The organism is Rhizobium binae (genome assembly GCF_017357225.1).
Classification (GTDB): Bacteria; Pseudomonadota; Alphaproteobacteria; order Rhizobiales; family Rhizobiaceae; genus Rhizobium; species Rhizobium binae.
On record NZ_CP071604.1, the window covers coordinates 1,579,694 to 1,636,557 of the forward strand.

52 protein-coding genes and 2 pseudogenes (2 of these 54 running past the window's edge) are annotated in these 56,864 nt (G+C 60.6%); 34 read left to right on the forward strand and 20 right to left on the reverse strand.

The features are described from left to right. From J2J99_RS07660 to ppx, 4 genes are all read left to right on the forward strand, one after another. Positions 1 to 915, forward strand: partial view of an AI-2E family transporter gene (locus J2J99_RS07660; RefSeq protein ID WP_168294705.1) — the 3' portion only. It extends 210 nt beyond the left edge of the window; the window shows 915 of its 1,125 coding nt (coding positions 211–1,125); its start codon lies beyond the left edge, outside the window; the stop codon is at positions 913 to 915. Then, entirely contained in the window at positions 908 to 1,621 is a 714-nt protein-coding gene (hdaA, locus tag J2J99_RS07665) for a DnaA regulatory inactivator HdaA (RefSeq protein WP_168294572.1), read from the forward strand. Before J2J99_RS07660 ends, hdaA begins: the two co-directional genes overlap by 8 nt. Positions 1,622 to 1,686: 65 nt before the next feature. Continuing rightward, positions 1,687 to 3,891, forward strand: coding sequence for an RNA degradosome polyphosphate kinase (locus J2J99_RS07670; protein ID WP_168294573.1), 2,205 nt, complete (start codon positions 1,687 to 1,689; stop codon positions 3,889 to 3,891). Positions 3,892 to 3,903: 12 nt separating this feature from the next. Continuing rightward, positions 3,904 to 5,424: an exopolyphosphatase gene (ppx, locus tag J2J99_RS07675; RefSeq protein ID WP_168294574.1), complete on the forward strand. Its 1,521-nt coding sequence runs from the start codon at positions 3,904 to 3,906 to the stop codon at positions 5,422 to 5,424. 158 nt (positions 5,425 to 5,582) lie between these two features. Here ppx and J2J99_RS07680 read toward each other — a convergent pair whose 3' ends face one another. The 4 genes from J2J99_RS07680 to J2J99_RS07695 form a co-directional block, all read right to left on the reverse strand. Then, positions 5,583 to 6,941, reverse strand: coding sequence for an esterase-like activity of phytase family protein (locus tag J2J99_RS07680; RefSeq protein ID WP_168294575.1), 1,359 nt, complete (start codon positions 6,939 to 6,941; stop codon positions 5,583 to 5,585). A 105-nt stretch (positions 6,942 to 7,046) separates the two neighbouring features. Then, a complete protein-coding gene (locus tag J2J99_RS07685) occupies positions 7,047 to 8,108 on the reverse strand; it encodes an adenylate/guanylate cyclase domain-containing protein (protein WP_168294576.1) in 1,062 nt (353 codons plus the stop codon). Positions 8,109 to 8,184: 76 nt separating this feature from the next. After that, positions 8,185 to 9,330, reverse strand: coding sequence for a ribonuclease D (rnd, locus tag J2J99_RS07690; protein WP_168294577.1), 1,146 nt, complete (start codon positions 9,328 to 9,330; stop codon positions 8,185 to 8,187). Between the two features lie 131 nt (positions 9,331 to 9,461). Next, a complete protein-coding gene (locus J2J99_RS07695; protein WP_168294578.1) occupies positions 9,462 to 10,853 on the reverse strand; it encodes a multicopper oxidase family protein in 1,392 nt (463 codons plus the stop codon). A gap of 254 nt (positions 10,854 to 11,107) precedes the next feature. Between J2J99_RS07695 and aspS the strand changes: the two genes are divergently transcribed. Continuing rightward, positions 11,108 to 12,898, forward strand: a complete 1,791-nt coding sequence (aspS, locus tag J2J99_RS07700) for an aspartate--tRNA ligase (protein WP_168294579.1) — start codon at positions 11,108 to 11,110, stop codon at positions 12,896 to 12,898. 66 nt (positions 12,899 to 12,964) lie between these two features. Here aspS and J2J99_RS07705 read toward each other — a convergent pair whose 3' ends face one another. Further along, positions 12,965 to 14,134, reverse strand: coding sequence for a serine hydrolase domain-containing protein (locus J2J99_RS07705; RefSeq protein ID WP_168294580.1), 1,170 nt, complete (start codon positions 14,132 to 14,134; stop codon positions 12,965 to 12,967). 66 nt (positions 14,135 to 14,200) lie between these two features. Between J2J99_RS07705 and J2J99_RS07710 the strand changes: the two genes are divergently transcribed. Continuing rightward, positions 14,201 to 14,842 carry a TetR/AcrR family transcriptional regulator gene (locus J2J99_RS07710; protein WP_207600957.1) on the forward strand — a complete coding sequence of 214 codons (642 nt, stop codon included), beginning with the start codon at positions 14,201 to 14,203 and terminating at the stop codon, positions 14,840 to 14,842. A gap of 87 nt (positions 14,843 to 14,929) precedes the next feature. Here the strand turns inward: J2J99_RS07710 and J2J99_RS07715 are convergent, their stop codons facing one another. Continuing rightward, entirely contained in the window at positions 14,930 to 16,117 is a 1,188-nt protein-coding gene (locus J2J99_RS07715; protein ID WP_168294581.1) for a hypothetical protein, read from the reverse strand. A 236-nt stretch (positions 16,118 to 16,353) separates the two neighbouring features. Between J2J99_RS07715 and parC the strand changes: the two genes are divergently transcribed. Both parC and J2J99_RS07725 read left to right on the forward strand, forming a co-directional pair. Then, on the forward strand, positions 16,354 to 18,609 hold the full coding sequence (gene parC / locus J2J99_RS07720; protein ID WP_168294582.1) for a DNA topoisomerase IV subunit A: 2,256 nt from the start codon (positions 16,354 to 16,356) through the stop codon (positions 18,607 to 18,609). Positions 18,610 to 18,856: 247 nt separating this feature from the next. After that, positions 18,857 to 19,315, forward strand: a complete 459-nt coding sequence (locus tag J2J99_RS07725) for an SRPBCC family protein (RefSeq protein WP_168294583.1) — start codon at positions 18,857 to 18,859, stop codon at positions 19,313 to 19,315. A gap of 102 nt (positions 19,316 to 19,417) precedes the next feature. On the opposite strand, the pseudogene J2J99_RS33910 reads toward J2J99_RS07725, so the two are convergent. The 4 genes and pseudogenes from J2J99_RS33910 to hemB all read right to left on the reverse strand — a co-directional run. Continuing rightward, positions 19,418 to 19,646 (reverse strand): annotated as a pseudogene (locus J2J99_RS33910) (DMT family transporter); the annotation flags it as partial. Positions 19,647 to 19,864: 218 nt separating this feature from the next. Then, positions 19,865 to 20,641 (reverse strand): arginyltransferase, encoded by a 777-nt coding sequence (locus J2J99_RS07730; RefSeq protein WP_168294584.1) that lies wholly within the window; start codon positions 20,639 to 20,641, stop codon positions 19,865 to 19,867. 178 nt (positions 20,642 to 20,819) lie between these two features. Beyond that, a complete protein-coding gene (locus J2J99_RS07735) occupies positions 20,820 to 21,278 on the reverse strand; it encodes an RDD family protein (protein ID WP_168294585.1) in 459 nt (152 codons plus the stop codon). A gap of 72 nt (positions 21,279 to 21,350) precedes the next feature. Continuing rightward, positions 21,351 to 22,364, reverse strand: coding sequence for a porphobilinogen synthase (gene hemB / locus J2J99_RS07740; protein WP_168294586.1), 1,014 nt, complete (start codon positions 22,362 to 22,364; stop codon positions 21,351 to 21,353). Positions 22,365 to 22,494: 130 nt separating this feature from the next. Between hemB and J2J99_RS07745 the strand changes: the two genes are divergently transcribed. The 7 genes from J2J99_RS07745 (at position 22,495) to J2J99_RS07775 (ending at position 29,278) form a co-directional block, all read left to right on the forward strand. Continuing rightward, complete coding sequence (locus J2J99_RS07745; RefSeq protein WP_029531534.1) at positions 22,495 to 22,932, forward strand: DUF6163 family protein; 438 nt, start codon at positions 22,495 to 22,497, stop codon at positions 22,930 to 22,932. A 129-nt stretch (positions 22,933 to 23,061) separates the two neighbouring features. Further along, complete coding sequence (gene ldtR, locus J2J99_RS07750; RefSeq protein ID WP_004673822.1) at positions 23,062 to 23,577, forward strand: transcriptional regulator LdtR; 516 nt, start codon at positions 23,062 to 23,064, stop codon at positions 23,575 to 23,577. Between the two features lie 437 nt (positions 23,578 to 24,014). Then, positions 24,015 to 25,319, forward strand: a complete 1,305-nt coding sequence (locus J2J99_RS07755) for a L,D-transpeptidase family protein (RefSeq protein ID WP_168294587.1) — start codon at positions 24,015 to 24,017, stop codon at positions 25,317 to 25,319. Positions 25,320 to 25,535: 216 nt separating this feature from the next. Then, positions 25,536 to 26,834, forward strand: coding sequence for a serine hydroxymethyltransferase (glyA, locus tag J2J99_RS07760; protein ID WP_096769345.1), 1,299 nt, complete (start codon positions 25,536 to 25,538; stop codon positions 26,832 to 26,834). Positions 26,835 to 26,843: 9 nt separating this feature from the next. After that, the gene (nrdR, locus tag J2J99_RS07765; protein ID WP_003547190.1) at positions 26,844 to 27,320 is read left to right on the forward strand and encodes a transcriptional regulator NrdR; all 477 of its coding nucleotides are present in this window, start codon (positions 26,844 to 26,846) and stop codon (positions 27,318 to 27,320) included. 3 nt (positions 27,321 to 27,323) lie between these two features. Continuing rightward, positions 27,324 to 28,667, forward strand: coding sequence for a bifunctional diaminohydroxyphosphoribosylaminopyrimidine deaminase/5-amino-6-(5-phosphoribosylamino)uracil reductase RibD (gene ribD, locus J2J99_RS07770; protein ID WP_168294588.1), 1,344 nt, complete (start codon positions 27,324 to 27,326; stop codon positions 28,665 to 28,667). Continuing rightward, entirely contained in the window at positions 28,667 to 29,278 is a 612-nt protein-coding gene (locus tag J2J99_RS07775; protein ID WP_168294589.1) for a riboflavin synthase, read from the forward strand. The genes ribD and J2J99_RS07775 overlap by 1 nt, the downstream gene beginning before the upstream one ends. A 52-nt stretch (positions 29,279 to 29,330) precedes the next feature. Here J2J99_RS07775 and rfbA read toward each other — a convergent pair whose 3' ends face one another. From rfbA to J2J99_RS07800, 5 genes are read right to left on the reverse strand one after another with little or no spacing between them, the layout of a single operon-like run. After that, on the reverse strand, positions 29,331 to 30,200 hold the full coding sequence (gene rfbA / locus J2J99_RS07780; RefSeq protein WP_168294590.1) for a glucose-1-phosphate thymidylyltransferase RfbA: 870 nt from the start codon (positions 30,198 to 30,200) through the stop codon (positions 29,331 to 29,333). A 9-nt stretch (positions 30,201 to 30,209) separates the two neighbouring features. Next, on the reverse strand, positions 30,210 to 31,097 hold the full coding sequence (gene rfbD / locus J2J99_RS07785) for a dTDP-4-dehydrorhamnose reductase (RefSeq protein ID WP_168294591.1): 888 nt from the start codon (positions 31,095 to 31,097) through the stop codon (positions 30,210 to 30,212). A gap of 3 nt (positions 31,098 to 31,100) precedes the next feature. Then, positions 31,101 to 32,156 (reverse strand): dTDP-glucose 4,6-dehydratase, encoded by a 1,056-nt coding sequence (gene rfbB / locus J2J99_RS07790; RefSeq protein WP_168294592.1) that lies wholly within the window; start codon positions 32,154 to 32,156, stop codon positions 31,101 to 31,103. 6 nt (positions 32,157 to 32,162) lie between these two features. Further along, positions 32,163 to 32,741, reverse strand: a complete 579-nt coding sequence (gene rfbC / locus J2J99_RS07795; RefSeq protein WP_168294593.1) for a dTDP-4-dehydrorhamnose 3,5-epimerase — start codon at positions 32,739 to 32,741, stop codon at positions 32,163 to 32,165. After that, complete coding sequence (locus J2J99_RS07800; protein ID WP_168294594.1) at positions 32,731 to 34,725, reverse strand: CgeB family protein; 1,995 nt, start codon at positions 34,723 to 34,725, stop codon at positions 32,731 to 32,733. The genes rfbC and J2J99_RS07800 overlap by 11 nt, the downstream gene beginning before the upstream one ends. Before the next feature lie 196 nt (positions 34,726 to 34,921). Between J2J99_RS07800 and J2J99_RS07805 the strand changes: the two genes are divergently transcribed. From J2J99_RS07805 to J2J99_RS07835, 7 genes are read left to right on the forward strand one after another with little or no spacing between them, the layout of a single operon-like run. Continuing rightward, positions 34,922 to 36,028, forward strand: coding sequence for a DegT/DnrJ/EryC1/StrS family aminotransferase (locus J2J99_RS07805; RefSeq protein ID WP_168294595.1), 1,107 nt, complete (start codon positions 34,922 to 34,924; stop codon positions 36,026 to 36,028). An 11-nt stretch (positions 36,029 to 36,039) separates the two neighbouring features. Further along, positions 36,040 to 36,744, forward strand: a complete 705-nt coding sequence (locus J2J99_RS07810) for a WbqC family protein (RefSeq protein ID WP_168294596.1) — start codon at positions 36,040 to 36,042, stop codon at positions 36,742 to 36,744. A gap of 56 nt (positions 36,745 to 36,800) precedes the next feature. Continuing rightward, positions 36,801 to 37,769 carry a glycoside hydrolase family protein gene (locus tag J2J99_RS07815; RefSeq protein ID WP_168294597.1) on the forward strand — a complete coding sequence of 323 codons (969 nt, stop codon included), beginning with the start codon at positions 36,801 to 36,803 and terminating at the stop codon, positions 37,767 to 37,769. Next, positions 37,766 to 38,737, forward strand: coding sequence for a glycoside hydrolase family protein (locus tag J2J99_RS07820; RefSeq protein ID WP_168294598.1), 972 nt, complete (start codon positions 37,766 to 37,768; stop codon positions 38,735 to 38,737). Before J2J99_RS07815 ends, J2J99_RS07820 begins: the two co-directional genes overlap by 4 nt. Further along, the gene (locus J2J99_RS07825; RefSeq protein WP_168294599.1) at positions 38,734 to 39,177 is read left to right on the forward strand and encodes a GNAT family N-acetyltransferase; all 444 of its coding nucleotides are present in this window, start codon (positions 38,734 to 38,736) and stop codon (positions 39,175 to 39,177) included. Before J2J99_RS07820 ends, J2J99_RS07825 begins: the two co-directional genes overlap by 4 nt. A 3-nt stretch (positions 39,178 to 39,180) precedes the next feature. After that, positions 39,181 to 39,933 (forward strand): class I SAM-dependent methyltransferase, encoded by a 753-nt coding sequence (locus J2J99_RS07830; RefSeq protein WP_168294600.1) that lies wholly within the window; start codon positions 39,181 to 39,183, stop codon positions 39,931 to 39,933. Positions 39,934 to 39,977: 44 nt separating this feature from the next. Beyond that, positions 39,978 to 40,856, forward strand: coding sequence for a glycosyltransferase family 2 protein (locus tag J2J99_RS07835; RefSeq protein ID WP_168294601.1), 879 nt, complete (start codon positions 39,978 to 39,980; stop codon positions 40,854 to 40,856). Between the two features lie 92 nt (positions 40,857 to 40,948). On the opposite strand, the gene J2J99_RS07840 is transcribed toward J2J99_RS07835, so the two are convergent. Next, positions 40,949 to 41,464 (reverse strand): GNAT family N-acetyltransferase, encoded by a 516-nt coding sequence (locus J2J99_RS07840; RefSeq protein ID WP_168294602.1) that lies wholly within the window; start codon positions 41,462 to 41,464, stop codon positions 40,949 to 40,951. A gap of 25 nt (positions 41,465 to 41,489) precedes the next feature. Further along, the gene (locus J2J99_RS07845) at positions 41,490 to 41,993 is read right to left on the reverse strand and encodes a cupin domain-containing protein (protein ID WP_168294603.1); all 504 of its coding nucleotides are present in this window, start codon (positions 41,991 to 41,993) and stop codon (positions 41,490 to 41,492) included. 463 nt (positions 41,994 to 42,456) lie between these two features. On the opposite strand from J2J99_RS07845, the gene ribH reads away from it, so the two are divergent. The 3 genes from ribH (at position 42,457) to J2J99_RS07860 (ending at position 45,736) form a co-directional block, all read left to right on the forward strand. Then, positions 42,457 to 42,912, forward strand: coding sequence for a 6,7-dimethyl-8-ribityllumazine synthase (gene ribH / locus J2J99_RS07850; RefSeq protein ID WP_004674116.1), 456 nt, complete (start codon positions 42,457 to 42,459; stop codon positions 42,910 to 42,912). A 3-nt stretch (positions 42,913 to 42,915) separates the two neighbouring features. Continuing rightward, positions 42,916 to 43,398: a transcription antitermination factor NusB gene (nusB, locus tag J2J99_RS07855; protein ID WP_004674117.1), complete on the forward strand. Its 483-nt coding sequence runs from the start codon at positions 42,916 to 42,918 to the stop codon at positions 43,396 to 43,398. A 199-nt stretch (positions 43,399 to 43,597) separates the two neighbouring features. After that, entirely contained in the window at positions 43,598 to 45,736 is a 2,139-nt protein-coding gene (locus tag J2J99_RS07860; protein ID WP_168294604.1) for a sodium-translocating pyrophosphatase, read from the forward strand. 93 nt (positions 45,737 to 45,829) lie between these two features. On the opposite strand, the gene J2J99_RS07865 is transcribed toward J2J99_RS07860, so the two are convergent. After that, the gene (locus J2J99_RS07865) at positions 45,830 to 46,363 is read right to left on the reverse strand and encodes an outer membrane protein assembly factor BamE (protein ID WP_168294605.1); all 534 of its coding nucleotides are present in this window, start codon (positions 46,361 to 46,363) and stop codon (positions 45,830 to 45,832) included. Positions 46,364 to 46,548: 185 nt separating this feature from the next. Here J2J99_RS07865 and J2J99_RS07870 point away from each other — a divergent pair, with 185 nt between their 5' ends. The 6 genes from J2J99_RS07870 to J2J99_RS07895 all read left to right on the forward strand — a co-directional run bounded on the left by J2J99_RS07870 (position 46,549) and on the right by J2J99_RS07895 (position 50,986). After that, positions 46,549 to 47,142, forward strand: a complete 594-nt coding sequence (locus J2J99_RS07870) for a ubiquinol-cytochrome C chaperone family protein (protein WP_168294606.1) — start codon at positions 46,549 to 46,551, stop codon at positions 47,140 to 47,142. A gap of 11 nt (positions 47,143 to 47,153) precedes the next feature. Beyond that, on the forward strand, positions 47,154 to 47,708 hold the full coding sequence (locus J2J99_RS07875) for a YceD family protein (RefSeq protein WP_168294607.1): 555 nt from the start codon (positions 47,154 to 47,156) through the stop codon (positions 47,706 to 47,708). A 99-nt stretch (positions 47,709 to 47,807) separates the two neighbouring features. Further along, positions 47,808 to 48,854 (forward strand): phosphate acyltransferase PlsX, encoded by a 1,047-nt coding sequence (gene plsX / locus J2J99_RS07880; protein WP_168294608.1) that lies wholly within the window; start codon positions 47,808 to 47,810, stop codon positions 48,852 to 48,854. 20 nt (positions 48,855 to 48,874) lie between these two features. Further along, entirely contained in the window at positions 48,875 to 49,846 is a 972-nt protein-coding gene (locus J2J99_RS07885) for a beta-ketoacyl-ACP synthase III (protein ID WP_168294707.1), read from the forward strand. A gap of 106 nt (positions 49,847 to 49,952) precedes the next feature. Next, on the forward strand, positions 49,953 to 50,291 hold the full coding sequence (locus J2J99_RS07890) for an integration host factor subunit alpha (RefSeq protein WP_064707073.1): 339 nt from the start codon (positions 49,953 to 49,955) through the stop codon (positions 50,289 to 50,291). 152 nt (positions 50,292 to 50,443) lie between these two features. Next, positions 50,444 to 50,986 (forward strand): MerR family transcriptional regulator, encoded by a 543-nt coding sequence (locus J2J99_RS07895; protein ID WP_004677457.1) that lies wholly within the window; start codon positions 50,444 to 50,446, stop codon positions 50,984 to 50,986. Between the two features lie 12 nt (positions 50,987 to 50,998). On the opposite strand, the gene J2J99_RS07900 is transcribed toward J2J99_RS07895, so the two are convergent. Beyond that, a complete protein-coding gene (locus J2J99_RS07900; protein WP_168294609.1) occupies positions 50,999 to 51,346 on the reverse strand; it encodes a response regulator in 348 nt (115 codons plus the stop codon). A gap of 371 nt (positions 51,347 to 51,717) precedes the next feature. Between J2J99_RS07900 and J2J99_RS07905 the strand changes: the two genes are divergently transcribed. Continuing rightward, complete coding sequence (locus J2J99_RS07905; protein WP_168294610.1) at positions 51,718 to 53,364, forward strand: response regulator; 1,647 nt, start codon at positions 51,718 to 51,720, stop codon at positions 53,362 to 53,364. A gap of 38 nt (positions 53,365 to 53,402) precedes the next feature. Here the strand turns inward: J2J99_RS07905 and J2J99_RS07910 are convergent, their stop codons facing one another. After that, complete coding sequence (locus tag J2J99_RS07910; RefSeq protein WP_168294611.1) at positions 53,403 to 53,717, reverse strand: DUF1236 domain-containing protein; 315 nt, start codon at positions 53,715 to 53,717, stop codon at positions 53,403 to 53,405. A gap of 321 nt (positions 53,718 to 54,038) precedes the next feature. Here J2J99_RS07910 and bcsN point away from each other — a divergent pair. Together bcsN and bcsA are read left to right on the forward strand one after the other, a co-directional pair. Continuing rightward, positions 54,039 to 55,020, forward strand: a pseudogene (gene bcsN, locus J2J99_RS07915) (cellulose biosynthesis protein BcsN). Positions 55,021 to 55,189: 169 nt separating this feature from the next. Next, on the forward strand, positions 55,190 to 56,864 hold the 5' portion of the coding sequence (bcsA, locus tag J2J99_RS07920; RefSeq protein WP_168294612.1) for a UDP-forming cellulose synthase catalytic subunit. It continues 518 nt past the right edge of the window; the window shows 1,675 of its 2,193 coding nt (coding positions 1–1,675); the start codon lies at positions 55,190 to 55,192; its stop codon lies beyond the right edge, outside the window.

Sequence of the window (56,864 nt, forward strand, 5' to 3'; positions counted from 1 at the left end):
ATCGCCTTCGTCATCACCTTCGCATTGGCGCTGATGATCCTCATTCCGGTGCTGATCAGCCAGTTCAACGATTTCGCCGAGCGCCTGCCCGGTTATATCAGTCAGTTGCAGCAGTTCATAACCCAGACGCAGAATTCGCTGCTGCCGGATTGGGTCAAGAGCCAGGCCGGAACGATCAAGGACAATCTCTCCGGCATCCTCTCCGAAGGCATGGGCTTCCTGACCGGGCTCTTCGCGCAGATCTGGAATTCCGGCAAGGCGATCGTCGACGTCATCTCGCTGCTCGTCGTCACCCCCGTTGTCGCCTTCTATATCCTGCTCGATTGGGACCGCATGGTCTCCAAGGTCGACCAGTGGATCCCGCGCGACTATGTCGGCGATGTCCGCCAGATCGCCAAGGAGATCGACCAGGCGATCGCCGGCTTCGTTCGCGGCCAGGGCTCGCTCTGCCTCATCCTCGGCATCTATTATGCCGCCGGCCTCTCGCTCGTCGGCTTGAATTTCGGCCTTCTGATCGGTCTCTTCGCCGGCATGATCAGCTTCATTCCCTATGTCGGATCGCTGGTCGGCCTCGTTCTCGCCGTCGGCGTGGCGATCGTGCAGTTCTGGCCGGATTATCCCTGGATCGGCCTGGTGCTCGCCGTCTTCTTCAGCGGCCAGTTCCTGGAAGGCAACATTCTGCAGCCGAAGCTCGTCGGCTCCAGCGTCGGCCTGCATCCGGTATGGCTGATGTTTGCGCTTTTTGCCTTCGGCGCGCTCTTCGGTTTTGTCGGGCTTCTGGTCGCGGTGCCGGCTGCCGCCGCCGTCGGCGTCCTTGTTCGCTTCGCGCTTTCGCGCTACCTTCAGAGCGATCTTTATTTTGGCGTGTCGCCGAGTGGCCGCGCTCAAAAGACGAAATCAGTTCCCAATGAATGACGTGAAGAACGCTGATCCGAAGCGTATGGCCGGAGAACAACTGCCGCTGGTCTTTTCGCACGATGCCGCCAGCGGCCGCGACGATCTCCTGATCTCGGAGCGTCTTGCCGCCGCCGTGTCGATCGTCGATGCCTGGCCGGCATGGCCGTCGCCGGTTGTCGTGCTTGCCGGTCCGGTCGGCTCGGGTAAATCGCATCTTGCCCGCATCTGGCGGGAATTGAGCGGTGCCGTCAGCATCCACCCCGAGCTTGGCTCGGATGCCGCCGTCGCCGCTGCAGCCGGCCCGGTGCTGTTCGAGGATGCCGATCGCCTCGGCTTCGACGACAATGCGCTCTTCCACGTCATCAACAGCGTTCGCGAACATGGCACCAGCCTGTTGATGACTAGCCGCCTCTGGCCGATATCCTGGCCGGTTTCGCTGCCCGATCTGCGCTCGCGCCTGAAAGCGGTGACCGTCGTCGAGATCGGAGAACCCGACGAAGCGCTGCTGTCGCAGGTGATCGTCAAGCTCTTCGCCGACCGGCAGCTTTATATAGATGACAAACTCGTGCTCTATATCGTCAACCGCATGGAGCGGTCGCTGAACGCGGCCCAGACGATCGTCGAACGGCTCGACCGGCTGGCCCTGTCGCGGGGCACGAAGATCACCCGGTCTCTTGCCGCCGAAGTATTGAATGAATTGGGAAATTCGGAACCGGCCGATTGACTGTCACAGTTCCGTCGTGAAACTGATATAATTGCCGTCGGCGATTGAAACGGGGTAAGCGGACTATGGACAGCGCAGTCGCAGAACATCAGGAACTCACTCCGGAAATCAACGACAACAAGCCCTCGCTGGAAGATTTGCTGAGCAGCCCCGAACGCTTCATCAACCGCGAATTCTCCTGGCTGCAATTCAATCGCCGCGTCCTCGAAGAGACGCTGAATACTGAGCATCCTCTGCTGGAGCGCGTCCGCTTCCTGTCGATCTCTGCCGCCAACCTCGACGAGTTCTTCATGGTGCGGGTCGCCGGCCTCGAAGGCCAGGTCCGCCAGAACATCGCCATCCGCAGCCCCGACGGCAAGACTCCGGCCGAGCAGCTCGATTCGATCCTGCAGGAGATCGATCATCTGCAGATGGAGCAGCAGGCCTCGCTCGCCGTGCTGCAGCAGTACCTCGCCAAGGAAGACATTCTGATCGTGCGTCCCGGCGCGCTCAGCGATGCCGACCGTCAATGGCTGGCGGCCGAATTCGAGCAGGCGATCTTTCCGGTGCTGACGCCTCTGTCGATCGACCCGGCCCACCCGTTCCCGTTCATTCCCAATCTCGGCTTCTCGATCGGTCTGCAGCTCGTTAGTAAAAGCGGCCGCGAACCGATGACGGCGCTCTTGCGCCTGCCGCCGGCGCTCGATCGCTTCGTCCGCCTGCCGGACGATGCGAACACGATCCGCTACATCACGCTGGAAGATGTCGCCAACATATTCATCCATCGGCTCTACCCGGGTTACGAGGTGCAAGGCTCCGGTACCTTCCGCGTCATCCGCGACAGCGATATCGAAGTCGAGGAAGAGGCCGAGGATCTTGTCCGCTTCTTCGAAACTGCGCTGAAGCGGCGCCGCCGCGGCAAGGTTATCCGCATCGAGACCGACTCGGAGATGCCGGCCTCGCTGCGTCAGTTCGTCGTCCAGGCGCTCAGCATCCCCGAGAACCGCGTCGCTGTCCTGCCGGGACTTCTGGCGTTGAACACACTGTCCGAGATCACCAAGGCGCCCCGTGACGATCTCAGATTTCAGCCCTACAATGCGCGATTTCCCGAGCGCGTTCGCGAACATGCCGGCGACTGCTTCGCAGCCATCCGCGAGAAGGACATGGTCGTCCACCACCCTTATGAGTCTTTCGACGTGGTGGTCCAGTTCCTTCTCCAGGCTGCGCGCGATCCTGACGTTCTGGCGATAAAGCAGACGCTTTACCGCACCTCCAACGACAGCCCGATCGTGCGTGCACTGATCGACGCCGCCGAAGCCGGCAAGTCGGTGACGGCGCTGGTCGAGCTCAAGGCCCGCTTCGACGAGGAGGCGAACATCCGATGGGCGCGCGACCTCGAGCGTGCCGGCGTGCAGGTCGTTTTCGGCTTTATCGAGCTCAAGACCCACGCCAAGATGTCGATGGTCGTCCGCCGCGAGGAGGGCAAACTCAGGACCTATTGCCACTTGGGGACCGGCAACTACCACCCGATCACCGCCAAGATCTATACAGACCTATCCTATTTTACCTGCAATCCCGTCATCGCCCACGACATGGCGAACATCTTCAACTTCATCACCGGCTACGGCGAGCCGGAACAAGGCATGCAGCTCGCCATCTCGCCCTACACGCTGCGCCCGCGCATCCTTCGTCATATCGAGGAGGAAATCCAGCATGCCAAGAGCGGCGCGCCGGCGGCGATCTGGATGAAGATGAACGCTCTCGTCGACCCCGAGATTATCGACGCGCTCTATCGCGCCAGCCATGCCGGCGTGGAGATCGATCTCGTCGTGCGCGGCATCTGCTGCCTGCGTCCGCAGGTGCCCGGCCTCTCTGAGAAGATCCGCGTCAAGTCGATCGTCGGCCGCTTCCTCGAGCACAGCCGGATCTTCTGCTTCGGCAATGGCCACGGCCTGCCGTCGGACAAGGCGCTGGTCTATATCGGCTCGGCCGATATGATGCCGAGAAATCTCGATCGCCGCGTCGAGACGATGGTTCCGTTGACGAATCCGACTGTTCACGAGCAGGTCTTGTCACAGATTATGCTCGGCAACGTGATTGACAATCAACAAAGCTACGAGATATTGCCCGACGGTACGTCGCGCCGCATGGAAGTGCGCAGGGGCGAAGAACCGTTCAATGCGCAGCAGTATTTCATGACCAATCCGAGCCTTTCGGGCCGTGGTGAAGCTCTGAAGTCCAGCGCGCCGAAGCTCATCGCCGGCCTGCTCGAAGGCCGCAACAACAAGTAATACTGGACCTAAATGGTTGAATCTGAAGCCCAGGGGCGCCTTCCGGGGATCGCTCCGGTCTCCGTTGTCGACATCGGATCGAATTCCATTCGTCTCGTCGTCTACGAAGGCCTGTCCCGCTCACCGACCATTCTTTTCAACGAAAAGGTTCTCTGCGGCCTTGGTAAGGGCATAGCCGTTACCGGCAAGATGGATGAGGAGAGCGTCGGCCGGGCTCTGGCGGCGCTGCATCGTTTCAAGGCTCTGTCCGACCAGGCGCGTGCCGCCACTATGTATGTTCTGGCAACGGCGGCCGCCCGCGAGGCGAGCAACGGTCCCGATTTCATCCATCAGGCGGAGACAATTCTCGGCCGCAAGGTTCGCGTGCTGTCGGGCGAGGAGGAGGCGAAATTCGCCTCGCTCGGCATCATCAGCGGCTTCTTCAATCCCGACGGCATTGCCGGCGATCTCGGCGGCGGCTCGCTGGAACTGATCGATATCAAGGGCAAAGAGGTCGGCAAGGGCATCACGCTGCCGCTCGGCGGCCTGCGTCTGTCGGAATATGCCGGGGGCTCGCTTTCCAAGGCCAGAACCTTCGCCCGTAAACAGGTGAAGACGGCAAAGCTCTTGTCGAAGGGCGAGGGGCGCACCTTCTACGCCGTCGGCGGCACCTGGCGAAACATCGCCAAGCTGCACATGGAAATAACCCATTATCCGCTGCACATGATGCAGGGTTATGAGGTATCGCTCGAAGCGATGATGCTGTTCCTCGAACAGGTGGTGACCGCGCGCGATTCGCGCGAGCCGGCACTCCAGGCCGTGTCCAAGCACCGCCGTTCGCTGCTGCCCTTCGGCGCCGTCGCCATGAAGGAAGTGCTGAGCGCGATGAAGCCGTCGATGATTTCATTCTCGGCGCAGGGCGTGCGCGAGGGGTATCTCTATTCGCTGCTGTCCGAGGGTGAGCGCCGGCTCGATCCGCTGCTCGCCGCCGCCGGTGAACTGGCGATCCTGCGTGCCCGTTCGCCCGAACATGCCCGCGAACTGGCGGAATGGACCGGCCGGATGATGCCCTTCTTCGACGTCCAGGAATCCGAAGAGGAAAGTCGTTATCGCCAGGCTGCCTGTCTGCTCGCCGATATCAGCTGGCGCGCCCACCCTGATTATCGCGGCCTGCAGGCGCTGAACGTCATCGCCCACTCTTCCTTTGTCGGCATCAGCCATCCGGGCCGTGCTTTCATCGCGCTCACCAATTATTACCGTTTCGAGGGTCTGCACGACGACGGCGCCACCGGCCCGCTGGCGCAGATCGCCACGCCACCCTTCATCGAGCGCGCCAAGCTGCTCGGCGGCATGCTCCGCGTGGTCTACCTCTTCTCGGCCTCGATGCCCGGCATCGTAAAGAATCTGACCTTCCGCAGATCCTCGAACCCGGATTTCGATCTCGAATTCGTCGTGCCGCCGGAATACCGCGATTTCGCCGGCGAACGCCTGGACGGCCGCCTGCAGCAGCTGTCGAGGCTGACGAACAAGCGGCTGGCGTTCCGGTTCGAGTAGAACGACGCCTTGTCGTCGGCTCTTTGGCCGCGCCATCCCGCCATCCTCCCTCATTCCTGTGACGAGCACAGGAATGAGGGAGGTTGAGGTAGTCCCTTGCGCAAAAAAATCGGCGACGCTGCCCGCATCACCCTCCAGATGTACTCAGGATTTTCTGCTTACTTCGCGTTCAAAAACTCGCCAACTTCAAGCAGGCTGAACTCGTTGTTGTCGGCCTTGTCGACAGCGCGGCCGGCGGAGAAGGGCAGGTTGTTGTCGTTGCCGATGATGATATGCGTGGCGTCGACGCGGTCGACGTTTTCGATGGTCACGAACGGCATGTCGTAGACGCCGTCTCTGGCTCCGGCCTTCTTCTTGTTGTCGGGGTCTTGGATGTTCAGGAGGTCGATATAGCCGATCTTGCGGACGGCCTTGCCAGCATTGGCGTCGTTGAACTCGATCTTGTAGACGCGCTTCAGCTCGGCGGGCGCCTCGAAGCAATCCGGCTTCGGCTGCTTCGGATCGGCGCAGGCCTTGTCCTTGGTGCCGGCGCCGCTGTCACGCTCGATGACGAGGGCGGTCGTCTCGTCGAGCATGTTGAAATCGCCGATCGACACGCCCTTGTCCTCGAACGGATAGAGCCAGCTGCGGCCGGTCCACCTCTTGGCGGCGACGTCGAACTCGATGATGCGGATGGCGGTGTGGCCGTTGGCCGTTTCCATTGTGCCGTCTTCCTTGTAGATGGCGCCTTCGAGCAGGCCGTAGAGCTTCGCGCCATCCTTCGACATGGCGAGGCCTTCGAAGCCGCCGGAGCGCTTCAGATTGAAGACCGGTACCTTCGCGGCCGGATTGCCCGGCAGCTGGATCAGCGGATTGTCGGGTGAAAGCACCGGCATGCCGTCGAGCGTGGTCGCGATGACGTCGGTCAGGCGGCCCGCCGTGTCGATTTTCAGAATATAAGGGCCGAACTCGTCGCCGAGCCAGAAACCATCGACAACCGACTGGATCGATTCGATGTCGAAGTCGGCGCCGGTGAGATAACGTGTGTCGGTGCCTTCCAGCACGATCGGGAACGGAGCGATCTTGTTCGGATCGGAGAGGAAGAGGTTCTTGACGACTTCAGCCTTGTTGGCTGCCCAGTCGAACTTCATCTGGTGCAGGAAGAGCATGGAGTCGGGAGAATTGGCCTTCGAGCCGAAGCCGTTGTCCGTCAGCGTCCAGAACGTGCCGTCGGTCATCGTCTTGATGCCTGAGAAGCCCTGGATCGCTTGACCGTCGAAGGGGAGCTTCAGGTCGGTGACGCGGGCGCCGTCCTTGCCGGGAACGGTGCCGAGCGCTTCGGTGCGCTTGCGGTCCGGCGTCGTGAACTTGCCGGAATGCTTGAGGAATTCGGGGGCGTCGCCCGGAGCCGCAACCATGGTGTTGGCAGGCAAGATCACCTGGCCGACGAGCTTGGCCGGGAATTCCTGCTGGTCGGCCGAAACGGTGCCCGCCATCAGGATGAAAAGCGATACGGAAGCAAAAAGGACGTTCTTCATAATATCCCCATGGAACGGACGCGAATGGCTTCCGCTTAGCAGGGCTTCCGTGTCATCGAATTGACGGTTGGGTGAAGCTTTGGTGACGGGTGGTAAGAGCTTTGCTCAACCGTGCAGAACAATTGCGGGCGTGTTCAGCACGGTCACCGCGCGCGAGGAAAGCGCCACGACTCCGAGCGTCTGGCCGCGTCCCTTGACGGCATGGATCCCGAGATCTTCGCAGGCGATATCCTCCGGAAAAGTCATCCGTCCCGCGAGCTCAGCGGAAATCAGCACCTGCCGGTTCAGGCTGCGGCAGAGCGTCTCCAGCCGGGCGGTCGTATTCACCGTATCGCCGAAATAGCTGATCTTGTGGTGGTCGACGCCGACTTCCGCGGTGATGATCTCGCCGCCGTGAAGCGCGGCGCGCAGCTTCGGCACCTGTCCGTAATTTTTCCGCCAGCCTGCGGCATTAGCTTCGATATCGGCAAGGATGTCGAAGATGCAGCGCACGCAGCGCGCGTCCTTGAGGCCGCGGGCAAGCGGCCAGGTAATGATCGCCGCATCGCCGACATAGTCGTTGATCATGCCCTTGTGGCGCCTGACCGGCTCGGCGAAAGTCGCAAACAGCGAGCTCAGCAGTTGCTGCGCCCTGAGGTCGCCGTGTTTTTCGGCAAAGGCCGTCGAATCGACGAGATCGATGAACAGGAAGACCCGCTCTTCCTTGACCGGATTGCGATAGCGGCTGATGAGCATGCTGGCGAATACTTCGCGGCCGAGCAGTTCGCGCACGCGCAGGATGAAGATCAGCGCCAAGCAGACGACAAGTGCATAAAGGAAGACGTCGAACGGCATGATGACGAGATCGAGGAGCGACGTCGGCTTCAGCACGCCGACCGAGCGAAGCAGCAGCCCGGCGCAGGCAAAGCCGATGCTCATCAGGATTTCGTAGATCACCAGTTCGGTTATGATGAAGGCGAAGGTCGGCAGCTTCTGGATGCGCCTGTAGAGTCCGCGGAACAGCACCTTGCGCTCGAAGGCAATGATCGGCATGCCGATGAACAGCGCGAAGATCGCCCCGACGACCGGCGTCTGCTCCGAATAGAACATCGAATCATAGACGACGCCGCTCGCCGCGAGGACGATGACGATCAGGATCCAGTTCTGCGTCGGAGATATTTCCCGCATGCCTCCCCCTTCGCTTCGCAGTGTCTCCGCCATTGTTTTCAGTTGGGAAAAGGCGTCGAGCGAATTCGATTTGGTGTCAGAGTGCGACGGTTTCAACCTTCCGGCCGGCGAATCGCAGTCCGATCTGGCCCTGAATCAGCTGCAGCGCCGGCTCGCCGAAAAGATCGCGTCGCCAACCGTGCAGGGCAGCGACGTCGGCCTTCTCGCCATCGGCGGCGATCTTGTCCAGATCCTCGCTGTTGGCGATCACCTTCGGCGCTACGCCGTGCTTTTCCGAGATCAGCTTCAAGAGCACCTTCAACAGTTCGACGGCGGCAGCTGCGCCCTCCGGCGCCTGCGTCTGCCGCGGCACATGCGGCATATCCGCCTTCGGAAGAGCGAGCGCGGCATTGACGGCTTCGACGACTGCCGTGCCGGAGGCGGAGCGTTCCCAGCCTTTGGGAATGGTGCGCAAGCGGCCGAGCGCCTCGGCGTCCTTGGGCTGCTGCTGGGCGATCTCATAGATCGCATCGTCCTTCAATACGCGCGAACGCGGCACGTTGCGCGCGCGTGCCTCGCGCTCGCGCCAAGAGGCGACATATTTCAGAATCGCCAGCTCCTGCGGCTTGCGCAGACGCATCTTCAGCCGCTGCCAGGCGTCGTCAGGATGCATGTCGTAGGTTTCGCGCGCCTCGAGGATATTCATTTCCTCGGTGAGCCAGGACGTACGGCCTTCGCGATCGAGTTCGGCCTTCAGCGACAGATAGACGTCGCGCAGATGTGTGACGTCGGCCAGCGCATATTCCAGCTGCTTGTCGGAGAGCGGCCGGCGGCTCCAGTCGGTGAAGCGCGACGACTTGTCGATATGGACGTTCTTGATGCGGCTGACGAGCTGATCGTAGGAGACGCTGTCGCCGAAACCGCAGACCATGGCGGCGACCTGCGTGTCGAAGATCGGATGCGGAATGAGATTGCCGCGATTGAAGATGATTTCGATGTCCTGGCGCGCCGCATGAAAGACCTTCAGTACCTTGGTGTCGGCCATCAGCTCGAAGAAGGGGGCGAGGTCGATGCCCTTGGCAAGCGGATCGACGAGAGCCTCCACTGTCGGGCTTGCCATCTGGATCAGGCAGAGCTCCGGCCAAAAGGTCGTCTCACGCAGGAATTCGGTGTCGATGGTGATGAAGTCGGACTTGGCCAGCTCTTTGCAGGCGGCCGCCAATTCGGCGGTGGTTTCGATCATATCAATTCATTCGCAAGGAAAAGGTCGGTTGAACCTTCCTTCTCCTTTCGCTTCGATATGTCAATACAACAGCATAGGCTTCGCGCATTGCTGACGAAGAATCACGTCCAAACTGAGGCAAAGCAAATGCTTCAGCTCACCCTGACATAGCTTGTCATGCCCGTCTTCTGATGTTCGATGATGTGGCAATGCAGCACCCAATCGCCGGGATTGTCGGCGACGAGGGCCAGTTGCACCTTTTCGTCCGGCTGGACGAGGTAGGTGTCGGAGATGAGCGGCATCACCTCCCGTGTCGAGGACGAGATCACCGTGAAGCTCATCCCGTGCAGATGGATCGGATGGGCGTGCGGCGTGGTGTTCTCCAGATTGAAGACATAGCTCTTGCCGAGCTTCAGCTCCGCCAGCGGCGCCGTCGGATCGGATGTATCGCCCGGCCACGGCACCTTGTTGATCGCCCAGAAGCTGTAGCCGAGCGTGCCGCAGATACTCTCGACGGCGGCATTTTCCGCGGTGGCGCTGAGGATCAGTGGGATCTCAACGGCAGCGGAAAGATCGGCCTTGGGGAGGGGGTTTTCGGCAAGCGGGCCGAGATCGCCGATATTGCGTTTCAACGACTGTCCGGCGGCACGCAGGCTGACAATCGTCTTCGGCCTCGTCCCGCGTATATCCTCGAGCGTGGCGACGGCGCCTTCACTGTCCGGCATGCGTACGGCAAGATCGAGCCGTTGGCCGGGTCCGATCTGAAGGAGCTCGAGGGGAAACCGTTTCGGCACCGGATTGCCGTCGATGGCGATGACGGCCGCATCGGCGCCAGCCATCGTCAGTGAAAAAATGCGCGTCACATCGGTGATGGCCATGCGCAGCCGCACCAGCCCTCCGGCCGGCACATCATATTGCGGTTCCTGATGCCAGTTGGCGGTGCGCACCGTGCCGTAGGTGCCGCTCTTGGCGGCATCGCGCGAACGGAAGGGGGCGATGAACTGCCCGTCGCCGCCAAGGCGCCAGTCGCGCAGGTTCAGCAGCACCTCGGCGTCGAATTCGGGATCGGCCGGATCCTCGACGATGAGCATGCCGGTCATGCCGTGACCCATCTGCGTCAGCGTGTTGCAGTGCGGGTGATACCAGAAGGTGCCGGCATCCGGCGGCGTGAAAGCATAGTCGAAGCTGTCGCCGGTATAGACATAGGGCTGGGTCAGGAATGGTACGCCGTCCATGTGGTTGTCGATGCGCAGCCCATGCCAATGGATCGTCGTCGGCTCGTCCAGCTGGTTGTTCAGCCGTGCCGCGTAGGGCCGCCCTTTCGTCATCCTCAGAACCGGCGGCATGCCGTCACGGCCCCAGCTCATGACATCCCGGGTCGGCCCCGCCTCCGTCAGCATGGCTTCGGTTTTCACAGCCGTCAGCAGCTGCGGCTCCGGTGCGGCCGCGGCAAGCCCGAATTTGCCGGCAACGCCCATGCCGACGCCATAGGCGCCCGCGACGGCGGATGCCTTGAGAAGATTGCGGCGGGTCAACAAAGGCATGCGGGGCTCCACGATCAGAATGCACCTCCTTTTAAAGTTGACCGACACCTTCATCAATACGGCAGGCGCGGCCAAACTGCCGCAGCGTGCGGGCCGCAGCTTCGCCATAAACGCGTGCCAATCGCGCGGCGGGCACGCGCCAAGCCTTGACAAATCGGAGCGTCCATGCGCTTTTCCGCCCGATTTTCTTGTCGGCGCTTGAGGGCCTCTGAACCCTTGCTGCCGTCTTAAGCCACATGCCAGGAATTGAGATCATGCATCGCTATCGCAGCCACACATGCGCCGCCCTCCGCAAGACGGATGTCGGCTCGACCGTCCGCATCTCCGGCTGGGTCCACCGCGTTCGCGACCATGGCGGCGTTCTCTTCATCGACCTGCGCGACCACTACGGCATCACCCAGGTCGTCGCCGATCCCGACAGCCCGGCCTTCAAGCTGGCCGAGACCGTGCGCGGCGAGTGGGTCATCCGCATCGACGGCCTCGTCAAGGCCCGTACCGAAGACACTGTCAACAAGGCCATGGCGACCGGCGAGATCGAGCTCTACGCTCAGGAGATCGAAGTCCTCTCCGCAGCCAAGGAATTGCCGCTGCCTGTTTTCGGCGAGCCTGATTACCCTGAAGACATTCGCCTCAAATACCGCTTCCTCGATCTTCGCCGCGAAACGCTGCACCGGAACATCGTCAAGCGCACCCAAGTCATCTCGGCGATGCGCCGCGAAATGGGCGCTGTCGGCTTCACTGAATATACGACGCCGATCCTGACCGCCTCCTCGCCGGAAGGCGCGCGCGACTTCCTCGTGCCCTCGCGCATTCATCCAGGCACCTTCTATGCGTTGCCGCAGGCGCCGCAGCAGTACAAGCAGCTGCTGATGGTTGCCGGCTTCGACCGCTACTTCCAGATCGCGCCGTGCTTCCGCGACGAGGATCCGCGCGCAGACCGCCTGCCTGGCGAATTCTACCAGCTCGACCTCGAGATGAGCTTCGTCACCCAGGAAGACGTCTGGAACACGATGGGCCCGCTGATGACAAGCGTGTTCGAGGAGTTCGCCGACGGCAAGCCGGTCACCAAGGAATGGCCGCGTATCCCTTATGACGAAGCGATCCGCAAATATGGTTCGGACAAGCCGGACCTGCGCAACCCGATCGTCATGGAAGCGGTGACCGAGCATTTCGCCGGCTCCGGGTTCAAGGTCTTCGCCGGCATGATCGCCTCCAACCCGAAGGTTCAGATCTGGGCGATCCCGGCAAAGACCGGCGGCTCGCGCGCCTTCTGCGACCGGATGAACGCCTGGGCGCAGAGCCAGGGCCAGCCCGGCCTCGGCTATATCTTCTGGCGCAGCGAGAACGGCAAGCTCGAAGGTGCCGGACCACTCGCCAAGAATATCGGCGAGGAACGCACCGAAGCGATCCGCACCCAGCTCGGCCTCGGCGATGGTGACGCCTGTTTCTTCGTCGCCGGCGAGCCGGAAAAGTTCTACAAGTTTGCGGGCGAGGCCCGCACCAAGGCCGGCGAAGAACTCAACCTCGTCGACCGCGACCGTTTCGAACTGTGCTGGATCGTCGACTTCCCCTTCTTTGAATGGAACGAGGAAGAAAAGAAAGTCGATTTCGCTCACAACCCATTCTCGATGCCGCAGGGCGGCCTCGAGGCGCTGCAGAGCCAGGATCCACTGACGATCAAGGCCTTCCAGTATGACGCCGTCTGCAATGGTTTCGAAATCGCCTCCGGTTCGATCCGTAACCAATCACCGGAAACCATGGTTGCCGCCTTTGAGAAGGTGGGGCTCAGCCAGCAGGACGTCGAGGATCGTTTCGGCGGCCTTTACCGCGCCTTCCAGTATGGCGCGCCCCCGCATGGCGGCGCCGCCTTCGGCATTGACCGCATCATCATGCTGCTCGTCGGCGCGAAGAACCTGCGTGAAATCTCGCTCTTCCCGATGAACCAGCAGGCTCAGGACCTGCTGATGGGCGCGCCGAGCCCGGCGACGCCGACGCAGCTGCGCGAGCTCGCGATCCGGCCGATTCCGCCTGTCAAGAAGGACTGACCGCTTTCTCAGCTTGGACGCAAAAGCCCGGCGATGCTCTCCGCCGGGCTTTTGCTTTCTGCTCGTTCACAAGCCTGCATAGATCGCGTCGCGAAGATCGACTGTGAACTTGCCCCACATGCCCTCGAGCGTCGTGTTCGTCAGCGCAACGACGGTCAATCCGTTGACCGGGTCGATGAACCAGCTGTGGCCGTAGACACCACCCCATTTCAGCGTGCCGGCGGGGAAGGGAACGCCTGCCTCGACCGGGTCGGTGACAACAGACCAGCCGAAGCCGAAGCCGGACCCGGGTTCATGTCGCTGGCGGTGGCCGCCGGCTTGGTCCGTCATCATCATCCTTACGGTTTCGGCTGACAGCAGCGGTGCACCACTCCTACGGACGGTCTCGAGGACCGTCAGAACGTCACCCGCCGTTCCCGCCATGCCGGCGCCGCCCGAATGATAGGAGGCGGGATCGAAGATGCGGTTCGGCGCGAAGCGGATGGAGCCGATCAGCGCCTTGACCTCCGCTTCCTCGCCCATCAGGGCCGGTTCCGGGGAAGAATTTGTATAGGCTGCCGCAAGGCGGCTACGGTCGCTAACCGAAAATGCAGTGTCGACAAGCCCAAGCGGCCCCGTCACCAGTTGGGCAACGGCCTCGCCCAGCGGCACGCCGGTTTCCGCCTCGATGACGCCACCGAGAACATCCATGGCGAGGGAATATTGCCAGTCGCTGCCGGGAGCGAAGCGCAGCGGCGCGCTTGCGATGCGCCGCAGGTTCTCGGCCAGCGATAGTCCCGGTTGGTCGAGGCCATCTGAAACGCCGGCGCCGGCATAAGCGCCGTCCTCCTCTTCGGAGAAGCGATAGCCGAGGCCGGAGGTATGGGTCAGCAGGTGGCGGATGCGGATGATCGCTTCGCCTCCGTCAGGCAGTCTCGGCCGGAAATCCGGCAGCCATCTCGTCACGGCGTCGTCGAGCCCGATCTTGCCTTCCTCGACGAGCCGCATCGCAGCGATGGTGACGATCGGCTTGGTGATAGAGGCAAGCCTGAAGATGGTATCCTCGCTCATCGCCAGACCCTTCCCGCGATCGGCAAGACCGGCGGCGCGACGATGGACGATCTCTCCGTCGCGCGCGACAAGCACGACCGCTCCGACCAGCCGCTTTTCATCGAGGGCATTTGTGATTGCGGCGTCAACAGCCGCGCCAAGGGATACATGCCTGTCGGCCTCTGCCTTTTCGAGGGGAAGACTCATCAAATTAAACCTTCTATAATCACAACGACCGTTCCTGAATATAGCGCGTCGCCTTGAAATTCTAGAGTGATCATTGTGAAAAATAGTGCCGATGTGAAAACTACTCCCGCCCGCCGCCGCGGCCGCCCGCCCGCTTTCGACCGCGAGACGGTCCTGTCCGCCGCTCGAGAAACCTTCTGGGCGCATGGATATGAGGGCGCCTCGATCGCCGATCTCACGGCCGCCATGGGCATCACGCCGCAAAGCCTTTATGCCGCCTTCAACTCCAAGGCTGATCTCTACCGCGAGGCGCTGCAGCAATACCGAGGGCTGGGCGCGAACACGTTTTCGGCGCTTGGCGAGCAGATCGATACCGTCTCCGCCTTCGAGCGTATATTGCGGGGCTCAGCAGCGACCTTCTCGGCTCCCGAGCATCCGAAAGGCTGCATGATCTCGACCGCGGTACTGAACTGCGCCAGCGAGAACGACGTCGTTGCCGATCATGTAGCAGCGCTGCGTCGCCAGTCGCTGGATGGCTTCACGTCGAGGATCGAGCGCGGCATTCGCGAGGGCGATATCAAGCCCGGGACCAATGCGCGCGCTCTGGCGCGATTCCTTGCCGCTATCGTTCAAGGAATGTCGGTACAGGCGAGGGACGGGGCATCCCATGAGGATTTGCTCGATATCGCAACCCACGCCATCGCCCAGCTCGCCCGTCATCGTGCCTGAAAACGAAAAGGGCCCGCAGTTCGAGACTGACACCAGCTACTGGGTCGGTCACGAACTTCCGGGACCTTCATCGCGAGATCGAAGCGATCAGTCGTTGGCCGACACCTTGACGCCGAGCACCTGCGGCAGCGTGTTCGGAGCGCCCATGGCGGCACCGACGATCGTCGGGAACGGCACCGGCTTTTCGGGAGCGGCCTTGACGGTCAGACTCTTGGGATCATCGAGGAAGGTATTGACGGCGGCCGAAATGGCGTTCTGCAGTTCCGGGATATTGAGCTGCGCCAGCATGATCGGCGTCATCGCCTTCAGCGAATCCGCCATCTGCTTGCCGGACATGTTCTGCTGCGAACCGGCGTAATCGAGCGCGCGCTTGGTGATCGAAGCATCTTGGAAGCGTATCTGCGCGGCGTCGAAGGACAGCTGCTGCATCAGGCCGAGCATGGCAAGGCCGAGCGCCTGGTCCGACTGTTCCTTGTTCGGATTGGCTTCGGACTCCTTTATTGCATCCTGCATCGATTTCATGAAGGCCATCGTGTAGCCGGAGATCTTGAAGCCGAAGCTTAGTTTACCGATGTTGGTGAAGTCGAAGGCCACTTCAGAAATGTCGATCGTGCCGGGAGCGAGTTCCCAGGCGCCCTTCATGGTGATGTCGCCCTGAACGTGCTGAAGGGCGAGCTTCTCGATCGCGTCCTTACTCTTCGGCTCCTCAGCCGCGGTGAGATCGACCTTCATGCTTTTGAAGGTGCCGTCAAAATCGAAGCCGGATTCGTCCTCACGTAGCGCCAGGTTCATGTTGCTTTCGAGCAGCGAGAATATTTCCGCGCCTCCCTTGACCACCTTCACTGGGCCGGTATGGGCGGATTCATAAAGCATCATGGTATCGAGCGTATCGCCGCCAGCAGTTGCCGGGACCGAGATGCCACCGAGCGTCAGTCCCTCCGCCGTCACCGTGGCGCCGTCTTGCGTCTTGTTGATATCGGGGAAGGCGGCTTCTTCGATGTAATAGCCGCCGTCCTCGTCTTCTTCGACGCCGGAAAGGGTGATCTCGCTGATGGGCAGGCTTTCGCCGCTGGTCGGTTTGACGGTCACATTCTTCAATGTCACTGTCGTGCCGTCGATATCGATGTTCTCAGCCGCAATCGCCACGCCCTGAGCGGCATAGGCGGCATTGATCTTCTTCAGAAGATCGGTGCCGTCGAGAGCGAAGGCCGAGCCGGCGAGCGAGAAAAAGGCGGCGCCCGACAGCATCAGCTGCGTTGTCCGGTAAAAATTCATGGGGTGATTCCTCTGGTGGCGTGATGGCGGTTTGGAAATCTGCAGCTACACTACTACGGATTGGGCCCGCTTTATATTTACGGACTTCTAAATTTCCGTTGAAAGGAACGGCAAACGAAGTCCAAATTGCGGCGGAACGTTTGTCTCATCCCTTGATGTCATTCCCAAGACTTCATCCACAGCTGCAATGGCCCGGATTCCTTGCCCGCCAGCCTCTTCTGGGCTAGTCAGAACCTATGGGACAAGAGATTTTGCCGCCTTCGAGCGGAGACGACGACAATATCCAGCCGGTCGACCTCAAGGCAGCGCTCGAGCAGCGCTACCTTGCCTATGCGCTGTCGACCATCATGCATCGCGCTCTGCCTGACGTGCGCGACGGGCTGAAGCCTGTCCATCGCCGCATCGTCTATGCGATGAACGAGATGGGGCTGAGGCCGACGTCGGCCTTCAGAAAATGCGCCAAGATCGTCGGCGAGGTGATGGGTAATTACCATCCGCATGGCGACCAGTCGATCTACGATGCGCTTGCCCGTCTCGCCCAGGATTTCTCGCAGCGCTACACGCTGGTCAACGGCCAGGGCAATTTCGGCAATATCGATGGCGACAGTCCCGCCGCCATGCGTTACACCGAATCGAAGATGACGGCGGTCTCCGAGCTGCTGCTCGAAGGCATCGATCAGGACGCGGTTGATTTCCGCGACACCTACGATGAATCGAATTCGGAGCCGGTGGTCCTTCCCGGCGCCTTCCCGAACCTGCTCGCCAACGGCTCCTCCGGCATTGCCGTCGGCATGGCGACTTCGATCCCCTCGCACAATGCCCACGAGCTTTGCGACGCCGCCCTGCATCTGATCAAGCATCCCGATGCGACCGTCGAAAAGCTCGTCGAATTCATTCCCGGCCCGGATTTTCCGACCGGCGGCATCATCATCGACAGCCGCGACAGTATCATCGAGAGCTATCGCACGGGCCGCGGCGGTTTCCGCGTGCGGGCGAAGTGGCAGACCGAGGATCTCGGCCGTGGCGGCTACCAGATCGTCGTCACCGAAATTCCGTTCCAGGTGCAGAAGTCGCGGCTGATCGAAAAGATCGCCGAGCTGCTGATCGCCCGAAAGCTGCCGCTCTTGGAAGACATCCGCGACGAATCGGCTGAGGACATTCGTATCGTCCTTGTGCCGAAGAGCCGCAGCGTCGATCCGACGATCCTGATGGAATCGATGTTCAAGCTGACGGAGCTCGAAAGCCGCTTCCCGCTCAACATGAACGTCCTGTCCATGGGCCGCATCCCGCGTGTCATGGCGCTGAACGAGGTGCTGAAGGAGTGGCTGCATCACCGCCGCGAGGTCCTGCAGCGCCGCTCGCGCTTCCGCTTGGCGGCGATCGACAAACGTCTCGAAATCCTCGGCGGTCTGTTGATCGCCTACCTCAACATCGATGAGGTGATCCGGATCATCCGCGAGGAGGATGAGCCGAAGCCGGTCATGATGGCGCGATGGGATTTGACCGACAATCAGGTCGAGGCGATCCTCAACATGCGGCTGCGCGCCCTGCGCAAGCTGGAAGAGTTCGAGATCCGCAAGGAGTTCGACGAACTCACCAAGGAGAAGGGCGAGATCGAGGCGCTGCTTGCCTCCGACGACAAGCAGTGGCAGACGGTCGCGTGGGAAATCGGCGAGGTGAAGAAGAAATTCGCCAAGGCGACCGAGGTCGGCCGCCGCCGCACTCAGTTCGCCGACGCGCCGGAAGCCGACGAGGAAGCGATCCAGCAGGCGATGATCGAGAAGGAGCCGATCACCGTCGTCATTTCCGAGAAGGGCTGGATCCGAGCGCTGAAGGGCCATGTCGCCGATACGACGACGCTGACCTTCAAGGAAGGCGACGGTTTGAAGGTGGCTTTCCCGGCGCAGACCACGGACAAGATCCTGATCGTCACGACAGGCGGCAAGGCCTTTACCCTCGGCGGTGACAAGCTGCCGGGCGGTCGCGGCCACGGCGAGCCGCTGCGCATCATGGTCGACATGGACAACGACCAGGCGGTGCTGACCGCTTTCGTCCACGATCCCTCGCGCAAGCAGCTGATCGTCTCGACGGCCGGCAACGGCTTCGTTGTCGCCGAGGCCGAACTGGTCGCCAATACCCGCAAGGGCAAGCAGATCATGAATGTCGCGCTGCCCGAGGAAACGCAGCTGCTCGTGCCGGTCAGCGGTAACCATGTCGCCGTCGTCGGCGAGAACCGCAAGCTGCTGGTCTTCCCGCTGGCGCAGGTGCCGGAGATGTCGCGCGGCAAGGGCGTTCGCCTGCAGCGTTACAAGGATGGCGGCATTTCCGACGTCCGCTGCTTTGCGATGTCTGATGGCCTCGTCTGGGAAGACAGTGCCGGCCGCACCTTCACGAAGAACAAGGACGAGCTTGCCGAATGGCTGGGCGACCGCGCCAGCGCCGGCCGCACCGTCCCGAAGGGTTTTCCGCGTAGCGGCAAATTCGCCGGCTAAAGTGATTGCGGCAAAGCTGCGCGGCGGTTTTGCCGTCGGAACTGCCTAAAACCAAGAGACCGAGCGCTTCTGTGCTCGAATGCTCTGGGCCATAAAAATTCCGCGCCCGTCTCTTGGCGGGGCGGCGGAACTTCTCTATCTCTTTGCTGTTACCCAAAAGAAGAGAAGGCCGGTTCTGTGGGCGGACGGAACGGCTGTGGGTCGTGCGCCTGGGAAAGGCGCGCGTGCCCTTACCGGAGGAAAATCGATGCCCGCCAGCACCATCAAATTGCATGTCAGCCACACCTACACAGTGCCGCCCGCTGTCGTCTACGACGCCTGGCTCAACCCCGAGATCGCCCGCCGCTTCCTGTTTGCCACCGATGACGGCCACGTCATCCGCGCCGATATCGATCCGCATGTCGGCGGCCGCTTTTTCATCGTCGACCGCCGCCCTACCGGCGACGCCTTTCACCAAGGGGTCTTCCTGGAACTGAAGCGTCCGCGACGCATGGTCTTCAGCTTTTCCGTCGAGGATCACGATCATAATTGCGACCGCGTCGAAATCGACATCGAACCGCTCGGCGGCGGCAGCCGATTGACCCTGACCCATGAAATGTGCGCCGAATGGGCCGAACACGAGGAAAAGACCCGAAAAGGCTGGGCACATGTGGTCGAAGGGCTCGGCCGCGAGCTGGAACAACAGCAGATGAAGGCTACGGGTTGAGCGGCACGCTGAAATCCCTAGGAAGCGGGCAGCACCTTCTTCATCGATCTCGCGGCTTCGAGGTAACGCAGTTATACCTGAAGGATCGGCAGGCGGTAACGTCTATTGCGCCAATGGCCTGACGCGCCTTTCCCGCACCATCGAGAAGCAATGCCCGGCGATCGCCGCCACCGGAATGCCGCCGCCGACGAGTCTCACCCATTGCCGGTGTTCCGCAAAGATCAGCCAGACCCAGATCGGGCGAGCACGGTTTCGAGCCGGTAGAACATGCCGACCTCGGGGCGGGGAGGGAACGTGGTCCGGTCGCCAGGCACCAGAACGCGACCGGCATCCCACCGGCCGCACCGCTTCGCCGTGGCGAACGATCAGTGCGCCCGGCGATTCCTAAGTCTTGCAGATTTGCCAGGCAGATCTGCGGGAGGGTTGACTGGAACGGGCCGCCTGCTCGACCGGCCGGCTCGGCCGTAGAGCTTGGCTACGACGCGCGCCGGCCGGTCAAGCATCCGACTCTTTGAGCCGACACAATGCTTCAATCTAACCGGAAAGGCGCTAGTCCTGGATGCTTTCGCGCATAGAGGAGGGATCGAACCGCTCCCAACCACGCGGGGTCAAGTGTTCCTGCGGCTGGAAGCGTGTCTTGTAGTCCATTTTCCGCGACCCTTGCACCCAGTAGCCGAGATAGACATGCGGCAGGCCGAGCGCTTTCGTGCGCCTGACATGATCTAGAATCATGAAAGTGCCGAGCGAGCGCCGTTCGAGCGCCGGATTGAAATAGGAATAGACCATCGACAGCCCGTCGCTCATCGTATCGGTCAGCGCAGCAGCAAGCAACTCGCCCTTCGGCCGCTCCTCCAGTCCGGACCCTTCCTCGCGCCGGCGGTATTCGACGATTCGCGTATTCACATGCGTGTCTTCCACCATGATCGCGTAGTCGAGCACGGTCATGTCGGACATGCCGCCCTGCTGGTGGCGATAATCGAGATAGCGTCGGAAGAGGGAATATTGTTCGCTGGAAGGCTGGGCGGTGAATTCGGTGGCGATGACGTCGGAATTGGCGGCAAGCACCCGCTTCATCGATTTCGTCGGCTCGAAATCCTGGGCGAGAATCCGCACGGAAACACAGGCGCGGCAGGATTCGCAGGCCGGACGGTAGGCGATATTTTGTGAGCGGCGGAAACCGCCTTGCGTCAGGATATCGTTCATCTCGGCGGCCCGCGGGCCGACCAGATGGGTGAACACCTTACGCTCCATCTCATGTGGCAGATACGGACACGCAGCCGGAGCCGTCAGATAAAACTGCGGGGATGGCGTTGTCTGCGTATTCATTTGTCGCGGAAGTTTCCTTGTCGAGACAGTGCCGTTTTCTGACAGCATGACCTAAGAATAGAAAACGTCAACAGCGGGACCATTTCGGCCCTTCATTTCCGTCTTCTAAAGTTAAATATGGAGCGTCCGCAACAGGCGGCAAAGGGAGGAGGAGACTTTATTTCGTCTCCTCCGCGTTTCAAGCGGTGCGCACCGTCACCGTGCCGACCAGGAGGTCGTGGACGAGGCGGCTGCGCTCGATAAACAGGCCGGCAAGCAGGATGAGCGGCGTCAGCACCGAGTTGAGGATCCAGAACAGCGCCAGATGCACGATCGCCGTCAGGAAATCCATCGGCCGTCCATCGACGCGCACGATCGCGATGCCCATTGCCCGCATGCCGAGCGAGGCCTGGCTCGGTCCGCCGACCGTCAGGCCGAAGTAAATCCCGGCGACAATGACGAAGAGCGCAGGGTAGAGAAGGAAGCCGAGGCCGAGCGTGATGATCGACAGGAAGAACAGCACGATCGCTGCGGGAATCCACAGCAGCGCCACGATAAAGTAGTCGAGGATGAAGGCAAGGACACGGCGGCTCAACACGCCGCTATAGGCGCGCCAGTCCTCCGGTGCGGCAAAAAGCGGATTGGGGTTGTAGCTCATCTCAATCTCCTGCGAAAAAGCGATGCCGCTGATATGGTGTCAGTAGGGCGAAATACAATAATCGTCCTATATTCACCGTTTCCCGAGGATCTTCGCCACCTCGACCGCGAAATAGGTGAGGATGCCGTCACATCCCGCCCGCTTGAACGACAAGAGCGTTTCCAGCATCGCCCGCTCGCCGTCGATCCAGCCGTTCATCGCCGCCGCCTTGATCTGGGTATATTCGCCGGAAACCTGGTAGGCGAAGGTCGGCAGGCCGAAAGCCTCCTTCATGCGCCAGCAGATGTCGAGATAGGGCAGGCCGGGCTTGACCATCAGCATGTCGGCACCTTCCTCGACGTCGAGCGCAGCGTCGCGGATCGCCTCCGTGCCGTTGGCCGGGTCGATATAATAGGTTTTCTTGTCACCTTTCAGCAGGCCGCCGGTCGAGATCGCCTCGCGATAGGGGCCATAGAAGGCGGAGGCGAATTTCGTCGCATAGCTCATGATGCCGACGCTCTGATGGCCGGCCGCGTCGAGCGCCATCCGGATCGCGCCGATGCGCCCATCCATCATCTCCGACGGCGCGATGATGTCGGCGCCGGCATCCGCCTGCATGACCGCCGCGCGCGCCACCTGGTCGACGGTCTCGTCATTGACGATCTCGCCGTCTCTCAAGATTCCGTCATGGCCATGGCTGGTGAAGGGATCGAGCGCGACGTCGGTGATGACGCCGATATTCGGCACCGCCTTCTTGATCGCCGCCGTCGCCTGGTTGATCAGGTTATTGGCTTCGAGGCTGTTCGAACCGGTCTCGTCGCGCAGTTCCATTTCGACGTTCGGAAAGGTGGCGAGCGCCGGAATGCCGAGGCCGGCGGCTTCGCGTGCGGCCTCAACCGCCTTGTCGATGCTCATGCGGTTGACGCCGGGCATGGCCGCGATCGGATCGACGATGCCGGAACCCGGCACGATGAAGATCGGCCAGATCAGGTCGTCGACGGTCAGCCGGTTCTCCTGCACCAGTCGGCGTGTCCAATCCGCCTTGCGGTTGCGTCGCATGCGGCGATGGCCGGTAATGTGGTCGACGAGATGCGTCCTGTCCTGCATGATATCTGTCCCTGGCCCATTCCATTTATCGGAGCGCTCATTATCATGGCGCCCGGAAAATCCAAACCGGACGATTGGCCGCGGCGGAAAACACCCTTATGACGATGCAACCGGAACCGATGTCTGCCCCATGGAAACCGATAGCCCGACGATCCCGAAGCGCACGCTGGCGGATCTCCTCTTCATTCTCTTCCTGAGGCTGGTTGCGGTATCCTGCTTCTGGTTCGGTCTTCAGTACTGGGCGATGCTCGTCGGCTATTCGCTGGTTGGCGCCGGCCGCTTCGATCTGTTGAGCCTGCCGTGGAAGGTGGCAAGCACCAGCTTGGCCGTGCTTTTCCCCGTCGCCTCCCTCGGTCTCTGGCTCACCGTGTCCTGGGGGCCCGTCATCTGGGTGCTGGCGGCCGGCGGCCAGGTCCTGATGTATGGGCTGCTGCCGGATATTTTCGGCCCCAACAAGCTGATCATCCTGCTGCATCTCATGGTCGCCGCCGTCTACTGCATTTTCCGCCTGCTGCTGTGGCTGGAAAAGCGCCGGCACCGCCGCCAGGTAAGCGTTGATTTACCCTGAGACAACGTGGGGTTTCCAGTAAGGCTCCGTTAAGCCTGCGGTTTAAGTCGAATTTTATATGTATTCGATAGGGTCTCACTCAAGGCGGGAAGAAAACGACACCGCCAATCAAACAGTGAGGCAGTCAATATGAACACGAAAATCAAGCCGCAGGCGGTATCGAACTTCCGTGACCAGCAGGATCAGGGCATCCGCGATCTTTACATGGAATCCCTTCATCTTGTTGAACGTCTTCACCGTCGTCTTCTCGACGTCATCAAGGACGAGTTCGACCGTCAGGGTCGCAGCGACGTCAACGCCATCCAGGCGCTGCTCCTTTTCAACATCGGCAATTCCGAGCTGACCGCCGGCGAGCTGCGCTCGCGTGGTTACTATCTCGGCTCCAACGTTTCCTACAACGTCAAGAAGCTGGTCGACCTCGGCTTCATCAACCACCAGCGCTCGCGCATCGACCGCCGCTCGGTCCGCATCAGCCTGACCGAGACCGGCCAGGACATCGCAGAAACGGTCGCCAAGCTCTACGAACGCCACATCGCCTCGATCGACAAGGTCGGCGGCATCGGCACCGACGAATTCACCCAGATGAACAAGCTGCTCCAGCGTCTGGACCGCTTCTGGAACGACTCGATCATGTATCGCCTCTAAAACCCCTGACCTCCTTTCAGGGTTGCAGAAAACCGGACGTGTCCCTGCGCGTCCGGTTTTGCCATTTGCGCACGTGGCATCTTTGCAACGCAGGGCAGGCAAGCGTTATCGCCTGTATTCAAGCCGTTTTTTAGCCGTTATTAACCGGCACGGTTTAGCCCGTCATATGGTTCGTTGCGTCGTGTTCGCTCCGGCAGCCCTCGGTCCTCCGGCCCCGATAACACGAATTGGCCATATTGGTGTGGCAGCGGAAGGTTTGACAACCGGCGCTTGAACCGATCGGGAATGTTCGGGCTGTCGCATCGCGATTCTGTGATGGGACAGGTGGAATTTCCCGATCCGCCGGCAGAACGAATGGATAGGGATCTGCGCTACGGCGCAGTGATATCGCAAAGGGCCGCGGCTTCTCTTTATCGCGGCATTCAGTGGTTGGGACTATGTCGAAGAAAAACGGAATTGAAGCTCTTTCGCGTCGCGCTTTCCTGGCGTCGGCGGCAACTGTTGGTGCCGGCGCACTAGCTGCCGGACCTGCATTTGCGCAATCGGCGCTCGATGGGCTCCTGAACGCGCCGCGGCGCGGCAACTGGGACGACCAGTTCGACGCCAAGGCGGCTTCGCGCACGGCGACCGCCGTCGTTTCCAATACGCCGATCCTCGGTCCCCAATCGGTCGCGAGCGCACAGCAGGCGATCATGCAATATCAGCAGATTGCGGCAGCCGGCGGCTGGCCGGAGGTCAATCCCGGCGATCAGCGCCTGCAGCTCGGCGTCAGCTCTCCCGCCGTCCAGGCGCTGCGCCAGCGCCTGGCGATCACCGGCGACCTGCCGCGCGAAGCCGGCCTGTCCAACGCCTTCGATTCCTATGTCGACGGCGCCGTCAAGCGCTTCCAGGCGCGTCACGGCCTGCCGTCCGACGGCGTTCTCGGCGAATTCACGCTGAAGGCGATGAACATTCCGGCGGATGTCCGCCTGCAGCAGTTGAACACCAACCTGGTCCGCCTACAGACCTTCCCGGAAGATCTTGGCCGCCGCCACCTGATGGTCAACATTCCGGCCGCCTATGTCGAGGCTGTTGAAGACGGCAGCGTCGCGACACGTCACACGGCGGTCGTCGGCCGCTTGAGCCGCCCGACGCATCTCGTCAATTCGAAGATCTACGAGGTCATCCTCAACCCGTATTGGACCGCGCCGCGCTCGATCGTCGAGAAGGACATCATGCCGCTGATGCGCAAGGATCCGACCTATCTCGAAAAGAACGCCATCCGCCTGATCGACGGCAAGGGCAATGAAGTCGCCCCCGAAACCGTCGACTGGAACGGCGAGGCGCCGAACCTGATGTTCCGTCAGGATCCGGGCAAGATCAACGCCATGGCCTCGACGAAGATCAACTTCTACAACAAGAACGGCGAGTACATGCACGACACGCCGCAGCAGGGCCTGTTCAACAAACTGATGCGCTTCGAATCCTCGGGCTGCGTCCGCGTCCAGAACGTGCGCGACCTGACGAACTGGCTGCTGCGCGAAACCCCCGGCTGGAGCCGCCAGCAGATGGAGCAGGTGATTGCAAGCGGCATCAACACGCCGATCAAGCTCGCGGCGGAAGTTCCGGTCTATTTCGTCTACATCTCTGCCTGGGGCATGCCCGACGGCATCGTCCAGTTCCGCGACGACATCTATCAGATGGACGGCAATGCCGAATTGGCGCTCGATACCACGGCTGGCATGGAACAGCCGGTGCAATAAGCGGCGACCTCTGCATCGCACCCTCGAACCGCGCCCTCCCGGCGCGGTTTTTTTATTGCGACAAGCGCGCTTTATCGCGGAGCTGCGATTCATCGGCGCCGCGCGGTCGCAAAATGACTGGAGCGCGCGCTTTGCTCAGCAAATGTCGTTCTTCGTATTGCCCTTGCTACAGGGGAAGGATAATACCTTCGCGCATTCCAGTTGAGGAGCCCGCCCATGACCAATGCTTCCACCGAATCCTTCTTCAATCGCTCGCTCGCGGACGTCGATCCGGAAATTTTCGGCGCGATCGGAAAGGAACTCGGTCGCCAACGGCACGAGATCGAACTGATCGCTTCCGAGAACATCGTCTCCCGCGCCGTGCTGGAAGCCCAGGGCTCCATCATGACCAACAAATATGCCGAGGGTTATCCGGGCAAGCGGTATTACGGCGGCTGCCAGTTCGTCGATATCGCCGAGGAACTGGCGATCGAGCGCGCCAAGAAGCTGTTCGGCGTCAATTTCGCCAACGTCCAGCCGAATTCCGGCTCGCAGATGAACCAGGCCGTGTTCCTGGCGCTGCTGCAGCCGGGCGATACCTTCATGGGCCTCGACCTCAATTCGGGCGGTCACCTCACGCATGGTTCGCCGGTCAACATGTCCGGCAAGTGGTTCAACGTCGTTTCCTACGGCGTGCGTGAAGGCGACAACCTGCTCGACATGGATGACGTCGCCCGCAAGGCCGAAGAGCACAAGCCGAAGCTGATCATCGCCGGCGGCACGGCCTATTCCCGCATCTGGGACTGGAAGCGTTTCCGCGAGATTGCCGACTCGGTCGGCGCATATCTGATGGTCGACATGGCCCACATCGCCGGCCTCGTCGCCGGCGGGCAGCATCCGTCGCCGTTCCCGCACTGCCATGTCGCGACGACGACGACCCACAAGTCGCTGCGCGGCCCCCGCGGCGGTGTCATCCTCACTAACGAAGAGGATCTGGCCAAGAAGTTCAATTCGGCCGTCTTCCCGGGGCTGCAGGGTGGTCCGCTGATGCATATTATCGCCGCCAAGGCCGTCGCCTTCGGCGAGGCGCTGCAGCCGGAATTCAAGGAATATGCCGCCCAGATCGTCAAGAACGCCCGGGCGCTTGCCGAAACGCTGATCGCAGGCGGCCTCGATGTCGTTTCAGGCGGCACCGACAACCACCTGATGCTCGTCGACCTGCGCAAGAAGAACGCCACCGGCAAGCGCGCCGAGGCAGCTCTCGGTCGCGCCTACGTCACCTGCAACAAGAACGGCATTCCCTTCGACCCGGAAAAGCCCTTCGTCACCTCGGGCGTGCGCCTCGGCGCGCCGGCCGGCACCACCCGCGGCTTCAAGGAAGCCGAATTCCGCGAGATCGGCAATCTGATCGTCGAGGTCCTCGACGGCCTGAAGGTCGCCAATTCCGATGAAGGCAACGCCGCCGTCGAAGCCGCCGTGCGCGGCAAGGTCGTCAACCTCACGGACCGCTTCCCAATGTATGACTACATGGGGTAAGGAGTAGCGATGCGCTGCCCCTATTGTGGTTCGGAAGATACCCAGGTCAAGGATTCGCGTCCGGCGGAGGACAATACGTCCATCCGCCGGCGGCGTATCTGTCCGGATTGCGGCGGCCGCTTCACCACCTTCGAGCGTGTGCAGCTGCGCGAGCTGATGGTCATCAAGAAGACCGGCCGCAAGGTGCCCTTCGATCGCGACAAGCTGGTGCGCTCCTTCGAAGTGGCGCTGCGCAAACGCCCTGTAGAGCGTGACCGCATCGAGCGTGCCGTGTCCGGCATCGTCCGCCGGCTGGAGAGCTCCGGCGAGACCGAAATCTCCTCCGAGCAGATCGGCTTGCAGGTACTGGAAGCGATGAAGAGCCTCGACGATGTCGGTTTCGTGCGCTACGCCTCGGTTTATCGGGATTTCTCGCTCGCCGAGGATTTCGAAAAGGTTATTTCCGAAATAAACGCCAAGATCGCCCGCGACCCATTGGACAGATGAGCCATGAGCGTCGCGCCGGATGACGAAGGTTTCATGGCGGCGGCGATCCGCCTGTCGCGCCGGCATCTCGGCCGCACCGCCACCAACCCTTCCGTCGGCTGCCTGATCGTCAAGGAGGGCGTCGTCGTCGGCCAAGCGGTCACCGCCCTCGGCGGCCGCCCGCACGCCGAGCCGCAGGCGCTCGCCGAAGCCGGCGAGGCTGCCCGCGGCGCCACCGCCTATGTAACACTCGAACCCTGCTCGCATCACGGCAAGACACCGCCCTGCGCCGAGGCGTTGATCGCCTCTGGTGTGGCCCGCGTCGTCATCAGCGTCACCGATCCCGATCCGCGGGTTTCGGGACGCGGCATCGCGATGTTGCGCGATGCAGGAATCGAGGTCGATTCCGGCGTGCTGGAAGCCGAGGGCCGACGTTCGCTGGCTGGCTATCTCACCCGCCAGACGAAGAACCGGCCTTATGTGACTCTCAAGCTTGCCATTTCCGCCGATGGCATGATCGGCCGCGCGGGGGAGGGCCAAGTGGCGATAACCGGCCCGGAGGCTCGCGCCGAGGTGCAGGCGCTGCGCGCCGAAACCGATGCGATCCTCGTCGGCATCGGCACGGCGATATCGGACGATCCGCTGCTGACGGTGCGTGCGCCGGGGCTCGAAGCGCAGTCGCCGATCCGTGTCGTGCTCGATCCGTCTTTGGCGTTGCCGCTGACGAGCAGGCTGGTTGCCACGGCGCGCGAAGTGCCGGTCATCTTGATTGCGAGCGAGGACATGTCGCCCTTGGTGGCGGATGCGGAGGGTTTACCCCCCTCTGCCCTGCAGGAGCACCAGGCTCGAGCCACGGGGCTCGACCCGTCCTTTGGCCGCCCCACAACGGGAGAGATCGGCGAGGGGCGCGATCAGAATTCTCAGGCTGACTCGTCATCACCGGCAACTGAGGATGTTGGGCAGGGAGCTATCCCCCAGCCAACCTCTCTCCTTGTGGGGGAGATGCCCGGCAGGGCAGAAGGGGGTGCCCCGCCCACCGACGCTGACATAGATTCCCGCCGCGCCGCACTGGAGGCCGCGGGTGTCGAGATCGTCTACTGTAATCCCTATCACCCGGAAGTCCTGCTGCCAGCCTTGGCAACACGCGGCATTTCCTCGCTTCTGGTCGAAGGCGGTGCCAAGACGGCGCGGCTTTTCCTTGAAGCCGGTCTCGTCGACCGCATCCAGCTCTATCAGGCGCCGGTCGTCATCGGCGAGCGCGGTATTGAATCCCCGTTGCAGGCAACCGACATACCATCCGGTTTTACCCATGTGGGCACGCTGATCTTCGGCGCTGATCGCCTGGACGAATACGAAAGAGGGCTTTGATGTTTACGGGAATAGTCACCGATGTCGGCACGGTCGAATCCGTTTCCCCCTTGAAGGAAGGCATCCGGCTGCGGGTCGCAACCGCCTATGATCCTGCCACCATCGATATGGGCGCCTCCATCTCGCATTCCGGCATCTGCCTCACCGTGACCGGCCTGCCGCAGGAAGGCAGCAATGGCCGCTGGTTCGAGGTCGAGGCCTGGGAGGAAGCACTGCGGCTGACGACGATCGGCACCTGGCAGGAGGGCAGCCGCATCAATCTCGAACGGTCGCTGAAGATCGGCGACGAACTCGGCGGCCATATCGTTTCCGGCCATGTCGACGGCAAGGCGGAGATACTCTCGGTGTCATCGGAAGGCGACGCTACGCGTTACCGCCTGCGCGCACCCGAACATCTGGCGAAATTCGTCGCCCCCAAGGGGTCGATCGCGCTCGATGGCACGTCGCTGACGGTCAACGCGGTCGATGGCACGGATTTCGACGTCCTGCTCATTCGCCACACGCTCGAGGTCACCACCTGGGGCGACCGCAAGGCCGGCGATTTCGTCAATTTCGAAGTCGACACCATGGCGCGTTACGCTGCCCGGCTGGCGGAGTTCCCGACCCCGTGAGTTCCAAACCCTGTACGGGTTTCCTGCTGGCGGGGCTGGCCGGCCAGATAGCTCACCAAACCGGGGAGAGTTTCGTCAGATACTGGCCGTAGGCGCTCTTGCCGAGCTTCTCTGCCAGCTTGGCGAGGTCGTCCTGCGAGATGTAGCCCATGCGCCAGGCGACTTCTTCGGGGCAGGCAATCTTGAACCCCTGGCGCTTCTCCAGCGTACTGACGAAACCTGCGGCATCGTGCAGGCTGTCAGGCGTGCCGGTGTCGAGCCAGGCATAGCCTCGGCCCATCAGCTCCACGAAAAGCTGGCCGCGCTCGAGATAGACGCGGTTGACATCGGTGATTTCCAATTCGCCGCGCGGCGACGGCTTCAGATTGGCGGCGATATCAACGACTTGCTGGTCGTAGAAATAGAGGCCGGTCACCGCCCAGTTCGATTTTGGCGCCTTCGGCTTCTCCTCGATCGACAGCGCATTCATCCTTTCGTCAAAGCCGACAACGCCATAGCGTTCCGGGTCGGTGACGTGATAGGCGAACACCGTCGCACCTTCCCGCCGGCTCGTGCCGGATTTCATGATTTCCGGCAGTCCGTGCCCGTAGAAGATGTTGTCGCCTAGAACCAGTGCAGAGCTGTCGCCATGCACGAAGTCGGCGCCGATGATGAAGGCCTGGGCGAGGCCGTCCGGGCTCGGCTGTACGGCATAGGTCAGCGAAATTCCCCATTGCGAACCGTCGCCGAGAAGGCGTTTGAAGGCTTCGACGTCGTGGGGCGTGGTGATGATCAACAGCTCCCGGATGCCGGCGAGCATGAGCGTCGTCAGCGGATAGTAGATCATCGGCTTGTCGTAGACCGGCATCAACTGTTTCGAGACGGCCTGCGTGATCGGATGCAGACGTGTGCCCGTACCGCCGGCGAGAATAATTCCCTTCATGCTTTCTCCTTAGAGACCTTTATACAAAAGCTCTTGCATGACAATCGTCATGGACTGCTTCCACTCCGGGAGCCGGATTCCATAGGTTCTGGCGAGCTTGTCGCCGTTGAGGCGTGAATTGGCGGGCCGCTTGGCCGGTGTCGGATAGCCCGCCGTCGCGATGCGCTCGACGCCGACGTTTTTGCCGCCGGACTTAAGGAGCGCCGCGAATATCGCTTCGGCGAAATCCGCCCAGCTTGCTTCGCCGCTGCCGGTCAGGTGAAAGGTGCCGCGGAGCGATGGCGCAGGATCCGCGACGAGACGGGTTGCGATCGCGAGAATCGCGTCGGCGATGTCGAGTGCCGAGGTCGGGCATCCTCTCTGATCGGCGACGACGCGAAGTTGATCGCGCGTCTCGGAAAGCCGCAGCATCGTTTTCAGGAAATTGGCGCCAAAGGGCGAATAGACCCAGGCGGTGCGCAAGATGACGTGGTTGGGGTTCGCCGCCGCGACGGCCTTCTCGCCGGCGAGTTTCGAACGCCCATAGACGGAGATCGGCGCCGTCGCATCCTCTTCGGAATATGCCGAGGCCTTGTCGCCGCTGAAGACGTAGTCCGTCGAAATATGGATCACCGGGACCCCGATCCGCGCGGCAGCCTCGGCAACCGCCCCGGCGCCGGCCGCGTTGACGGAGAAAGCAAGCTCGGCTTCGCTCTCGGCCTTGTCCACCGCCGTATAGGCGGCGGCCGAGACGATGACATCAGGGCGCAGAGCCGAGAAGGCGGCTGTGACGCTTGCAGGATCCGAAAGGTCCATTTCCGGCCGGCCGACCGCGCTGATTTCGACACCCGTTTCGGCGCCGCGTCTGAGCAGCGACTGAACAACCTGGCCCTGTTTGCCGGTGACGGCTATGCGCATCGGTTACTGTCCCTTGAAAACGCCGAGGCGTTCGCCGGAATAGACGTTTTCGCGTAGCGGCCTCCACCACCATTCGTTTTCCAAGTACCAGTGCACGGTCTTCTCGATGCCGGTCTCGAAGGTCTCTTGCGCCTTCCAGCCGAGTTCGCTTTCCAGTTTCGAGGCATCGATCGCGTAGCGTGCGTCGTGTCCGGGGCGGTCCGTGACGTTGGTGATCAGGCGCGCATGCGGTGCCTTGTCGCTATAGACAGCGTCGAGAATAGCGCAGATGCGATTGACGACATCGATGTTTCGGCGCTCATTGCGACCTCCCACATTGTATTTTTCGCCCAGGCGCCCTCTGGATGCGATCGTGAAGAGCGCGCGGGCGTGGTCTTCGACATAGAGCCAGTCGCGAACATTCGCACCGTTGCCGTAAACCGGAAGAGGCTTGCCCTCCAGTGCGTTCAGGATCATCAGCGGAATGAGCTTTTCCGGGAAATGGAACGGGCCGTAGTTGTTGGAGCAATTGGAGACGACGACGGGCAGGCCGTAGGTGCGGTGCCAGGCAATCGCCAGATGGTCGCTCGCGGCCTTAGAGGCGGAGTAGGGCGAGGACGGATCGTAAGGCGTCGTCTCCGCGAAGAGGCCCTCGTCGCCGAGCGAGCCGTAGACCTCGTCCGTCGAGACGTGCAGAAAGCGGAAGGCGCTCTTGCGGTGAGCGTCGAGCCCATCCCAATAGTGTCGTGCGGCATCCAGCAGACTGAATGTCCCGACGATGTTGGTCTGAATGAAATCGGCCGCGCCCGAGATCGAGCGGTCGACATGGCTCTCGGCCGCAAGATGCATGACGATATCGGGGCGGAAGGACGCGAATGCTTCCGGCATCCTGGCGCGGTCGCAGATGTCGGCGTGCAGGAATTGATAGTTCGGCGCCGATTCGACGGACTTCAGCGAGGCCCGGTTGCCGGCATAAGTCAGCGCGTCGACATTCAGCACCTCAGCGCCGATCTCGCTGACGAGATGGCGCACCAATGCCGATCCGATGAAGCCCGCTCCGCCCGTAACCAGTATGCGCATCGTCGATCAATCCTGGGGTTGCTGTGTTGAATAGGAAAAATGGCTTGGCAGATCGGCGAGCCGCGGCAGCGTCTTGTCCTTGTCTGAAGATACCATGTCTCTCTCGTCGAAGGGCCAACGAATGCCGATCGCCGGATCGTTCCATGCGATGCCCCGATCGTGCTGCGGGCTGTAGGGCGCGGTTACCTTGTAGCTGATGACGCTGTTCGGCTCGATCGTTGCGAATCCGTGGGCGAAACCAGGCGGTATCCAGAGCTGCTTGCCGGTGTCCGGCGAGAGCTCCTGCGAGAGCCATTCGCCGTAGCTCGGGGATCCCACGCGGATATCGACGACGACATCCATGATCCGGCCGGCAAGGCAGCGCACCAGCTTGCCCTGGGCGAAGGGCGGGATCTGGAAGTGAAGCCCCCGGACGGTGCCAGCCTGCGCCGAAAGCGATTCATTGTCCTGGACGAACGTGACGTCGGCCACATTTTCCCGGAACCAGGCATCCTTGAATACCTCGGAGAAGTAGCCGCGGTGATCGCCGAAGCGTGGTGGAGTAATTGCAACAATGCCCTCGAGGGCCGCGGTCTCAATGCGCATGACTTACCTTTTCTGCGGCCTTCATAACGCTCATCAGCATCTCCGCCTGCGAGCGGCTCCGAATGGCCTCGAGGCCTTTCGCGGCAATGGCATCGCGCTCGTCGGCATCTGCAATCAGCTTGTAGCAGCGCTCGATCATGTTGTCATAGGGCTCAATTGCCAAGCCGCCGATGAAGGGCTGGAGGTCTGGATCGCGGATGTCGCCTTCCGTCAGCACGCAGACCCGATTGGCGAGCAGATAGGAAATGCGGACGATCTCGAAGACGCCGCTCGCATAGTGATGGATGTTGATGACGATTTTGGCACGGGCAATCGCTGCATCGCGTTCCCTGCCATAGATGTTGAAGAGATGCGCGACCTTGAGCCCGCCGTCCTTCAGCGTCTTCAGGATATGATGGCGGCGTTCGTTCATCGAGCCGTAAAAGAGCACGTCGATATCCTTGACCGGGGCGTGCTGAATCTGGCTCAGGCAGCGGCTGTAACCGATTTCGAGCACACCGGCGTGATCGATCCCCTTGGCGGCAAGATTTTCACGGTTGCGCGGGCTGTAGTCGAGCACCGGCATCGCCCTCAGGATCGACGTATAGCGCGAATTGATCCAGCTGCTTTCTTCGGACACCTGCTCGAGGTTGATGATGACGCTGTCTTTCGGCAGATGGTCGACGATCTCAGTGGGGAGAAGATTGCCACCGTAGATGATCGGCGCACGGCCGGCGAATGCGCTCATATCGCGGACGATCGGTGCCGAGCCGCCGAGTTCTTCGAAGGCGCCTTGCAGGCCGAGCGCGACTTCGTCGAAGGCGTGGCTGTGATTGTAGTTTTCGGGCGTCACGATCCAGATGCAATGACGGTCCTTGTGTGCCTGCCATCCGCCGCTAAAGGGCTGCAACGAGTTGCCGGGCGGCTGCTCGATTTTCGGTGCGGCTGGTATAGCGGGCCTTTCCGTCCGTGCCGGCTGCTGCTGCATCTGAGAGGCGCCCGAGGCCTGCGGAGCATAGGCGCGCATCAATTCGCGTCCGCCGATGAACTGGCCGCGCGGCATCCAGCCGGGCGGGTCATCAGCCATCCAGATCAGATGCGGCTGCTTGACGAGCGGCTGGCGGCCTTCCTGCCACGAGGTCAGGAGAGCCTCGTCACGGCTCTTCAGAAAGGCTTCCTTGGCGGCGAAGAGGCCATGCAGCATCCGGCCGAGGCGGGTCCCGAACTTCCATTCGAAATCGGCAAGAGCCGGTACGAAGGCGGCGATTTTCAATCCGGAGGCGGCAGCCTGCTGGACATAAAGCCCGAGCAGGCGCTCGATCACGAAGGGGCGCATCTTCGCGTTGGCATCGCGCGAATAGTGAGCCGTACCGGCATAGGCGGTGCCGGCCGGCGTGCCGACGCGCGCTTGATGTTCCAGCGATTCGAGGATGCGTTCGCAGAAAGCGAAATAGCCGGACCAGAATTTCCGGTTGCCGCAGAAATAGTTGCAGAACGCGAAGGCAGTCTTGTCCTGCGGCGGCGCGATCGGATAGCCCAGCTCTTGGATATGCAGGAAGATCGGCTCCATGCCGGGATGGCCGCCTAGCAGTGAATGCTCCCAGACGTTGCTGTAGATCGCCGCGTGGCCGATCAGCGGATTGTAAAGATAGGCATCCGCACCCTCCGCCCGGGCCTCTGCCGCCTCGGTGACGAAGGACGGGAAGCTTGTTACCGACTTCATCTCGAATTTGCTCGAAAGCAGCCCCCAGAATACGTCGTCGCCGAGGCCGATTGCCTCGTGATGCTGATGCAGGGTGAGGAAAAGTTCATATTCGCGGGTCGTCGCCTGCGTATTGAACGAGATGTCGAACGGCATGGCCGCCGCATCGATCTGGCTGCGCTGCAAAGGATCGAGATAGGGTTGGTAGATAATCACGGATCCTGTGCCGGCCGCTTTCTCCGTGAGAAGCGCCAGATCAGGAAGACCGGCCGGCAAGGAAGAAATGGGCTGATTGATCGTCAAGGTATTGTCCTTCGCGCGTGGCCGCCGTCTTCGTACTTCACGAAACAGCATTCGGGCTGGTTCGGGTGTCGACTATTGGACGTGAAGCTTGCGCCACACTGTTGGCAGGAATTTCGCTGGTCAGCTTGGGAACAGGTTAAGCCGCAATGTTCGTGCCAGGCCAACTGCGTGATAGTGCCTAACTTTGGACGGCGTCATGAAAAACGAAAAGATCTATGTAACGAAGCCCAGCCTGCCGCCGCTCGAAGAATTCATCCCTTCGCTGGAAGCTATCTGGAACAATCGCATCCTGACCAATGGCGGGCCATTCCACGAGCAACTGGAGCAGGAGCTCTGCAGCCATCTCGGCGTGAAGCACATCAGCCTGTTTTCCAACGCCACCGTTGCCTTGCTGACGGCGCTTCAGGCGCTCCGTGTCACGGGTGAAGTCATCACCACGCCTTACTCCTTCGTGGCCACTTCGCATTCGCTTCTCTGGAACGGGTTGAAGCCCGTCTTCGTCGACATCGATCCGGTGACGCTCAATCTCGATCCATCGAAGATCGAGGCGGCGATCACGCAGCAGACGACGGCGATCATGCCGGTGCATTGCTACGGCCACCCTTGCGATGTCGATTCGATCCAGAAGATCGCCGATCTCTACAATCTCAAGGTCATCTATGACGCCGCCCATGCCTTCGGCGTGGAAGACCAGCGAGGAAGTATTCTCAATCACGGTGACCTTTCCATCCTGAGTTTCCATGCGACAAAGGTTTTCAACACATTCGAAGGCGGGGCCATCATCTGCCCCGATATCAAGACGAAGACCCGAATCGACCAGCTGAAGAACTTCGGTTACGTCGATGAGGTGACTGTGGTGGCGCCGGGCACGAACGGCAAGATGAGCGAGTTCAATGCTGCGCTCGGCCTGCTGCAACTGAAATACATTAACTTCGCCCTTGAAAGGCGTGGGCTCATCGACGCCGCATACCGCGAGCGTCTGCGCGGCGTCGCGGGTATAGAATGTCTGCACCGTTCCGGCGAGACCGTCTCCAACTTCTCTTATTTCCCGATCCTCGTACGCCCTGACTATGCCATTTCGCGCGATGAGCTCTATGAGCTTCTGAAGGAAAACGGCATTCATCCGCGCCGTTATTTCTATCCGCTGATCTCAAGCTTTTCGATGTACCGCAGCCTGCCTTCCGCGCAGCCCGCGAATCTGCCGGTCGCAACCGAAGCCGCACAGCAGGTGCTCTGCCTTCCCATCTATCCCGACATGGAAATGGAGATCGTCGACAAGGTCTGCGCGATCATTGCTTCTTAGGGGTAGATGAAATGAAACTGGCTATCATGCAGCCGTACTTCTTTCCTTACATTGGCTATTTTCAGCTGATCAGTGCGGTCGATAAATTCATCGTCTACGACAATATCAAATACACAAAGAAGGGTTGGATTAACCGAAACCGCATGTTGCGCGACGGCCGGGACGCCACATTCTCTCTGCCGCTGAAGGCCGCGCCGGATAGTTTAGACGTGTGCGAACGCAGCCTGTCGCCAGACTTCGACCGCAACAAGCTGCTGAATCAAATTCAAGGCGCTTATCGACGCGCGCCCTTTTTTTCCAATGCTTTCCCGGTGCTCGAGCAGGCGATAGGCTTCCCCGACAACAATCTTTTTTTCTATATTTTCAACTCAATCAGAGAAGTCTGCGGCTATCTTGGGATCAGGACAGACTTCGCCGTTTCCTCTGAAATAGCGATAGATCACGATCTCAAGGCCCAGGAAAAGGTTTTGGCACTTTGCGAGAAAGCGGGCGCGGAGGTCTATGTGAATGCGATAGGGGGTATGGAACTTTACTCTCAAGACGCGTTTGCTGCGCGCGGTATGAAACTGAAATTCATCAAGTCGAAGTGTGTGGAATATCCTCAGTTCGGCGCTGGTTTCGTCCCCTGGCTGTCAATTGTGGATGTCATCATGTTCAATTCGGTGGAAGAGATTCGGAGGAATATGCTGGGTGCGTATGACCTCATTCAACCTTAGGTGCGGTCGAGTGGTTCCTTCCCGCGGTCTGCCAAGAAGAAAATATCGGTGAAGCAATGTTCAAATGGAAGAAGTTAGGCAAGGTCTTTACGCCGCAGGAGGTGACTGATCGTCCGTGGCTTAAGGAGTTTGCTCAAGCGCCTGCAACGCTGCTTTTCGACGATTTTGTGCGAATATACTTTTCCTGCCGTCCACCAGCAGATCAGGCGGGGCAATATGTGTCGCATTCTGCTTATATTGACGTTGATAGGGCTGACTTGTTTAAGATCGTACGGATCAGCGAACGTCCGGTCCTGGAATTGGGCGGCCTTGGCGAGTTCGATCAATTTGGTACCTATCCGATCTCCGTAGCGAGGGATGGTGACCTCATACGCGCTTACTATGCCGGCTGGACCCGATGCGAATCCGTGCCATTCAACGTCGGTATAGGATTGGCCCTGAGCACGGACGAAGGCCGGACCTTCTTCAAGGCGGGCAGGGGACCCGTCGTGCCGTACTCGCCGGATGAACCCTTCGTCCTGAGTGGTCCCAAGATTCGGCGTTTTAACGACCGATGGTACCTGTTCTATATCTCTGGTTCCAAGTGGATCATGGCCGACGGGCGTGCGGAGCCTGTGTACAAAATCCGTCTCGCCACCTCTGAAGATGGCGTGCACTGGTCGAAAGCGAACAGAGATCTAATCGAATCTGTCGTCGAGATTGATGAAGCGCAGGCCAGCCCCGATGTGATCTTTGCCGGCGGGCGCTACCACATGTTCTTCTGCTATCGCCACAGCACGAATTATCGCGGCAAAGAAAAAGGATACCGGATCGGCTACGCCTCGAGCAACGATCTGGTCAACTGGCAACGTGACGATAGCAAAGCGGGGCTGACGGTGTCCGACACAGGCTGGGATGAAGAGATGGTTAGTTACCCGCATGTCTTCGAGTTGGATGGCAAGACCTATATGGCCTATCTCGGCAATCAAGTCGGACGCAACGGCTTCGGCCTTGCTGTTCTCGATGGAAAGCTCGGTGACGCATGACCAAGATGCGATGGAAGAAACTGGGCAAGATCTTTGATCCCACGCAGCATCATCTGCCCGCAGGCTGCGTCGAGTTTGCGCAGTCGCCCCAGGCGCTCGTTTTCGATGACTTTATACGGATCTACTTCTCAACGCGCGCAACTGACGTGAACGGTAAATATCTCAGCCATGTCGCGTTCGTCGACATGGACAAGACTCTGGAGCGAGCCATTCGCGTTTCCGACAGGCCGGTTATTGAACTCGGTAAACTCGGTTGCTTTGACGAGCATGGCATCTTCCCGATTAATGTGATGCGACACGAAGGGAAGATCTACGGCTACACATGCGGCTGGAATCGAAGGGTCGCCGTCTCGGTCGACACGGCAATCGGGCTTGCCCTCAGTGACGACGACGGGATGTCGTTCAAGAGGATCGGCGATGGGCCGGTCTTGTCGGCGTCTCTCAAGGAGCCGTGCCTTGTCGGCGACGGCTTTGTGAAATTTATCGATGGCATCTTTCACATGTGGTACATTTTCGGGACTGGGTGGAAAGAATACTCCCCGGGCGCGCCTCCGGATCGCACTTATAAGATTGGTCATGCGACCTCACCAGACGGCGTCAATTGGCAGAAGGAGGAAGCCAGGCAGATCATACCGGATCGGCTTGGTGACGACGAGAGCCAAGCTCTGCCGACCGTCATCCGGATCGATGATCGATATCATATGTTCTTCTGCTATCGGCAATCGTCGGATTTTCGCACTAACAAGACACGCGGCTATCAAATCGGCCACGCCTATTCGCACGATCTGATCAACTGGTCACGCGATGACCTTGAATTGCGGATTGAAGGCACGGACGGCGAATGGGATTCCGATATGTTGTGCTATCCGCACGTCTTTGAGGCGGATGGGTCAATTTACCTCCTCTATAACGGAAATCAGTTTGGCCGGCATGGATTCGGCGCTGCAATATTGGAACGCGCTGCATGACGCCGGATTGGGGCCACAACCTCGCTTCGGCAAGCGACATCGCCCACCACTTGAATGAATGTGGAACTGTTTTCGCCGAGGGACTTCGCGCACGCGTGGACATCGACGCTTATGCGCTGAAAATCCTGCTCAATGCCGAGCGCTTTGAGGCATGGTCTGACGGTATGTTGATCGGGCTTCTGGCCATATATTGCAACAATCCCCAACAGACATCGGCATTCATTACGAATTTAAGTGTGTTTGAAGAATGGCGCGGCAGGGGGATAGCCGGAGCATTGCTTGAACGGAGCGTGGCTTTGGCCAGGCAGAAGGGGTTTGAAATCATACGGCTCGAGGTCGAGGCGAAAAACATGGCCGCCGTCACTGTCTATCGCAGACATGGGTTTGTGGTGCTGGATAGCGAACAGTCAATGCTGAGAATGAAGCGAGATTTGGGGTAGAAGATGGCTGAGAAGAAGCGCGATTATAACAGTGAAATCAAGGATGCTAGTGATCATCGCTACGCATACAACTTCGATTTTGACGTCATGCATCATTACATGCTGAAGTCTTTCATGCCCTTTTTTCGCTCGGGAAGCCTGCTTGAACTTGGAAGTTTCCGAGGCGATTTCACGAAAAGGATCGTTCCTTATTTCGACGATATCACCTGCGTCGAAGCCTCCGATGAGGCAATAGCCGTCGCGCAGAACGAACTGGGCGACGGCCTGACATTTATCAATGACGTGTTCGAAGACGTGAAGCTTCCCAAGCGCTATGACAATATCCTGCTGACACATGTTCTTGAGCATCTGGACGATCCGGTAGGCGTGCTGAAGCGCATCAATGACGAATGGCTGTCGGAAGGGGGAAGGCTCTTCCTGGTATGCCCGAATGCGAATGCGCCGTCCCGCCAGATCGCTGTCAAAATGGGTTTGATAAGCCACAATTCCGCAATCACAAAGGCGGAAGCTGAGCATGGTCACCGCATCACATATTCACTGGATACCCTGGAGCGCGATGCAAGATTGGCAGGATTGAACGTTGTGCATCGGTCCGGCGTTTTCTTCAAAGCTCTGGCAAATTTCCAGTGGGATCGCTTACTTCAGACGGACATCATTTCCAGTGAATATCTGGAGGGTTGCTATCAGCTGGGGCAGGTCTATCCGGATCTTTGCGCCAGCATCTTTCTCATGTGTGAAGCCGGCCGAGCGCAATAGGCTGCGCTTTCCCGAACTCAACTTATGAATTCCAAGGATGTCCGATGCCGCGCGTATCGATCTGTATTCCCGCATATAAGGCAGACTATTTCGAACTCTGCCTGCGAAGTGCATTGGCTCAAAGCTTCACCGATGTCGAAATACTGGTGTCGGATGATTGTCCGACTGATGAAATCCAAGCGATCTGCAGGAACTACGGCGGTTTTATCCAATACAGCCGCAATCCGAATCCCGGTCCCGAGAGCAATGTGCGCAGACTGGTGGAAATCGCGAGAGGCGAATACATCAAATTTCTGTTCGATGACGACGTGCTACACCCTTTCTGCATACAGTTCCTGCTAGAGGCGCTGGAGTCGACGCAGGAAAAAAATACGCGCCTTTCGTTTTCTCCTCGTTATTTGATTGACGGGAAAAATCATACTACCGGCTTCATTAACCACTTCAACGCTTCCGGAGACAGCCTCAAGATCGTTTCTGGCGACGACTTCTTGCGGTTGACGGCTCTCAACCATGTCAATTTAGTTGGAGAGTACACAACGGCTTTATTTCGGAAGGAGGACGCATTCGATAGCAATGGTCAATTCCGATTGTATAAGATGGAAGGCAATCTGTTTCCTGGCTTGATTGATTTGTCAGCCTGGGTGGAGCTGGCGCAGCTCGGCAATTTCGTCGTTCATCCTACACCGCTTTCCTATTTCAGGCGGCATGAGAACGCCACATCGAACCCAGAGGTCAACTGGAAATTCATTTATGCAATCACCTACTATGAGGACGTGCTAAATTTTGCCTTTGAAAAAGGCTATTTGCCGGCAAGCGACTTGCCTACCTCATATCGCAACCTGCTGAATATCTACCGGTACTGGCAGAATTCGTTCCCTCAGCTTGGAGCAAGAATTGCGCAAATTGAAGAGGCACTGATGTAAAGAAAGGTGGCACGCCCTCGGGCATTCGTAACTCCGCGTCCAGGAGCATCGGGCCGGGGCGGTTTGCGCTAAACTGCCGGTTCGGGGGCTCCCTACCGCGAAAGCTGAATGACCTCGCCACTATATTGCGCCCGCGCCGTCTCGCGGAAGCCAAGCTTGGCTGCGACTCTCAGCGACGCCGCGTTGTCGGGGCTGATGATGCAGCTCATTGCCTTTCCGGGAAATCGGACTTCTGCCCAGCCGATCAGGGCCGTCAGTGCCTCGGTGGCATAACCGCGGCCATGGGCGGCCGGCATCAGTGCCCAGCCGACCTCCATCGTTCCCTCGATTGGCGGCTCCATTTCGCGGCGGGCTTCGAGAAAACCGGCTTCACCGATGAACCGGCCGCTCGCCTTCTCGACGATCGCAAGAAAGCCGAAGCCCATGTGATGCCACATGCCGGCAATGCGCAGCATCCGGGCCCAACTCTGCTCACGCGTCGAGGGTGCTCCGCTGATGAAGCGGACGACGTCTTCGTTCGCCCACAACGCCGCATGCGCTTCGAAATCGTCGAGGCGGTGAGGGCGAAGCGTCAACCGCTCCGTTTCGAGCGTGGGAATGTGGGTCACATCAGGTCCTTCGGAAGCTGCGCCGTCAGGCGCCGGGTTCGCCGTCCCAGTAATCGAGTGGACTTTCCGCGCGTCCCATATGGCGGAATCGCCCGGGCTTTGCGCCATCTCTATTGGTCTTGGCGAGAAACTTGCCGGAATCGGGATATTCCACGATCTCGGTTTTCGCCATCGTCGAAATGCCGAGATAGACGAGGGGCGCCGTGCCGGTATTGATGATCTGGTGCGCCGTTTCCGGCCCGCCGGCCGGCGCCCCGAGCACGTCGCCGGCCTTGATCGCATGGCGCTCGTCGCCGAAGCGGTATTCGCCGATGCCCGCGATCACGTAGAACAGTTCGTCTTCGACATGGTGATTGTGGAAGGGGCAGCTCGATTTGCCCGACGGCACTTCGTTATAGCTGATGCCGAGGCCGGCCAGACCAAGAAGCCCGCCGAACGAGGCGTCGGCGCCTTCGTAGAAGTTACCCTGTTTCCAGTGATCGAGCGCGAGATCGGCGATATTGATCACCGCTTTCGGTTCCGTCGCCATGCTGTCCTCCTGTTGCAGGAGGAGAAACTATCATCTTGGCGGAAAATTCAATGCCCATCTGCACTGATCCAGGAAATCCCCCGGCATGGGCGGAGAGGAACGCCGCCCATGCTTCGAGGCCCGCGCTTCGGATGGAAGGCGTCGAGACGCTCTATCGTTGGCAATGCGCTGGAGGGATCGTCTGCGTCAGGACATGGAATTGGCGTTGTCCTCTTCGCGAGTCAATGAGCTAAGTCACTGAAAATCAGCTAAAAATACTTCATGAAAATTGCCTTCGAATTGCCGTTTTCCAGGCATCCCGGGAAGCTGGATCGAAAGGCTTACTCGGCAGTGCCGCTATCTCTCTGCCGATATTTCGTCTTTGGCGTTGCGGCATCAGGCGAAAGTGCTTGCCATTCTGATGAAGGCATGTTTTGACCGCGGCCTGCCGAGTGGAAAACGCCCCACAAACCGAAGGTGAACCATGCCGAGAGAGACCGCTCCCCATATTTTGATCGTTGAGGCCCGCTTCTACGACGACATGGCCGATGCGCTGCTCGAAGGCGCGACCTTTGCTCTGCAGGAGGCCGGCGCCACCTTTGAGGTCGTCACCGTTCCCGGCGCGCTGGAAATTCCGGCAGCGATTGCCATGTCGCTCGATGGAGACGACAATGGCGGCACACATTATGACGGCTATGTCGCCCTCGGCATGGTCATCCGCGGCGAGACCTATCACTTCGATATCGTATCGAACGAATCCTCGCGCGCATTGATGGATCTCGCGGTCAGCGAGTCCCTTGCCATCGGCAACGGCATCCTGACCGTGGAAAATGACGAACAGGCCTGGGCGCGCGCGCGCCGCTCGGACAAGGACAAAGGCGGATTTGCCGCTCGCGCAGCTCTGACGATGATCGAGCTGAAGCAGAAACTGGGTGCATGAAGAATGAGTGACGAGAAGACGGAACGGCCGGTCAAGACTGCGAACCAGCGGGGCGCTGCCCGTCTTGCTGCCGTTCAGGCGCTTTATCAGATGGATGTCGGCGGCACGGGCGTTCTGGAAATCGTGGCTGAATATGAGGCGCACCGCCTCGGCCAGGAAATCGACGGCGCGACCTACCTGAAGGCCGATGCCGGCTGGTTCCGCTCCATCGTCTCCGGCGTGGTGCGCGATCAGGTCCGCCTCGATCCGCTGATCGCTGCCGCGTTGCAGGATGATTGGGCGCTGTCGCGGCTTGACAGCACCGTGCGTGCGATTCTGCGCGCCGGCGTTTTCGAACTCCTTGACCGCAAGGACGTTCCGGTGGCGGTCATCGTCACCGAATATGTCGAAATCGCGCAGGCGTTTTTCGATGACGACGAGCCGAAGCTCGTCAATGCCGTGCTCGACCGCATCGCCAAGCAGGTTCGCGGCGAGGCGAAGAAGTAGGCTCTTAGCCCCCATACGATCTTCGCGATTTCTTTCTTCACGCCGCAATGGTTTTCGCCCGTTGCGGTCTTGACGCCACGTAATCGACCACGCAATCTCCGCACGGCTTAGCTGTAGCACTTCTGTGGAGAGGAAGGCGAGTCGGCGGCGTATTTGCCGGAGGAGGAGTGAACTCCGGCCTGTGGGAGGAAAGAGCGAAATGACCATTCTTTTATGGGTAATTGCATGCGGTCTGCTCTCGGTGGTCTATGCCGCCTGGGCAACCCGGTCGGTGCTTGCCGCCGATCAGGGCAATAGCCGGATGCAGGAGATCGCGGGTTATATCCGCGAAGGCGCTCAGGCCTATCTGACGCGCCAGTATCGCACCATTGCCCTTGTCGGCGTCGTCGTCTTCATTGCAGCCTGGCTGCTTCTTTCCGTCACGGCCGCGGTCGGTTTCCTGATCGGCGCCGTCCTGTCCGGTGCTGCCGGTTTCATCGGCATGCACGTCTCCGTTCGCGCCAACGTGCGCACCGCGCAGGCCGCGTCCGCCAGCCTCTCCGCCGGCCTCGACATTGCCTTCAAGTCGGGTGCGATCACCGGCATGCTGGTGGCGGGCCTCGCGCTGCTCGGCGTCTCCATCTACTATACCGTTTTGACCGTCGGGCTCGGCCATGAGAGTGGCTCGCGCGAAGTTATCGATGCGCTGGTGGCGCTCGGCTTCGGCGCGTCGCTGATCTCTATCTTCGCCCGTCTCGGCGGCGGCATCTTCACCAAGGGCGCCGATGTCGGCGGCGACCTCGTCGGAAAGGTGGAAGCCGGCATTCCCGAGGACGATCCGCGCAACCCGGCGACGATTGCCGATAACGTCGGCGATAATGTCGGCGACTGCGCCGGCATGGCTGCCGACCTCTTCGAGACCTATGCGGTCTCCGTCGTCGCCACCATGGTTCTCGCCGCGATCTTCTTTGCCGGCGCGCCGATCCTCCAGTCGGCGATGGTCTATCCGCTGGCGATCTGCGGCGCCTGCATCATCACCTCGATCATCGGCACCTTCTTCGTCAAGCTCGGTTCGAACGGCTCGATCATGGGCGCGCTCTACAAGGGCCTCATCGTCACCGGGCTGCTGTCGATCGTCGGTCTCGGCGCCGCGACCTCGCTGACCGTCGGCTGGGGTTCACTTGGCACGGTCGCCGGCGCCGACGTGACGGGCACCAACCTGTTCGTCTGCGGCCTTGTCGGGCTCGTCGTCACCGCGCTAATCGTCGTCATCACCGAATATTACACCGGCACCGGCAAGCGTCCGGTCGTTTCGATCGCCCAGTCGTCGGTGACCGGCCACGGCACCAACGTCATCCAGGGTCTGGCGGTCTCTCTGGAATCGACCGCTCTGCCGGCCATCGTCATCGTCGGCGGCATTCTCGCCACCTATCAGCTCGGTGGCCTTTTCGGCACCGGCATCGCGGTCACCGCCATGCTCGGCCTTGCCGGCATGATCGTTGCGCTCGATGCCTTCGGCCCGGTCACCGACAATGCCGGCGGCATCGCCGAAATGTCGCATCTGCCGCCCGAGGTGCGCAAGTCGACCGATGCGCTCGACGCCGTCGGCAACACCACCAAAGCGGTCACCAAGGGTTACGCAATCGGTTCGGCCGGCCTCGGCGCGCTGGTGCTCTTTGCCGCCTATGCCAATGATCTTAGATATTTCGCCGCCCACGGCGACCAGTATCCCTATTTCGCCAATATCGGCGAAATCTCCTTTGAGCTGTCGAACCCCTATGTCGTCGCCGGCCTGCTGTTCGGCGGCCTGATTCCGTATCTCTTCGGCGGCATCGCCATGACCGCCGTCGGGCGCGCCGCCGGCTCGATCGTCGAGGAGGTCCGCCGTCAGTTCAAGATGAAGCCCGGCATCATGCAGGGCACGGAAAAGCCGGATTACGGCAAGGCCGTCGACCTCCTGACCAAGGCGGCTATCCGTGAGATGATCATACCGTCGCTGCTGCCGGTACTGGCGCCGGTCGTCGTCTATTTCGGCGTGCTTCTGATCTCCGGCTCCAAGGCCTCGGCCTTTGCCGCGCTTGGCGCATCGCTGCTCGGCGTCATCATCAACGGCCTCTTCGTCGCCATCTCGATGACGTCCGGCGGTGGCGCCTGGGATAATGCCAAGAAAAGCTTCGAGGACGGCTTCGTCGACAAGGACGGCGTGCGTCACATGAAGGGTTCGGATGCACATAAGGCCTCCGTCACCGGTGATACCGTCGGCGATCCCTACAAGGACACAGCCGGCCCCGCCGTCAACCCGGCGATCAAGATCACCAATATCGTCGCGCTGCTGCTGCTGGCCGTTCTCGCCGGTTGATGGTCCAGGCACCGCGGTGCGCCGCGGATCCTACCCCGAACATAAAAAACCCGCCGCAGCGATCCGGCGGGTTTCTGTTGGAAATCAGTCCGATCAGCGCAGGCTGCTCGGATTTTGCGGCGTGCCGCCGGCCCCGCCGCCGAACAGGCTGCGGGCCGCGCTCGCGGCGCTGCCGCCGGAAAGCATCTGCTGCAGGAAGGTGAGTTCCTTGCCGCCGGTCGGCGTGACGCGCGAGATCGTATCGAAGACCTTGCCGTCCTGCAGCGTATAGTTGGCGCGGCGGGTGACGACGCCGTCCTTGTCGAAATAGATGGCCAGAACGGTCTGGTCGACGACTTTCAGCTTCTGGAAGGCGACGGCGCGCGTGCGGCGCTGCGAGATATAATAGAAAACCTCACCGTCGAAGGTCGCTGTCGTCGACGGCGTGCCGAGCGACAGCAGGACCTGCTCGCGGCTGGAGCCTTCCGGGACGAGATTGAGCGACTGCTGATCGACGACGTAGCCGCCGTTGAGCACGGTGCCGGTCTGGCAGCCAGAAAGAGCAGTGGTGGAGGCGATTATGAAGGCAATGGCCGCGTTGCTGAAGAATTTCATGTCAGACTTGAAATACCGTTTCTTCAACGACATCTACTCCCTTGAGTGTCGATAACAGCCGTTTGGGCCTTACACGCTTCCTCCTGCAAAACCATTGTGGCCATTCCGGGTCGAATGTCCCGAATTCATTCCGCCGACGCCTCGAAGGCGTCGTCCCGAAACCGGCCACGATCGGCATTGCAATTCGCGCCTGCTTCGGTAAACCAGCTTTCGAAATCATGCAACAAGGCCAGGCGCCAGCCGGCGTGAAGATTGAGGCATTTCCGGAAAAAACAATGATCTTCGGACGACTCTTCCGTAAGAAAAACAACAATCAGACGATTGTCGACCGGCAATATGCGGCGCTGACGGCCGCCGCGCGCATGCCTGATCTCTATGAGCGGCTCAACGTGCCGGATACGGTCATGGGCCGTTTCGAAATGCTGTCGATCGTGATGATTCTGTTTTTTCGCCGTACGCGCACCTCCGCCGTCAGCGGCCAGGAGATCGCCCAGGAGATCGTCGACGCCTTTTTCCAGGACATCGACTACTCGATCCGCGAACTCGGCATCGGCGATAACAGTGTGCCGAAACGCATGAAGAAACTCGCCGGCATGTTTTACGGCCGGCTCGAAGCCTATTCGAAGGCGATGGATGCCGGCGATCGCGAAGCGCTCGCGCTCGCCCTCCAGCGCAATATCTACCCCGAAAGTCCAGCGCCCGCCGATGTGTCCGGCTTGGCCGGCTGGATGATGGCGGCAGAAGCCCACTTGTCTGCCGTTCCGGAAGAGATGATTGCCAGCGGCGCAGCAACGCTGCCACCGGTTGTCTGAAGGAGGAAACGATGAAAAACGATCGGGACGCTGTTCCTTTCTCCTATCGCGTGAAGGTCGGCCATATCTCCGCCAACCCCGTCGAGGTCCATATCGAGGCCGACGCTAGCGAGTTGAAGGCGCTTGCCGAGGCCTGGAGCGTCGTCTCCGTCCAGGATCTGAGCGCCGACCTGCAGATTGCCCGCTGGAAGCGCGACGGGGTGCGCGTCAAGGGCCGGGTGCAGGCGAAGATCATCCAGTCCTGCGTCGTGACGCTGGAACCGGTCGAAGCCGCCATCGATGAAAGCTTCGAGCAGATCTTCGTGCCCGAGGGTTCCAAGCTTGCCCGCCAGCCCGGAAACGACGCCGGCGAAATGCTGCTCGATCCCGACGGTCCTGATCTGCCCGAGACCTTTGTCGGCGATACGATCGATGCCGGCGAGGTGGTCGCGGAGTTCGCCGCTCTTGCGATCGACCCCTATCCGCGCAAGCAGGGCGTCGAGTTCGAAGGTCACATCGAGGATAGCGGCGAGAACGACAAAAAGCCCTCCGCGTTCGCGGTTCTCAAGGACTGGAAAAAGGACTGAAGCCTCTCTGGCATTTGACACAATTCAGTTGTATGCGACGCCAAAACCGGTATTTTGGCCGAAATTTCGCCCCTCGGCGAAAAGAAGGATCAGGGACGCGTGATCAGAATATCTCTCGACCTCATGGGTGGCGACTTTGGTCCCCAGGTTGTCATCCCCGGCGCTGCCAAGGCGCTGGATCGGCATCCGGATATTTACTTCGTATTTTACGGTCTTAAGGAACAGTGCGATCCAGTTCTCGCCAAGTTTCCGAAACTTAAGGAAAAGTCGGTCTTTCACGATTGCGAGCTTGCGGTCAGCATGGAAGAGAAGCCGAGCCAGGCGCTGCGCCGCGGCCGCTATATCTCCACCATGTGGCGTTCGATCGAGGCGGTTAAGACGGGCGACGCCGATGTCGCGGTCTCGGCCGGCAATACCGGGGCGATGATGGCAATGGCGAAGTTCTGTCTTCGCACCATGGCCAATATCGAACGCCCGGCGATCGCGGCGATCTGGCCGACGCTGAAGGGTGAGAGCATCGTGCTCGATGTCGGCGCGACGATCGGCGCTGACGCGCAGCAGCTGATGGATTTCGCCCTGATGGGCGGCGCCATGGCGCGCGCGCTTTTTGAGATCGAACGTCCGACGATCGGCCTTCTGAATGTCGGCGTTGAAGAGGTGAAAGGCCAGGAGGAGGTCAAGGAGGCCGGCCGGCTGTTGCGCGAGGCGAACATCGATTCGCTCGAATATTCCGGCTTCGTCGAGGGCAACGACCTCGGCAAGGGTACGGTCGACGTCGTCGTCACCGAAGGATTCTCCGGCAATATCGCGCTCAAGACCGCCGAAGGCACGGCCAAGCAAATCGCCGAATATCTGCGTGCCGCCATGTCGCGCACGCTGCTCGCCCGCATCGGTTATCTCTTTGCCAAAGGCGCCTTCGACATGCTTCGCGAGAAACTCGATCCGAGCAAGGTCAACGGCGGCGTGTTTCTCGGCCTGAACGGCATCGTCATCAAAAGCCATGGCGGCGCCAATGCCGAAGGCATTGCCGCTGCGATCGAGGTCGGCTACGACATGGCCAAGAACGGCCTCAATCAGAAAATAGAAAACGATCTTAAGAAATATCATGCCAAGCGCCTGCCCCCGATGGGCCCGGAAGCGGCATGAGCGATGGGGTTCAATCGAATATGATCCGTTCAGTGGTTCGCGGGTTCGGAGCCGCACTTCCGAAGCGCGTGGTGACCAATCGTGACATGGAAGCCATCGTCGATACGTCGGACGAATGGATCGTCCAGCGCACCGGCATCCGTCAGCGTTACGTGGCCGGCGACGAAGAGACGACCGCCTCGCTCGGCGAGGCCGCCGCGCGCGCGGCGCTCGAAAACGGCGGCTTGACGCCTGCCGACATCGATCTCATCATCTGCGCCACTTCGACGCCTGACAACACGTTTCCGGCGACCTCGGTCAACATCCAGAACCGTCTCGGCATGAACCATGGCTTCGCCTTTGACGTTCAGGCCGTCTGCACCGGTTTCGTCTATGCGGTGACGACCGCGGACGCCTATATCCGCGGCGGCCTCGCAAAACGCGTTCTGGTCATCGGCGCCGAGACTTTTTCGCGCATTCTCGACTGGAACGACCGCACGACTTGCGTGCTCTTCGGCGACGGCGCCGGCGCGATCGTGCTGGAGGCGGCCGAGGGAGAAGGGACGTCCGCAGACCGCGGCGTACTGACCGCGCATCTGCGTTCCGACGGTTCGCACAAGGAAAAGCTGTATGTCGACGGCGGACCGTCGACAACGGGCACCGTGGGCAAGCTGCGCATGGAAGGCCGCGAGGTTTTCAAATACGCCGTCGGTATGATTACCGATGTCATTCAGGCTGCGTTCGATGCGACCGGCACCACCGCCGACGATCTTGACTGGCTGGTGCCGCACCAGGCCAATCGACGCATCATCGACGGTTCTGCGAAGAAGCTGAACATAGCTCCGGAAAAAGTCGTCGTCACCGTCGATCTGCACGGCAATACCTCGGCCGCCTCGATCCCGCTCGCCCTTGCGACCGCCGCCGGCGACGGCCGCATCAAGAAGGGCGACCTGGTGATGCTCGAAGCGATGGGCGGCGGTTTCACCTGGGGCGCCGTTCTGCTGCGCTGGTAAGCACGGATCCTAAAAAACTGGCGGCGAACAAGAGCTTGACCGTGAGGCGCAAGATAAATACTCTTCGTTTGCTTTGACAAAATAATTTGTAATGCGCGGGGAAACCATGACCGGAAAAACAGTGACGCGAGCAGACCTGGCGGAATCGGTTTTCCGAAAGGTTGGGCTCTCCCGGACGGAATCCGCCGAACTTGTGGAAACCGTCATCGACGAAATCTGCAATGCCATCGTCCGTGGTGAAACCGTCAAGCTTTCTTCCTTCGCCACCTTCCAGGTTCGCGACAAGAACGAGCGGATCGGCCGTAACCCGAAGACCGGCGAGGAGGTTCCGATCTCTCCCCGCCGGGTCATGACCTTCAAGGCATCGAATGTGCTGAAAACGCGCATCCTCAAGGCGCATGTCGCTCGCAAGGTCAAGCTGAAGCCGCAGAACCCGGCTCCCTGATATCGGTCTTGCTCCTGCTCGGAACGGCCTTTTTTCTCTGGCATCATTCATCCCCTGTGCGCAACGTCGACACATGACTTGAATTGTCGGCGCCAAACCTTTGAAATATGATGAGTCGCCGTTGGATCGAGCCTGCGAGGTTGCGTAGCAGTATGACGTTGGACAAGAGCCCCGATGCCTTCCGCACCATCAGCGAAGTCGCAGACGATCTTGATCTGCCGCAGCATGTGCTGCGCTTCTGGGAAACGCGGTTTCCCCAGATAAAGCCGATGAAGCGCGGCGGTGGCCGTCGCTATTACCGGCCGGAGGATGTCGACCTTCTCAAGGGCATCCGGCATTTGCTCTATGATCACGGCTATACGATCAAGGGCGTGCAAAAGCTTCTCAAGACCAACGGAAACAAGTTCGTCATATCGGTCGGCCACGGCGATCTCGCCAGCGTCGAGGCGCTTGCCTCGGGCGTGCAGGAGACGGGATCGGGCGAGCCCCGCGTCGGCATGGCCGAGGAGGACCAGATCGTCGGCCGCGCCAAGCCGCCGATCACCCGCCGGTTCTTCAATTTCGTCGCCGGAGACGACGATCAGCCCGAAGTCTCGATCGGCAAGTCGAGCGTGGGCAAGGAAGACAGGGCGCTGCTGCAGGAGGCGCTTTACGACCTCCTCGAGTGCAAGCGTCTGCTCGATCAGGTGCGCTGAAGGAAACACTCCTTAGGCTTCGGCAAGCAGCTTCATCGCCTGTTCGAGTTCGCTGAGCTGGAATGGCTTGCGCAGGACCGGCAGAGTGCTTGGGGTGCTGCCTTCCGGTGCACTGCCATAGCCTGTCGCGTAGAGGTAGGGTTTGCAGCGCTCGTCGAGCAGCTTTGCGACCGGCAGCGAACTCCGGCCGGCAAGCGAGACGTCTAGGATGGCGGCGTCGAACTCCGTGTCTCTGGCAGCTGAGAGCGCCCTTTCCAGATCGGGCGCGGTTGCGCAAACCCGATAGCCGAGATCGCTGAGCATGTCCTCGAGCAGCATGGCGATCAGCGCATCGTCCTCGACGATGAATATGTCTTTCATGACCTCATCCTCACATTCCCTTGCCGGCACGAAGATTTATCTGGACCGCTTGTGTCGCTCGTCAAGACGCTGCGCGCAGCGGTGGTAAAACCTGTCGCGCAAAACCATGACGCGGTTTTGCGACACGATATGTGTAAACATAAAAACCTGAGGCGCCGCAAGCGAATCTGAAGGATCGCGCCGCGCTTTGGAAACAGCATATTGCCCGGTGAAATTCGATGTGCAAAAGCTGGGAGGCCGTTTCGGCGACGGCCACCGCATAATTCCTGAAATCGGAATCGATTTACGGAAAAAATTATGCAGTAATTCAAAGCGTTGCAGCGTCCTTTGCGTGTTTAAGGGATGCACGGCGCTGTGAGAAGGGGTGTGGAATGGATTTGCTGAGTGCCACGGATTGGCTGCGTCACAGGCCGGGCTATACCTATCCGTTGGCCGTTGCCTTCGTCGGCCTGACGTTTCTTCTGAGACTTGCCGGCAGCGATTATCTCTCCGGCTTTCCGTTCCTGACCTTCCTCCCGGCGATATTGCTCGCCAGTTTCATCGGCGGCGCAGGGCCGGGCCTTGTCGCGGCCATGGTTGCAGCGTTCGTCGTTCAACAGTTTTTCGTCGAGCCGTATGACGCGTTCTGGCCGACCAGCGCCGGCCAATGGGTTGGCCTGTCGACTTATCTGGTCAATGCCGCGATCATCATCGGACTGATGGAGATGATCATCGTCGCCCATGGCAGGCAGAGCCGCCTGCGCTCCGAGCTCAACAGTTTCAACGCCCGCCTGGAGGAGACGGTGGCCGAGCGCACTGCCGCACTCAGGCACGAGATGGACGAGAATGCCGCCGCCCAGGCGCAGGTCCGCCAGTTGCAGAAGATGGAGACGATCGGTCAGCTCACAGGCGGCGTCGCTCATGATTTCAACAACATGCTGGCGATCATCATCGGCAATCTCGATCTTGCCCAGCGGCGCATGACCGGACATGAGGATCCGCGCCTGCTGAACTCCCTTCAGAATGCCAGGGACGGGGCCCAGCGGGCCGCGGTATTGACTGCGCGTCTTCTCGCCTTCTCGCGCCAGCAGCCGCTCGCCCCGGAGGTGATCGACGTCAACAAGCTGGTCGGCGGAATGTCGGAATTGCTCCGGCGCACGCTCGGCGAACATATCCGCATCGAGACCGTGCTTGCCGGCGGCCTCTGGCCGAGTTTTGCCGATTTGAGCCAACTCGAAAACGCCATGCTGAACCTGGCCGTCAATGCGCGCGACGCGATGCCTGGCGGCGGTCATCTGACGATCGAGACTGCCAATACCGAACTGGATGAGCGATATTCGCGGATGCATTCGGAGGTCGAAGCAGGCCAGTATGTGATGATCAGCATGACCGACACTGGCACCGGCATGTCGCCTGATGTGATCGACCGCGCCTTCGATCCGTTTTACACGACCAAGGGACCCGGCAAAGGGACGGGCCTCGGCCTCAGCCAGGTTTACGGCTACATCAAGCAGAGCGGCGGCCATATCAAGATCTATTCGGAGATCGATCGCGGAACGACGGTGAAGATCTATCTGCCACGCCATGTCGGCAAGGCGGATGCGCGCCTCGCTGCCGCCGGCGCCCAGCCGATTCCCCAGGGCAGCGTCAACGATACGATCCTGGTGGTTGAGGACGATGAACACGTCCGTACCATGACCGCCGAAAGCTTGCATGAACTCGGTTACACCGTATTGCAGGCGGGAAGCGGCCTAGAGGCGCTTGTCCTTCTCGAGGAGAATGCGGACGTCGACCTGATCTTCACCGATATTGTGATGCCGCAGATGAGCGGGCGTCAGCTTGCCGACGCCGTTCAGGAAAAATGGCCGACGATCCGCATCCTTTACACCACGGGCTACACTCGCAACGCCATCGTCCACAATGGCGTGCTTGATCACGGCGTTTCGCTGCTCTCCAAGCCTTTCAGCCTGGAGCAGCTCGCCCATAAAATCCGCGAACTCTTGAATATGCCGTTAAGGGTGGGAGACGAGGGAACCTGAAGTCGCGCGCGACGCGCGTCTCCAGCCCCCCGAGCACCTTATTCAAGCACCTGAATCACGCGGTGCGTCTCCGGTTCGACGATGACGCGCCGCTCGTTGATGACCGTGTAGCCATACCCGTCGACATTGGGCACGGTGTGGACTTCGACGGTATCCGGCAGCGTCGCGCCAACGGTGATCTCACCGTCATAGACAACTGACGGCGTGTTTTGCTCCATGACGTAAGTGCGCACCTCGCCGGGCAGGACGACGGAGCCGGCTGGTGCGGGATCGGAGACGATGACGGTGCTTTGTGCGAAGGCGGCCGAGCAGATGGTCAGCATGGCGGCCGTAGCCAACATGGTCTTTCGCATGGGATGTTCTCCTTTTTAAACCCTGGACATCCAGGCAACGTTGGCCATGCCGCATAGTTCCGCCGCCGGCTGGCCGTCTTGGCGCAGGCCGCGGGATACCAGTAGCTTGTTGCCAAACGACTTTATGCACCATACGGTTGAGTTGTTCGAATCACGTTCAGTGCGAGTCTTCCGGTGGCAGCAGGGGCGGGCTCTTTACCATTCATTAACCATGTCGGCGGTTTATGTCAGGTGAACGGCCGCGTGGTCGTTGATTCGAAGGTCCGTCGCGCTCCGGTTTGCGAATGGATATCTGAAAAGACGATTGCGGCGGCTCGAGACATGCGCTTGCGGAAGACGATATCGCTGGTGGCAGTGGCGGGCATCATGGCAGGCTGCACGTCGACAGGCGGTGTGCGCCAGCCTTCGGGGCCGGAAACGGTGGCGCCGGAAAAGGCGCTGGTTCTGCCGCCGCCGGGTGGCCCGTCGATCGTCAGCGTCGTCGAGAGCAAGCGTGGCAATGGTGTCGAACAGACAGTCTCGCTGTTTACGTCCTCCTCGGTGCCCGGCCAGAATTTTCTGAAGATCCAGTTTTTCGGCGCGTCCGGCGCCAATCCCGGAACGGGCAATGCCAGCTTCAGCATGATCAACGAGCGCGCTATTGCCGGCGAAATCGCCCGGGCTGTCCCCGGCGTGCCGATGGCTACCTCGGCGACCTTCCTGCAGAACGCCTATGGCCCATTCGGCTATGCCTCCGGCCGAAGCCGCGCTGGCGACCGCCTGTATCTTTGCCTGGCAACAGATCCGCTCGAGCGCGGCCGCCAATACGCAGGCCCGCAATTTCGGCATGATCCAGCTGCGTCTGCGCCTGTGTGATGCGCGCGCATCCGAGCGCCAGCTGCTCGGCATCGTCTACGGCTACACGATATCCGGCACCTTCGACGGCGTGATCTGGAACCCCTATGGCGCCCCGCCGCCCGCCGATGCGGCGCTCGGGCGTACCGGCGATCCGATCTATCCGGACGAGGGCGGGTATCGCGCCAGTCCGATGCCAATCGGCTATGAGCCGGCGCCAGCCGTGGTCCGCTTGCGGCGGACGGCTCAGCTTCGCAGCGCCCCGGGCGGGCAACCGGCGCGAGGCTCCGAACCGTTGCCGGCGCCCATCGGCCCGCGCGTGCCGCTGCCGGGCGAGGCGCCACAGACGAGCGCGGGGCCGGAGGCGGCGGCCGCGCCGTTGGAACAATCGGCAAGGGCGATCGGCGTCACCGTGCCCTCGCCGGACTGCATAGGCGACGCAGCCATGACGGCCGTCTGCCGGAGATAGAGCATGATGCCGACAAGTCTGAGCGGTTTTCGGACGACGTCATGCTCTCACTCTTTAATTTGGAACAGGATTCAGATTTTGGCCGACCTCGCCTGAAATCATCCTGTTCTACCGAGCGTGCCCGGGGCGTCGGACGAATGCCTCGGCGAGCAACTTCGAAGGAACGTCGATGCGCAAAGCCCGCAGCGTCTTCATATGGGCCCTGGTTTCGCTCTGCATGATCGTGCTGATCACCCTGCCGGTAAACCTGCAGACACAGCTCATCACCAGCATCTCGGTCGTCACGGTGATGGCGCTGATCAAGATCCTGAAGGGCGAGGGGACCTGGCGCCTGGTGGCGCTCGCTTTCGGCACGTCGATCGTGCTACGCTACGTCTATTGGCGTACCACCAATACGCTGCCGCCGCTGAACCAGCCTGAGAATTTCATTCCCGGCCTGCTGCTCTATCTTGCCGAAATGTATAGCGTGGCGATGCTGGCCCTCAGCCTTTTCATCGTCGCCACACCGTTGCCGCCGCGCCCATCGCGAGCCGCCAATCCCGGGCGTTTGCCGCATGTCGACGTCTTCGTGCCCACCTACAACGAGGATGCCGGCCTTCTCGGCAACACGCTGGCTGCCGCCAAGGCGATGGACTATCCGGCCGATAAACTGCATGTCTGGCTGCTCGACGATGGCGGCACCTTGCAGAAACGCAACTCCGGCAAATTGCTGGAAGCGCAGGCGTCGGCGGCCCGCCACATCGAACTGAAGCAGCTTTGCCAGGATCTTGACGTCACCTATCTCACGCGTGACCGCAACGAGCATGCCAAGGCGGGCAATCTCAACAATGGGATGAGACATTCTACCGGCGAACTCATCGCCGTCTTCGATGCGGACCACGCGCCGGCCCGCGACTTCCTGCTCGAGACGGTCGGCTATTTCGAAGACGATCCGAAGCTCTTCCTCGTCCAGACCCCGCACTTCTTCATCAATCCGGATCCGTTGGAGCGCAACCTGCGCACCTTTGACAAGATGCCGAGCGAGAACGAGATGTTTTACGGCATCATCCAGCGCGGCCTCGATAAATGGAATGCCGCCTTCTTCTGCGGTTCGGCCGCTGTGTTGAGCCGCAAGGCGCTCGAATCGCAGAACGGCTTTTCCGGCATCAGCATCACCGAGGATTGCGAGACGGCGCTGGCGCTGCATGGCAGCGGCTGGAACAGCATTTATGTCGACAAGCCGCTGATCGCCGGCCTGCAGCCGGCCACCTTCGCAAGCTTCATCGGCCAGCGCAGCCGCTGGGCGCAAGGCATGATGCAGATCCTGCGTTTCCGCTTCCCCCTGTTCAAACGCGGGCTGTCGATCCCGCAGCGCCTTTGCTACATGTCTTCCACGCTTTTCTGGCTCTTCCCGTTCCCGCGCACGATCTTTCTGTTTGCGCCGCTCTTCTACCTGTTCTTCGACCTGGAGATCTTCACCGCCTCCGGCGGCGAGTTCCTGGCCTATACGCTTGCCTATATGCTCGTGAATCTGATGATGCAGAACTACCTCTACGGTTCGTTCCGCTGGCCCTGGATTTCCGAACTCTACGAATATGTCCAGACGGTCCATCTGCTGCCGGCTGTCGTCTCCGTCATGCTCAATCCGAGGAAGCCGACCTTCAAAGTCACCGCCAAGGACGAATCGATCGCCGTCAGCCGCCTGTCGGAAATCAGCCGTCCGTTCTTCATCATCTTTGCGGTGCAGATCATTGCGCTCGTCATCACCGCTTACAGGATTTATGCCGAGCCTTATAAGGCCGACGTCACGCTCGTCGTCGGCGGATGGAATCTCGTCAACCTGATCATGGCCGGCTGTGCGTTGG

Bases quoted from the DNA above. Each gene is read 5' to 3' on its own strand.
- J2J99_RS07895 (WP_004677457.1), top strand. From the start codon at position 50,444: ATGACGTTGGACAAGAGCCCCGATGCCTTCCGCACCATCAGCGAAGTC.
- J2J99_RS07905 (WP_168294610.1), top strand. From the start codon at position 51,718: ATGGATTTGCTGAGTGCCACGGATTGGCTGCGTCACAGGCCGGGCTAT.
- J2J99_RS07900 (WP_168294609.1), bottom strand. From the start codon at position 51,346: ATGAAAGACATATTCATCGTCGAGGACGATGCGCTGATCGCCATGCTG.
- J2J99_RS07835 (WP_168294601.1), top strand. From the start codon at position 39,978: ATGCCGCGCGTATCGATCTGTATTCCCGCATATAAGGCAGACTATTTC.
- J2J99_RS07875 (WP_168294607.1), top strand. From the start codon at position 47,154: ATGAAAAACGATCGGGACGCTGTTCCTTTCTCCTATCGCGTGAAGGTC.
- J2J99_RS07685 (WP_168294576.1), bottom strand. From the start codon at position 8,108: ATGCGGGAAATATCTCCGACGCAGAACTGGATCCTGATCGTCATCGTC.
- J2J99_RS07890 (WP_064707073.1), top strand. From the start codon at position 49,953: ATGACCGGAAAAACAGTGACGCGAGCAGACCTGGCGGAATCGGTTTTC.
- aspS (WP_168294579.1), top strand. From the start codon at position 11,108: ATGCATCGCTATCGCAGCCACACATGCGCCGCCCTCCGCAAGACGGAT.
- hdaA (WP_168294572.1), top strand. From the start codon at position 908: ATGAATGACGTGAAGAACGCTGATCCGAAGCGTATGGCCGGAGAACAA.
- J2J99_RS07805 (WP_168294595.1), top strand. From the start codon at position 34,922: ATGAAAAACGAAAAGATCTATGTAACGAAGCCCAGCCTGCCGCCGCTC.
- ppx (WP_168294574.1), top strand. From the start codon at position 3,904: ATGGTTGAATCTGAAGCCCAGGGGCGCCTTCCGGGGATCGCTCCGGTC.
- J2J99_RS07860 (WP_168294604.1), top strand. From the start codon at position 43,598: ATGACCATTCTTTTATGGGTAATTGCATGCGGTCTGCTCTCGGTGGTC.
- rfbB (WP_168294592.1), bottom strand. From the start codon at position 32,156: ATGCGCATACTGGTTACGGGCGGAGCGGGCTTCATCGGATCGGCATTG.
- rfbD (WP_168294591.1), bottom strand. From the start codon at position 31,097: ATGCGCATAGCCGTCACCGGCAAACAGGGCCAGGTTGTTCAGTCGCTG.
- ribH (WP_004674116.1), top strand. From the start codon at position 42,457: ATGCCGAGAGAGACCGCTCCCCATATTTTGATCGTTGAGGCCCGCTTC.
- J2J99_RS07910 (WP_168294611.1), bottom strand. From the start codon at position 53,717: ATGCGAAAGACCATGTTGGCTACGGCCGCCATGCTGACCATCTGCTCG.
- J2J99_RS07870 (WP_168294606.1), top strand. From the start codon at position 46,549: ATGCAACAAGGCCAGGCGCCAGCCGGCGTGAAGATTGAGGCATTTCCG.
- J2J99_RS07695 (WP_168294578.1), bottom strand. From the start codon at position 10,853: ATGCCTTTGTTGACCCGCCGCAATCTTCTCAAGGCATCCGCCGTCGCG.
- nusB (WP_004674117.1), top strand. From the start codon at position 42,916: ATGAGTGACGAGAAGACGGAACGGCCGGTCAAGACTGCGAACCAGCGG.
- ribD (WP_168294588.1), top strand. From the start codon at position 27,324: ATGAGCGTCGCGCCGGATGACGAAGGTTTCATGGCGGCGGCGATCCGC.
- J2J99_RS07885 (WP_168294707.1), top strand. From the start codon at position 48,875: ATGATCCGTTCAGTGGTTCGCGGGTTCGGAGCCGCACTTCCGAAGCGC.
- J2J99_RS07830 (WP_168294600.1), top strand. From the start codon at position 39,181: ATGGCTGAGAAGAAGCGCGATTATAACAGTGAAATCAAGGATGCTAGT.
- J2J99_RS07775 (WP_168294589.1), top strand. From the start codon at position 28,667: ATGTTTACGGGAATAGTCACCGATGTCGGCACGGTCGAATCCGTTTCC.
- J2J99_RS07735 (WP_168294585.1), bottom strand. From the start codon at position 21,278: ATGAGCTACAACCCCAATCCGCTTTTTGCCGCACCGGAGGACTGGCGC.
- J2J99_RS07725 (WP_168294583.1), top strand. From the start codon at position 18,857: ATGCCCGCCAGCACCATCAAATTGCATGTCAGCCACACCTACACAGTG.
- J2J99_RS07745 (WP_029531534.1), top strand. From the start codon at position 22,495: ATGGAAACCGATAGCCCGACGATCCCGAAGCGCACGCTGGCGGATCTC.
- J2J99_RS07810 (WP_168294596.1), top strand. From the start codon at position 36,040: ATGAAACTGGCTATCATGCAGCCGTACTTCTTTCCTTACATTGGCTAT.
- J2J99_RS07825 (WP_168294599.1), top strand. From the start codon at position 38,734: ATGACGCCGGATTGGGGCCACAACCTCGCTTCGGCAAGCGACATCGCC.
- J2J99_RS07865 (WP_168294605.1), bottom strand. From the start codon at position 46,363: ATGTCGTTGAAGAAACGGTATTTCAAGTCTGACATGAAATTCTTCAGC.
- J2J99_RS07755 (WP_168294587.1), top strand. From the start codon at position 24,015: ATGTCGAAGAAAAACGGAATTGAAGCTCTTTCGCGTCGCGCTTTCCTG.
- rnd (WP_168294577.1), bottom strand. From the start codon at position 9,330: ATGATCGAAACCACCGCCGAATTGGCGGCCGCCTGCAAAGAGCTGGCC.
- J2J99_RS07705 (WP_168294580.1), bottom strand. From the start codon at position 14,134: ATGAGTCTTCCCCTCGAAAAGGCAGAGGCCGACAGGCATGTATCCCTT.
- J2J99_RS07815 (WP_168294597.1), top strand. From the start codon at position 36,801: ATGTTCAAATGGAAGAAGTTAGGCAAGGTCTTTACGCCGCAGGAGGTG.
- J2J99_RS07670 (WP_168294573.1), top strand. From the start codon at position 1,687: ATGGACAGCGCAGTCGCAGAACATCAGGAACTCACTCCGGAAATCAAC.
- glyA (WP_096769345.1), top strand. From the start codon at position 25,536: ATGACCAATGCTTCCACCGAATCCTTCTTCAATCGCTCGCTCGCGGAC.
- rfbC (WP_168294593.1), bottom strand. From the start codon at position 32,741: ATGCGCATTGAGACCGCGGCCCTCGAGGGCATTGTTGCAATTACTCCA.
- nrdR (WP_003547190.1), top strand. From the start codon at position 26,844: ATGCGCTGCCCCTATTGTGGTTCGGAAGATACCCAGGTCAAGGATTCG.
- J2J99_RS07845 (WP_168294603.1), bottom strand. From the start codon at position 41,993: ATGGCGACGGAACCGAAAGCGGTGATCAATATCGCCGATCTCGCGCTC.
- J2J99_RS07680 (WP_168294575.1), bottom strand. From the start codon at position 6,941: ATGAAGAACGTCCTTTTTGCTTCCGTATCGCTTTTCATCCTGATGGCG.
- rfbA (WP_168294590.1), bottom strand. From the start codon at position 30,200: ATGAAGGGAATTATTCTCGCCGGCGGTACGGGCACACGTCTGCATCCG.
- ldtR (WP_004673822.1), top strand. From the start codon at position 23,062: ATGAACACGAAAATCAAGCCGCAGGCGGTATCGAACTTCCGTGACCAG.
- J2J99_RS07730 (WP_168294584.1), bottom strand. From the start codon at position 20,641: ATGAATACGCAGACAACGCCATCCCCGCAGTTTTATCTGACGGCTCCG.
- J2J99_RS07715 (WP_168294581.1), bottom strand. From the start codon at position 16,117: ATGAATTTTTACCGGACAACGCAGCTGATGCTGTCGGGCGCCGCCTTT.
- J2J99_RS07820 (WP_168294598.1), top strand. From the start codon at position 37,766: ATGACCAAGATGCGATGGAAGAAACTGGGCAAGATCTTTGATCCCACG.
- parC (WP_168294582.1), top strand. From the start codon at position 16,354: ATGGGACAAGAGATTTTGCCGCCTTCGAGCGGAGACGACGACAATATC.
- hemB (WP_168294586.1), bottom strand. From the start codon at position 22,364: ATGCAGGACAGGACGCATCTCGTCGACCACATTACCGGCCATCGCCGC.